Source organism: Luteibacter jiangsuensis (genome assembly GCF_011742555.1).
GTDB lineage: Bacteria > Pseudomonadota > Gammaproteobacteria > Xanthomonadales > Rhodanobacteraceae > Luteibacter > Luteibacter jiangsuensis.
Genome location: NZ_JAAQQR010000003.1, coordinates 453,316 through 509,218 on the forward strand (window position 1 = coordinate 453,316; position 55,903 = coordinate 509,218).

The following is a 55,903-nucleotide window of genomic DNA, read 5'->3' on the forward strand; positions in this document are numbered from 1 at the left end:
AGTGCCCAGCGCCTTCAGCACGCCATCGAACCCCGCGGGCGCCCAGCCGATGCGGAAGCGCTTCACGATCTCGTCGTCGAGGCCGCGGCGGTCGATGTAGGCGCGGGCTTCGGGACTGTTGCCCAGTTCGCGCTGGTAGAACGAGGCGGCCTCGTCGAGCAGTGTGTAGAGGTCGCTGCGGTCTTCCCGCGGCTTATCGTCGCGGGCGCCCTCGTAAGGCACTTTCAGGCCCGCCGACTGCGCCAGTTCCTCGATGGCGTCGGGGAACTCCAGGCGGTCGTAGTCCATGATGAACTTGATCGCACTGCCGTGCGCCCCGCACCCGAAGCAGTGGAAGAACTGCTTCTGGGGGCTTACGTAGAACGACGGCGACCGCTCATTGTGGAAGGGGCAGCAGGCCGTCCATTCCCGGCCTGCCTTCTTCAGGGGCACGCGCCGCTCGATCACGTCGACGATGTCGACGCGGGTCAGCAGTTCATCGATGAAGCTGTCGGGAATTCGGCCACGCATCAGTCCCCTAGGATGCCATGCATCCGCTTCCGTATGGAGTCCGGCCGGGGTGTCAGAAGGCGAGCTTGAAGACGCCGATGACAGCCAGGATGGCGATCACGAACAGGATCAGGAAGATGGCGAAGCAGACCTTGGCAATGGTCGCGGCCACGCCGGAGACGCGGCTGAAGCCGAGCGCGCCGGTCACGAGCGCGATCAGGCCGAAGATGATGGCGTACTTGAGCATGGAGATCCTCCTTGGGGCGCGGGGAGGATGCGGCGGCGTGCGTGGGGAGGCCGTGAAGCCGCGGATGCAAGGGGGGAGCCGTCACCCTTTTGGAACCGTCACCCTTTGGGAACCGGCAACCTTGTGGGAGCCGGCTATGCCGGCGATCCCGCGGCAGCGGGCATGCTTGCCGCGAGCACCCATCGCCGCTGAAGCGGCTCCCACAAAGGCCCTCAGTAAAGAGGTGGTGTTATCCGGCTCTGGCCAGCTTGGCCTTCACCTTGCCGGCAACGGCGGCCATATCGGCGCGGCCGGCGGCCTTTTCCTTCACCAGGGCAACCACCTTGCCCATATCCCGGGCGGAGCTGGCGCCCGATTCGGCGATGGCCGCGGCGATGATGGCGTCGAGTTCGGCCTCGTCGAGCTTGGCGGGCAGGTAGCCGGCGATCACGCCCATCTCGTAGCGCTCGACGTCGGCCAGGTCGGTGCGGCCGGCCTTGTCGTATTGCTCGATCGAGTCGCGGCGCTGCTTCTGCATCTTCTCGAGTACGGCCAGCACCTGCGTGTCGTCGAGCTCGATCCGTTCGTCGACCTCGCGCTGCTTGATCTGGGCCTGGACCAGGCGGATGACGCCCAGGCGGTCCTTCTCCCCGCCCTTCATGGCGGCCTTCATGTCTTCGGTGATCTTTGCCTTGAGGCTCATGATTCTTTTCTCCGGGACGACGAAAAGCCGGCTTCACCTTTCGGCAAAGCCGGCTCGGGATTTCCGCCTGATTGCGGCGGCGGCGAGAACGCGCCAGCCGCGGTACCATGCCGGCCCGGGAAGGCCGGCCGGTGCATCAGTACATGCGGGTCCGGCGCGTCGTGTCGCGGGACAGACGGCGCAGGTGGCGCTTCACAGCAGCGGCGCGCTTGCGCTTACGCTCCTGGGTCGGCTTTTCGTAAAATTCGCGCTTGCGCGTTTCGGCCAGCACGCCAGCCTTCTCGCACGTACGCTTGAAGCGGCGAAGGGCAAGCTCAAACGGCTCGTTCTCGCGGACTTTAACGCTCGGCATGGAAACTCCACTTGGTTAAACTGACCCGTGAATCCGGGTGAGCCGTGGATTATAACGTGAGTTTGATGAGAAATTCAAAGCCCGTGCTTGGCGTGGAAACGTCCTGTGACGAGACGGGCGTTGCCCTGCTGCGCTGGGACCCTGACCAACCGGGTCGCGGGCTCCTTTCGCACGCGCTTTTCAGCCAGATCGCCCTGCACGCGGAATACGGCGGCGTCGTGCCGGAATTGGCCAGTCGCGATCACGTGCGCAAGCTGCTGCCGCTGGTGCGCCAGGCCCTGAAGGACGCCGGCCTGACGCCGGCCGACCTGGGCGGGGTGGCCTATACCGCCGGTCCCGGCCTCGTGGGCGCCTTGCTCGTGGGCGCGTCGGCGGCGCGGGCCATGGCCTGGGCGCTCGGCGTGCCGGCCATCGGCGTGCACCACATGGAAGGCCACCTCCTGGCACCGCTGCTCGAGGACGACCCGCCGGAGCCGCCGTTCGTGGCGCTGCTGGTTTCCGGCGGGCATTCCATGCTGGTGGAGGTCAAGGCCATCGGGGAATACCGCATCCTCGGCGATACGCTGGACGACGCCGCGGGCGAAGCCTTCGACAAGACCGCGAAGCTCATGGGCCTGCCGTATCCGGGCGGCCCGGCGCTCGCCAAGCTCGCCGAGCAGGGCACTCCCGGCCGGTTCCGCTTTTCCAGGCCCATGGTCGACCGCCCGGGGCTGGATTTCAGCTTTTCCGGATTGAAGACCCAGGTGCTGCTGGCCTGGCAGGCCTCCGACAAGAGCGACCAGACCCGCGCCGACATCGCGCGCGGGTTCGAGGAAGCCATTGTCGACACCCTGGCCATCAAATGCCGGCGCGCGCTGGAAGCCACCGGCGCCAAGCGGCTGGTGATCGCCGGTGGCGTGGGCGCGAACAAGCGCCTGCGCGAGCAGCTGGCGCAGGCCGGAGCCGCGGACGGGTTCCGCGTCTACTTCCCGCGCCTGGCGTTCTGTACCGACAACGGGGCCATGATCGCCCTCGCGGGTGCCATCCGGCTGGCAGCGGGCCAGCACCAGGACGAAACCATCCAGGTGTTCCCGCGCTGGAACCTCGAGACGCTGCCCGCGGCTTGAGTGTGTGGGAGCCGGCTACGCCGGCGATCCCGCGGCAGCGGGCAAGTTCGCGGCGAGTACCCATCGCCGCTGAAGCGGCTCCCACAGAAAGCAGGCGCTTGCGCAATCGGCCTTCCTCGCCGACCCTGTACGACCCTCTTCATCGTTACACCCCCATGGACATCGTCTTCATAGAGGACCTGCGCATCGACGCGGTCATCGGTATCTACGATTGGGAGCGGCGCATCCGGCAGACGCTGTCGTTCGACCTGGAAATGGCGTTCGACAATCGCCGTCCCGCGGCCAGCGACGATATCGCCGACACCCTCAATTACAAATCGATCTCCAAGCGCCTTCAGGCCTATGTGGAAGCCTCGAGCTTCGGCCTCGTGGAGACACTGGCAGAGCGGTGCGCCGAGATCGTGCAGAACGAATTCGGCGTGGCCTGGGTCCGGCTCAAGCTGTCCAAGCCGGGCGCCGTGCGCGGTGCGAAAGCGGTCGGCGTGCGTATCGAGCGCGGTACGCGTCCGCAATGATCGATCCGCGCGATATACAAACGTTCCTTGACGAGGTCATTCCGTCGGCCGTGTGGCGCAGCGTGGTGCTGGTCGGTGGACTCGTCGTCATCGCCTGGCTGGTGGACCTGCTCGGCCGCCTGTTCCTCCATCGCGTGGTGCGCGCGGCCACACGGCACACGCATTGGCGCTGGGACGACGCGCTCTATGAATTCGGCTGCTTCCGCTGGCTGGCGCGCGTGCTGCCCGGCGTTGTCGTTTACTACGGCATCGCCCTGCTGCTGCCGGTGGACGACGGCGTGGGCGCGTTCGTGCGCAGCCTTGCCGTCTGCTGGATCATCGTGTGCGTGATCTCGGCCATGGGTCGCGCCCTGCTCGCGTTCGAATCGCTGTACAGCGCCACCCCGGCGGGGAAGCGATCGATCAAGGGCATCGTCCAGTTGCTGCAGATGGCGTTGTGGATCGTGGCGCTGGTGCTGGTGATCACCAAGCTCACCCATCAGAGCGTCGGCCTGCTGCTGTCCGGCATCGGTGCCATGTCCGCCGTGCTGCTGCTGGTGTTCAAGGACACCATCCTGGGCTTCGTCGCCGGCATCCAGCTGAGCACGAACGACATGTTGCGCATCGGCGACTGGATCACCATGCCTTCCGCGGGCGTCGACGGCGACGTCATCGACATCACGCTGCATACGGTGAAGGTTCGCAATTTCGACCGCACGATCGTCACGGTACCCACCTGGAAGCTGATTTCCGAATCGTTCCAGAACTGGCGCGGCATGGCCGAATCGGGCGGGCGACGGATCAAGCGCGAACTGTTCGTCGACGCGGCATGCGTGCGCTTCCTCGAGGACGAGGAAATCGAACGCTATGGAAGCGTGTACCTGCTCAAGGCCTACCTGGAGCGCAAGCGCGAGGATATCCGCCGCTGGAACGAGGCGCTGGGCGAACCGGGCAAGCTCCCGGTGAACCGGCGCCGGCAGACCAATATCGGCGCCTTTCGCGCCTATGCCGAGGCGTACCTCGCGGCGCACCCGGACGTGCACGACAAGATGACCCGCATGGTCCGCATGCGCGACCCGGGTGCGCAGGGCATCCCGCTGGAAGTCTATTGCTTCACCAATACGGTGGTGTGGCTCGATTACGAGCGCATCCAGGCGGACATCTTCGACCACCTGATCGCGATCCTTCCCGAGTTCGGACTGCGGCCGTTCCAGCAGCCGTCGGGCGGCGACGTGCGCGACGCCGTTGCCGGCATGCGTGTCGCGGCTGCCCGGGAGGTCTGACGTGGGGCGCGCCTACCTCAGCCTGGGTTCCAACATCGATGCGGAGCACTGGCTCGGTCTCGCCGTGGCGGAACTGCGGGCACGCTTCGGGAAGCTGGACGTGTCGCCGGTCTACCGCAGCGCGGCGGTCGGTTTCGACGGGCCCGATTTCCTGAACCTGGCCGTGGGCCTGGACAGCGACCTCGCTCCCGAAGCCCTGAACGACTGGCTCCACGCCCTGGAAGACCGGCATGGCCGGGTGCGCGGCGGCAAACGCTACGCCAGCCGCACCCTCGACGTGGACATCGTCCTCTACGACGACCTCGTGCTGAGCGGCGAGGGCCACCTTCAGGTGCCCCGCGGCGAACTGCGGCATGCGTTTGTGCTGAAGCCCATGGCCGACATCGCACCCGACGTCCGTCACCCCGTCAGCGGGAAGACGATGGCGGAACTCTGGGCGGCCTTTCCGGTGGGGAACGAGCCGCTCGCAGTCGATGAACGTTGCTCCGCGGCCATCCAAGAATCGCCATAGCAGCAAGAAAATCTCTCGGCCCCTCTCGTCTTGCCGTCTGTGGGAGCCGCTTCAGCGGCGATGGGTGCTCGCGATCGTGCCCGCTACGCGGGATCGCCGGCGCAGCCGGCTCCCACATTCAGGCAACTGGCGGGCCACCGACCAAGATGCTACAACGCGTCCGACATCGGACCATGGGGAAACAAGGAAATGGGTAAGTTCGCACGCAGTTGGGCGCTGATGAAAGCCAGTGCCAACATCCTTCGCCAGGACAAGGAGCTGATGCTCTTTCCTCTGCTGGCGGGTTTCGCATCGTTGCTGGTGATCGCCACCTTCGCGTGGCCGGTCTGGACCTTGTTCGCCCACCATCAGGCGGATTTCGAAGGCCAGCGCCAGCACGTCTCGCCGTTGTTCATGCTGGTGAGCTTCCTGTTCTATTTCGTGCAGTACGGCGTGGTGATCTTCTTCAACGTCGCTCTGGCTTCGGCTGCGCTCATCCGTCTGGACGGTGGCAATCCCACACTCGGCGACGGCATCCGCACGGCAATGGGCAAGCTGCCCAACATCATCGGCTACGCGCTCATCGCGGCCACGGTCGGCATGATCCTGCGCGCCCTGCAGGAACGCCTCGGTTTCGTCGGACGCATCGTCGCGGGCTTCCTCGGCTTCGGCTGGACGGTGGCGACGTTCCTGGTGGTGCCGGTGCTCGCCGCGCAGGACGTGGGCCCGGTCGATGCCGTGAAGCGCAGCACCTCGCTGCTCAAGCAGACCTGGGGCGAGAACCTGATCGGCAATGCCGGCATCGGCGTTGCGGGCGGTATCCTCACCTTCTGCCTGATCTTCGCCAGCGGCGTGCTCTTCTTCGCCGCCGCGGCGACGCACTCCGTGGCGCTGATGGTCATCGTCGGTGTCGTGGCGGTGATCGCGCTGATGGCCCTCAGCCTGTTCCAGACGGCGATGCACGGGGTGTATTCGGCCGCGCTCTACCGCTTTGCGGAGGAAGGCGATCCGGGCCAGGGCTTCGACCGCGCACTGCTCGAATCGGCATTCCGTCCGAAGAACTGAAACACCGCTCCAGGGGAACACCGGAACCGTCGGCGTGCGGGCTCGCACGCCGACGGGGCCGCGATCAGATCGTCAATGCGCGACCGCCGTCCACGCGGACGATCTGGCCTGTCGTGTAGCGCGCGTCCAGCAACAGCCAGCGAACGGCCTCGGCGACGTCCTCGGGTTCGCCCTTGCGTCCGAGCGGCGTTTTCGCGATCAGGCTTTCCGCCGCTTCCTCCGGCTTGCCCGAGGCGGGCCACAGGATGGCGCCGGGCGCGACGGCGTTGACGCGCACCTCGGGTGCCAGTTCCTTCGCCAGCGACAGGGTCAGCATGGCGAGCGCGGCCTTGGCCATCGAATACACGGTGTGCCCGGCGAGCGGCCGTTCCGCATAGATGTCGACGATGCTCACGATAGCGCCGCCGGCCTCCCGCAGGGCCGGCGCCGCGGCCTGGGCAAGAAAGAACGGCGCCCGCGCGTTGGCCGAGAACAGGTCGTCCCAGTGCGCCGATGTCGTCTCGCCGATGCGCGTGGGGTAGAAGGCCGAGGCATTGTTCACCAGCCCGTCCAACCGGCCGAAGCGTTGCACCACCGCCTCGATCAGGGGGTGAAGTGTCGTATCGTCGTCGAGCGCCGCCGGGAACGTGGCCACGCTGCCCGCACGCACCGCATCGAGTTCGCGCGCGAGCGCTTCGGCGTCGGAACCGGAATGGCGGTAGTGGATGGCGACCGAACAGCCCGCCGCATGCAGGCGCCGGACGATGGCGGCACCGACACGGCGGGCACCGCCGGTGACGAGGACGACCGGGGACGGATTCACGGCAAGCTCCTTTTCGCAACGCGCACGAGCTTGCCGCAAACGGTGCCGCGCGTCACGTCGCGGCCACTCAACCTGCCTTGCGTCGCGTCCCGGCTTTCTTCACGGCCGCGGCAGGTGCGACAGCTTTCGTCGCCTTCTTGCGCGCCACGGTCTTCTTGGTGGCCGACTTCTTGGGCGCCGTCTTCTTTACGGCCTTCCTGGCCGTGGTCGATCGTCCCTTCGTCGTCGCTCTGGCCTTCGGAGCCGACGCGCCTTCCGCGGCGCGCGCGTGCCCGCCGCCCGACGCCTTAGCCGCGGCGTGCCTCTTTCCGGCCGCGGGCGCATCGCCATCGTCGACGTGCACGTCGCCGCTGAAGAGGTCGATCGCGGTTTTCGCCACCTGTCCGGTGTCGTAGTACGCATAGGCACCGACACCTAGCGCGCCGACGATCGGCAGCCAGCGCGAGACGCCCTTGCCGACCGCACGCTTGGACACGCTGACACCGATGCGGCCCGCCAGGCGCTGCAATACGCCGGTGGCGGCAGTGCGGAACACGAGGCGGTCGCCGACGCGAATGGCCACGTCACGGAAGGCCTGGGCGGCGGTGTGCCGGAACAGGCACCAGAGCATCTGTTCGCGTCCGAGCGTCGCGGTCTTCCCGTATGCGGCGGCGATGTCGCTGACCATCTGGCCCTGGATGCGCCAGATCGCCACCAGTTCGGGGAGCACCGTCAGCCAGCCCAGCGGGCCGGGCGGCAAGGCGAGCGACCCTGCTGTGATCGCCGCCTTGTTGGCCGCGGCGCTGGCCAGCTGCCGGCACGTTTCCTCGGCGGAGCCCTTGCCGGCGCGGGGCACGTCGCTGTCCGGGATGCGGCTGACGAATTCGAGGATTGCCTTCGCGACGGGACTGTCGCCGCGGTCGGCCGTGACGGGAACGATCTCCTTCGATGTCGAAGCCGGATCGCGTTTTGCCATGTCGTTACTCCGGATGCGAATGCGTGGACATGGTCGCCGCCGCGGCGTGATTCGTCCATGAAGCACCGGACGTGTCGAGGGCGAAAGCGGGACGAAAGCTTCGCCCCCCAGACTAATTGATACGTTATAACATTTTACGAAGTGAGCCCATGACTCCTGTTCGCCTCGCGTCCTGTATCGCCCTCGCACTCCTGGCCGCCGCCGCCCATGCCGACGACGCCCCGCCGCAGAAAGCCACCAACCTCGGCGAGGTCGACGTCACCGCCCGGCTGGACGAGGCGCGCAACAGTCTGTCGCCCGATACCGGCAGCAGCCAGTACGTGATGGACCGCCAGACCATCCAGGCCCTGCCGCTGGGAGATTCCACGCCGCTGAACCAGGTGATCCTCCAGGCGCCGGGCGTGGTGCAGGACTCTTACGGCCAGCTGCACGTGCGCGGCGACCACGCCAACCTGCAGTACCGCATCGACGGCGTGCTCATCCCGGAAAGCATCGGCGGCTTCGGCCAGACCCTGGATGCGCGGACGATCCAGAACGTGAAGCTGCTCGACGGCGCCTTGCCCGCGCAGTACGGCGACCGCACGGCGGCCGTGGTGGACATCACTACCCGCACGCCCTCGAAGGACGGTATCGGTGGCAGCGTGGGCGTGACGGGCGGCCAGTTCGGTACGCTGAATCCGAACGCCACGCTGTTCGGGCGCAGCGGCGCCTGGAGCTGGTTCCTCACCGCCAACTATCTCGAGAACGACGTCGGCATCGAAAACCCGACGGCAAGCCGCAAGCCGATCCACGACCATACGAACCAGGTGAAGGCGTTCGGCGATGTCTCCTACCTGATCAATGCCGATACGCGCCTCAGCTTCCTCTTCGGGGTGACGAACAACCGCTTCGAGATCCCGAACAACCCGGGCCAGGAACCGACGTTCGGGTATCTCGACGTGACGAACTTCGATTCGGCGCAGTTGAACGAGCGCCAGCAGGAAAAAACGCGCTTCGGCGTCCTCAGCCTGCAGGGCAAGCTCGGCGGCACCGCCTACCAGGTGTCTGCCGGACAGCGGTACAGCGGTCTGCACTTCACGCCGGACGACATCGGCGACCTGATGTTCAACGGCGTCGCCTCCGATGTGCGCCGCGCCAACCGGGCGAGCACGTTGCAAGCCGATTTCGCGACTCCGCTGGGCGACAGTCATACGTTGCGCTACGGCATGTACGCATCGTTCGAACGCGCGAGCGCGACCAACGATGCGCTCGTCTTCCCCGCGGACGCCGACGGCAACCAGACATCGACCACGCCATTGTCCATCGTGGATGCCAGCCGCATTCTCGCGCGCACCTACGCGCTCTACCTGCAGGACGAGTGGAGCATCGGCGATAAGTGGACGGTGAACTATGGCGTCCGCGCCGATCGCTACGACGCCTTCCGTCCCGAGAGCCAGCTCAGCCCGCGTGTGGGTCTGGTCTATCAGCCCACGGACAGCACGACGATCCATGCCGGCTATTCGCGCTACTTCACGCCGCCCGCGTCGGAGATGATCAGCCCGACGTCCATCGCGAAATTCGCGGGCACCACCAATGCGTTGCCGGACAACGGCAACGATACGCCGCTGGCCGAGCGTTCCAGCTACTACGACGTGGGCATCTCGCAGAAGCTGGGCAGCGCGTGGACCGTGGGTCTCGACAGCTACAAGCGCAACGTGTCGCGCATCCAGGACGAGGGCCAGTTCGGCACCGCACTGGTGTACTCCACGTTCAATTACGACCAGGGCAAGGTGAAGGGCGACGAGTTCACGCTGAACTACGACGGCGGCGCGCTCACCGCGTACTTCAACTTCGCGTACAACCGTTCCGTGGGCAAGCGCATCATCACGGGCCAGTACAACTTCAACCCCGACGACCTTGCGTATATCCAGGATCATTTCATCCACCTGGACCACGACCAGAAATACACCTCGTCGGGTGGCATCAGTTACGCGATCGACGACGACACGCGCATCGGAGCGGACTACCTCTTCGGCTCGGGCCTGCGCCGCGACGGTCTCGTGCCGAACGGCGACACGATGCCGGCGTATTTCCAGATGAACTTCAGCGTCTCGCACGACTTCCACCTCACCCCGGCGGGCGCCACGCATACGCAGCTGGCGCTGGTGAACGCGTTCGACCGCACCTACGAACTCCGCGACGGTTCGGGCATCGGCGTTGGCGCGCCCCAGTTCGGACCGCGCCGCGGGGTGTTCCTGTCCCTGCAGCAGGATTTCTAGACCGCCGCCGGGAGGGGCCCGGTACTTCTGCGAGATGGCGGGCTGTGTGTGGGAGCCGCTTCAGCGGCGATGGGTGCTCGCGGCACGCATGCCCGCTGCCGCGGGATCGCCGGCGTAGCCGGCTCCCACAGGAGCTGAGGCCAGACCCTTATCGGTGGCGCTTGACGCCGTGCGCGCCACGATCCGTTATCCTGCGGGTTCGATCTCGAACACGCACGGCATGAACCCGAAACTCCCCGAACCCGCCGCCGACGAGCGCGCCCACTCCGACCACCTCGCGGCCCTCCTTCGCGAGGAAATCGCGGCCCAGGGGCCGATGCCGTTCTCGCGCTTCATGGAGCGCTGTCTCTACGCCCCCGGCCTCGGTTATTACAGCGCCGGCAAGGCCAAGTTCGGCACCGAGGGCGACTTCGTCACGGCTCCCGAGCTGGGCACGCTCTTCGCGCGGTGTGTCGCGCGCGCCTTCGAACCGGTGCTGGCCTCGTTGGGTCCGCAGGCCGACTTCCTGGAGCTTGGCGGCGGTACCGGCGCCTTCGCCGAAGCCGCGTTGCTGGCGCTCGACGTCGCCGGCCGTGCACCGCGCCGTTTCATGATCCTGGAACCGAGTGCCGACCTGCGCGAGCGCCAGCGCGAGCGTCTTCGCGAAGCACTGCCGCCTTCCCTGTTCGCCCGCGTGACATGGCTCGACGGCCCGCTCGAAACGCCGTGGGACGGCGTGCTGTTCGCGAACGAAGTCATCGACGCCTTGCCCACCACACGCTTCACCACCCGCGACGGCGAGGTGTACGAGGAACACGTGGTACTCGACGGCGAAGGGAGGTTCGTCCGCAGCGACCGGCCTGCCGACAGTCTGGTGGGCGGCGCGGTGCGCCATGTCGAGCGCGACCTCGGCCGCGAGTTCGAGGCGGGATATCGCAGCGAGATCCTGCCGCAGCTGCCGTACTGGGTGCAGGCGGTGGCGGGCACGCTTCAGCACGGCGCCATGATCTTCGCCGACTACGGTTATACGCGCGGGGAGTTCTACCTTCCCGAGCGCACGGACGGCACGTTGCGCGCGTTCTATCGTCACCGCACGCACGCCGACCCGTTCCTGTTGCCGGGCCTGCAGGACCTCACCGCGTCCGTGGATTTCACTGCCCTTGCCGAAGCGGGCAACAGCGCGGGCTTCGGCGTGGCGGCCTACATGCCGCAGGCGCAGTTCCTTCTCGCCTCGGGCATGCAGGAATTCTTCGAGAGCGATTACTTCGCCCTCGACGACGAGGCGGCCCGTTACCGGCTGGCGCAGGAGGTGAAGAAACTCACGCTGCCCGAAGAGATGGGCGAGCGCTTCCAGGTGATGATGTTCGCCAAGGGCATCGACGCCGCGGCGCTGCCGGCGGGCGTGATGGCGGCGGACCAGGGGTCGCGGTTGTAGCTTTCGCCGGCTCCCACACAAAACCGAGGTTACGGAGCAGGTTTGGCCACCGAGGCGATGGCCTTCATCTGCGCCTTCTTCATGGCCTCCCCAATCGCCGGCCCTTCGAGGCCTTGCTCCACGAAGGGCCGTGACACGACCGAAGCGGCGGCGTCGCGACACGCGCGCAGGAAATCGGCTTGCGGGTAAGCGGCGTCTTCACTGCCCAGCCGGCCGCGCTTGTCGGCCATGCAGGCGAGCAGGAATGTTTCGAGACGCTCGGGGCGGCGCAGGGCACCGAGGCCTTCCAGCAGGCGCAGGATCGTCGACGGTTTCAGCTCAAGTGCCATGTGCGCGTTCAGGTGGTGCTTGCACACCATCTCCGCCATGAACGCGTAGTCCCCCGGCACCTTCAGCCGCGCCGACATGGCTCGCACGGGTTCGACGCCGCGCTGCTCATGCATGATGTGCCGTGGCAGGACGTCCTGCGGCGTGAGCGCCTTCCCCAGGTCGTGCGTGAGCGCGCACCATCCGACCAGCGCATCGCCGGGCGCGAGTCGCGCCGCGGCATCGACCACCAGTTCCACATGCACACCCGTGTCCACCTCGGGGTGGAACTCCGGCCGCTGCGGCACGCCGTACAACGCCTCCACTTCCGGAAACAGGACGCGCAGCGCGTCGCTCTCGCGGAGCACACGCAGGAACGCGGATGGCATGGGCTCGGCGAGCGCCTTGCGCGTTTCCGCCCACACGCGTTCGGGAACCAGGTGGTCGATCTCGCCCTCGTCCACCATGCGCCGCATGAGGGCCATGGTCTCGTCGGCGACGGTGAAGCCCAGAGGTGCGTAACGCGCCGCGAAGCGCGCGACGCGCAGCAGCCGCACCGGGTCTTCGACGAACGCGTCGGATACATGCCGCAGCGTGCGGGTTTCGATATCGCGCACACCGCCGAAAGGATCGACCAGGGTGCCGTCCTCGCGTTGCGCGATGGCATTGATGGTGAGGTCGCGGCGTTCCAGGTCCTGCTCCACCGTGACCGACGGATCGGCATGGAACGCGAAGCCGTGATAGCCACGCCCCGTTTTCCGCTCGGTGCGCGCAAGCGCGTATTCCTCCTTGGTCTGGCCGTGGAGAAACACGGGGAAATCCTTGCCCACAGGCCGGTAGCCGGCGTCGAGCATGTCCTCGGGCGTGGCACCCACCACCACCCAGTCGCGGTCGGTCACTGGGCGTCCGAGCAGTCTGTCGCGGACGGCGCCGCCCACCAGGTAGATATCCATGCGTCAGGGCCGGCGTCGTGCACGCGCCGCGTCGAGACGTTGCTGGCGCACGGACGGTCCGAGCAGGCGCGGCAACCACGCGGAAAGCCGCTGCGGCTGGATGCCGAGTTGTGCCAGGCCGTCGGTGTGGCCGACGGAGTCGGTGAGCAGCGAGCGGAAGTTGTCGGGAGTGAACGGCTTGCCGGGCACGAACTGCGCCACCTGTGCCTGCACGCGTCCCAGCATGTCGGGCATGGGGAGCACGGCCCGGCGGCGGCCCCGCGCATCGCGGATGGCACGCACGATGTCGATCAGCGTCCAGGTTTCGGGGCCGTAGAGCTCGTAGGTGCGCAGCAGGGATGCGTCGTCGGACACGCAGCGTGCGATCGCCTCCGCGACGTCGCCGACGTACACGGGTGCCATCTTCGCTCCAGGGCGGGGCAGCGGCACCACCGGCGACATGCGTAGCAGGCTGTCGAAGCGCGAGACGAGTCCATCCCCGGGGCCGAAGATCGTGCTTGCCTCGTAGATGGTCCAGTCGAGCGTGGACGCCTTCACCAGTGCTTCCGCTTCGCCTCGCGAGCGCAGGTAACGGGAGGTCCCCTTGCCCGCCTGCAGCGAACTCATCAGGTGCAGTCGATGCACGCCGCTATCGACGCAGGCTTCCACCACCAGCCGGGCGAGATCGACGTGCGCGCGCTGGAACGTGTTGCGGCCACTTTCGTTGAGGATACCGACGAGGTGGATGACCGCATCTGCGCCGGCGAGGTATCGACGCAGCGTGGGCGGATCGTAGATATCGGCAGTGGCCACCGTGACGTGGCGGCCCACCGTGCGCTGTTTGTGAACTTCCCGGTTGCGGGACAGCAGCAGGAGGCGATGCCCATCGGCGGCGAGCCGAGGCACGAGAACGCCGCCGAGGAACCCGGTGCCGCCGAGGATGACGATGCGTTGCGACTTCATCCGCGAAGCGTAGGCTGCTTACCTTGCGCCGCCAAGCCCGTCACTGGCGCGGCTCGTCCGGGCTGGGCGCGGATGAGGCGGCGGCGGGTGCCGGTTCGACGACGGCCGGCGGGGAGGGCGGCGTGGGCTTCGCCACGGCGGGCGAGGGGCAACTCACGGGCCTGCGCACCGCGCCGCTCGTCGGCAAGGCATAGGCGCTGCCGATCGGCGTCATGCGGCTGGTGAGCGAAAGCGCATTGCCGTTGAGTCGCCAGTCGTAGATCACCGCGAACGCCATCACGCGAGCTACGTACTCGCGGGTCTCCTTGAACGGAATGCTGGCAACGAAGAGGTCCGGCGCCAGCCCGCCCCGCGCGGCCACCCATTGGTCGACCCTGTTCGGGCCGGCGTTGTAGGCAGCGCTGGCGAGCCAGGGGGCGCCGCTGTATCGCGCCGCCATCTGCGCGAGGTACCGCGTGCCCAGCACGATGTTCGTCGCCGGCTCGTACAGGCTTTCGCCGCCGCTCCAGGCAAGGCCGTTGCGTCGTGCCACCAGTTCGGCCGTGCTCGGCAGCAGCTGCATCAGGCCGCGCGCGTCGGCGCCGGAACGCGCGTCGCTCATCCAGGCGCTCTCGGCGCGGATGATGGCGTACGCCCACGGTGCCTCGATGCCCGCCTGGCTCGACTGCTCCACCACGCCGTCCTGCCGCGCCAGCGGGAAACGCTGTTCGTAGAGGCGCAGCGCGTCGCCGGACGAGAGTCCGAATACGGCACGGTCGTACCAGCCCTTGCGGAAGGCGAGGTCGGCGGCCAGCCGCCGGGTGTCGCTGTCGCGGCCGGACAGCGCGGCGGCCCACTCCCGCCGGGCGAACTTCTGCAAGCCCACGGCGTAGAGTTCGAAGGCGCGATCGAGCCCCGGATCCGAAAGGAGCGCGGCTTCGCGGGTCTCGTCCGTGGCCATGCTGGCAGGGCAGATGGCATAGGCGGCGTTCACGCGGTCGGCGGCCAGGAAGCCGAAGTACGTGGCTTCCTCGGCCACCGAGCGGAAGAGCGCCTGTGCTTCCGACTGGCGGCCGAGCTTCTGGAGCACCACGGCCCGGAAGTAGCGCCACTCGCCATCGTCCTTCTGCGCTTCGCTCAGGGCATCGAGCGCGGTCAGCGCGGCTGCCCAGTCTTCCCGCGCGAGCGCCACGCGCACACGCCATTCCCGGGTGGCATCGGTTTGCGCACCCGGGGCGAGAGCGGCCAGACGGCTGAGTGCCGATTCGTCGAAATCCGTGGCATGGAACAGCGCCAGGGCGTTCTCCACGGCGCCGCGCTGTTGCTCGCTGAGCGTGAAGCGTGGCCCGAGCGACTGCCAGGCGGCATCCGCCGCAGTGGACTGCTTGCGCGCCATGCGTTGCAGGGCCAGCGTCAGTGCCTGCCGGTGACGTGGCGTATCGGGCCACTCCGAGGCGTCGCGCAGGGCGCCGGCCGGGTCGTTGAGCGCCTGTGCGATGCGTTTGCCCGCGGGGGCATCCGACGGCGGCAGCCACGGAGCGAGAGAAGCCACCGTGCCGCCCTTGCCGGCTTCGGCCGCTGTCTGGATGCGCGCCCACAGCCGATCCGCCGTCAGCAGGCCCTGGTCGTGCGCTGCGGCGATGACCGGGTCGCAGGCATTGGGCAGGTTCGGTTTCTTCCACAGGTCGGCGAGGTCGCGCTCGAACACCAGGGGCTCGTTGCGCGACAGCTTCGCCTGCAATGCGAAACAACTCAGGCTGTCCCCCAGGCCCGGTTGGTACATCGCGCTGAAGGTGGTCCAGTCCTTGCGGCGCGCCAGTTCGCCGAGGAAATCGCGACGGAGGTCCGCGGCGGGAATCAGCCCCGGATACCTGGTGAGATAGGCCTCAACGCGCGCGCGATCGAGCGTGCGCAGATCGTGTTCGAGCGCGGCGGCTTCCAGATAGGGAAACAACACGTACTGCTCCAGGCCCGCGGCCTGCGCGCGCCATGCGTCGCCGCCTTGCTGCGCGGCGGCGTACGCCTGGCGGAAACGGGCGCGCTCGGCATCCGTGCCCGCCGCCATCGCAGCGGTGGCCAGAAATCCGGTGGCGGCGAGGGCGATGCAGGCCAGGGTACGGAGGGAGCGGGCGGCGCGTCGCGATGCCGGAGCAGCCATCATCGGGGTTCCTTCACGAAAACATGTCGGTCCATTGTAGGGAAGAGCTTGCGCAAGTCGGATGAACGAAGGGCTTTGGGGGGGATTCGCCCTCGACGGCGCCGCCCGCTAAGCTTGCGGCGCTTTCCCCTTGCTTCCGATTGGAACGGCATGACGCTCCACACCTCGTACGCGCGGCTTGCGCGACCGCTAGCATGGATCGTCCTGGTGCTCGCCGCCGTCTTCGGTGCCGGCTACTGGTGGTCGCTCGGCCGCCCGGTGCCCTTGCCGGATTCGCCGACCACCAGGATCGCCTGCGTATCGTATGCACCGTTCCGCTTCGCCGGCGAGACGCCCTTCGATCCGCATGCCTTCGTGTCGCCCGAGCGCATCGATGCGGACCTCAAGGACCTGTCCACCCGTTTCGACTGTGTGCGCACGTATTCAATGGGGCAAGGGCTCGGCGCGGTGCCCGAGATCGCCGGCCGCTACGGCATGAAGGTGCTGATGGGCGTGTGGCTCGGGCGCGATCCCGCCGCGAACGAGCGGGAGATGCAGCTCGCGCTGGCCTCCGCGAAGAAACACGCCGCCAACCTGCGTGGCATCGTCGTGGGCAATGAGGTGCTGCTGCGCGGCGAACTGACCGAGAAGGCGCTTGCGGGCTACATCGCGCGTATGAACGCGGCCACCGATGTGCCGGTCACCTATGCGGACGTGTGGGAGTTCTGGCAGGCCCATCCTGCGCTCGCCAAGGTCACCGATTACGTCACGATCCATATCCTTCCCTATTGGGAAGACGAGCCGGTGGCCCCGGCGCAGGCCGTTCGGCATGTCGCGGACGTCTACCAGCGCATGAAGGCAGAGTTCCCGGGCAAGGCGGTGATGATCGGCGAGACGGGCTGGCCGAGCCAGGGCCGCACGCGTCGGCAGGCCAGCGCCAGTCTGGTGAACGAGGCGCGCTACATGCGCCAGTTCCTCAACTACGCCGCGACCGTCGACATGCCCTACAACGTGATCGAAGCCTTCGATCAGCCCTGGAAGCGCGACCTGGAAGGCACGGTGGGCGGCTATTGGGGCATTTTCGACGTGCAGGGGAGGCCGAAGTTCGCCATGACCGGTCCGGTGGTCGAAGAGCCGCGCTGGGCGTGGGCCCTGGGCGCAGGCGGGGTGCTGGCGATCGTCTTCGTCGGTGCCGGTGCGTTCCGCCGTCGCTGGCGCGGCGCGGCGGGGTGGGCATCCCTGGCGTTAGCCGGTTTCGCGACCGGAACGGCGCTCGCCGCGCACGCCCGGCTGCTGGAATTCGCTTGCCGCAACCGGCTGGAATGGGCCGTGGGAATCGCCGTCGGAGTCGCCGGGGCCTGCACCGCGCTGTCGCTGGCGCGCGCCATCGCATCGCGCCTGGCGGCGCCCGTGAATACCGCGGACGTCGCGCCGACGCCTACGGAGCGGCGCCTCCTGGGCATCGCATGGACCGACCGCTTCACGCCACAGCGCTTCTTCTGGATGTTCGTCCTGGCGCTCTACGGCATCCTCATGGTCTTCAACGGCCGCTACCGCGATTTCCCCATTGGACTGTTCGCGATGCCGGCGGTCGCGTTCCTCGTGCTTGCCCTGCTGCGCACGCGCGAAGACCCGCTGAAGCCCCTGTTGGAAGAGCGGCTGCTCGCGGTCTGGCTCGTGTTGCTGGGGGGCGCGGTCGTGGTGCAGGAAGTGGGCGCAAGCGCCGTCGCATGGGGATGGCTGCTGCTGAACGTCGCCATGGCGTTGCCGGTGCTGCTGGCCTGGCGTCGAGCTAGAGCATAGCGTCGTCCAGGACATAGCGTTGCCCAGAACATGCAGCTTTGTGTGGGAGCCGCTTCAGCGGCGATGGGTGCTCGCCGCTACCTTCCCGCTGCCGCTGCCGCGGGATCGCGATCGCCGCTGAAGCGGCTCCCACCGGACGACTGCACGCGCACCAGGCGCAGCGTGCCCACGAGCAGCGCGAGCGCACCGCCCTCGTAGCAATACAGTTGCAGCGCGACGGCGCCGAGGCACACGGCCAGCACGGCAGCGAACGTGCTCCGCCAGAACACCGCCAGCAGCGCGGCAAGTACCGCCGCGTAGCCGTAGCCATATGAAAGAAAGCCCTGTACGACGAGGTCGCGTGTGGCGCACCACCACGGCCCGGTCTGCACCTCGCACGCGTGCGCGATATGCGGGGGCTCGACAAACCCATAGCGCACGACGCTCGCCGCCAGCGCCACGCCGACGATGACGGCCCAGGGCAGGGCGGTTCGGAAAATGGATTTCATGTGCGTGGAGCGGCCTCGTCCGTGGTTGCCGCGCCGGCGGCCTGCGCCAGGGACAGCGGCAGGCGGATTTCGGCGGCGAGAGGCAGATGATCGGAGAAGGCGCGGGGCAATGTCCACATTCGATCGAGCTTGATGTCGGCGGACGTGAGAATGTGGTCGAGTGCGCGGCGCGGCTTCCAGCTCGGGAACGTGGGCGTCGCCACCGAGGGCGGCTGTAGCGCCGTTCGTGAGAAGAGGTGCCGCATCTCGGTGCTGCTGGGCTCGGTGTTCAGATCGCCCATGAGCACGGCGTGCGGGTAGGGCGCGAGCAGTTCTCCGATGAAAGCCAACTGCCCCATGCGGGCGGCGGCACCGAGCGAGAGATGGGCGATGACGATTACCAATGCTTCCGTGCCTTCGCCGAAACGCACGAACAGTGCGCCTCGCCCCTTGATGCGGCCGGGCAGCGGGTAGTCGATGACTTCGGTGGGTTCGATACGGCTGAGCAATCCGTTCGCCGAGTGCGCCACGCGTGCCATGGGCCGATTCGGCTGGTGGCTCCAGTACGGCATGCCGGCGGCTTCGGCGATGTAGCGCGTCTGGTTGAGGAAGCCCGAGCGCAGGCTGCCGGCGTCTGCCTCCTGGAGGCCCACGACGTCGAATTCGTGGAGCAGTTCCGCCAGCGAATCGAGGTTCGCCAGTTTCGACCGGCCGGGCAGCACGGCATTGACGCTGCGGGTGACATAGTCGCTGTAACGCTGGACACTCGCGCCGGCCAGGATGTTGCAGCTCAACAGGCGCAGCGTGCGTTCCGGAGCGGTGAGGATGTTCGGCGTGGCGAGCGTCATGGGTGCTGCGTCTGTTCTCGGCTGGCCCGGGAGGCCAGAGGATGCCCCCCGCCATGTGAACGGAGGGCATCGGTCGGGGGGCGGATTACTTCCCGCCCTTCAGTTCCTTGTCCACCAGGTACTTGGCGACGCCGTTGAGTTCGTCGAAGTCCTTGATCTGGGCGCTGCGATACTTGCCGTTCACCACGAGGGTGGGCGTGCCGTCGATGCCCCAGCCCTGGATCAGCTTGCCGTCGGCGAGGATGCGCTGGCGGATACCGTCGTCCTTGGTGGCCAACGCCACGAACTTCGCCTTGTCGACGCCGTAGTTCGTGGCATACCAGTCGGCAAGCTCGTCGATGGTATGGATCGGATAGTGGTCCGTATGGATCGCCTTGAACAAGGCGGCATGGGCCTTCTGCGCGACACCGAGCTTCTGCGCCGCGTAGTAGGCCTGCGCATAGGGCAGCCAGGCGTCGTTGAACGCTGCGGGCACGACGCGGAACGTGACGCCCTTGGGCAGCTGCTTCTGCAGCGCCTCCGCATACGATTCGTAGTGTGCGCAGTGAATGCAGCCGTACGAGAACACCTCGACGACTTCCACCTTGCCGTCCTTCGGATCGAGGCGCTGCGGCGTGGTGGTGGCCACGTACTGCTGGCCTTCGGTATAGGTGGCCGCGCCATCGGCGGGACGCGCGCTGCACGCGGCAGTCAGCGCGAGGCCGACGAAGAGGAGCGAAAGACGCTTGAACATGGATATCTCCGGCTTAGGGTCGAATCGCGGTCACTTGCCCGCGGCTTCCTTGGTGATGAGCCACTGGGTGAGTTCCACGGCCTGCGGGTAACCGCCGGCACTGTTCGGGGTGAGGCGGTACTTGCCGTTCACCACGATCGTGGGCGTGCTATCGACCTCATAGGCGCGGATCAGTTCATCGGCGCGCTTCATCTTCGTGTTGATGGTGAAGGAGTTGGCGGTGGCGACGAATTCGTCGGGCTTGACGCCGAACTTCGCATAGAACTTGGCGACATCGTCGATCGTGGGCCACGCAGCGGGCGGCTTAGGCCGGCCGGCCTTCTGGTCCATGATGCCGAGCTCGCCGCTCTTGAAGACGGCGTCGAACATGGCGTCGTGGCTCTTCTGGTCGACGCCGAACGCCTGCGCCGTGAGGTAGGCGCGCTGCAGCAGAGGCCAGTTTTCGTCGGGGCGGAACGACGCCGGCGTATAGGTCATCACGGTGCCCTTGGGCAGGCTCTTCGCCAGTTCGTCCACGATGCCGTGGAACTGGAAGCAGGCCGGGCAGCCGTACGAGAAGACCTCGGTGACCTCGATCTTGCCCGGGGTGCTCGTCGGCTGGGCGGGATCGATGCGGAAGTAGTGCTTGCCTTCCACCCACTTGCCGTCGTCGACGAAGGGCTTCGGCGCGGGGCGCTTGTCGTCGGCATCGGCCGTCGGGGCGGACACGGCCGGAGCTGCCGCGGTGCCGGTCGCCGCGGGTGCGGCTGTCGCTGCGGTGGATGCGGCGGCGGGGGCTGTGGCGGTCGTCGCCGGCTGCGCGGGGGCGGCCGGCGCGGTCGTGGCGGTGGACGCCGCGGCCGGGGCGTTCGCCGCGGTGTCGCTGTTGCCGCCGCTGCAGGCGGCGAGGCCGATCAGAGCGGCGCAGAGGAGGGGAAGGCGCATACGCATGAGGGGTCCTTTTCTTACCTTCTTAAACAGGAACGGGCCCGAAGGCCCGTTCGATTTCAGACTGCCCTTAACTTTAACGCCTTCAGGGCGTGGCCGGCGCGGCGGCGGCCGGTTCGTTCGTGTGCAGGCCTTCGAGATAGCTCGCCACGGCGGCGATGTCCTTCTCGTCGAGCTTCTGCGCGATGCCGGCCATGATCTTGGTGTGCGGATCGTCGCTCTGCGTGCCGTTGTCGTGCCAGGCCTTCAGGCGTGCCTCGACGTACTTCGCGTGCTGGCTGGTGACCTGCGGGTAGTGCGCGCCCGGGTTGCCGCGGCCGTCCGGGCCGTGACAGGCCATGCAGGCCGGAATGCCGCGATCGACATCGCCCTGGCGGTACAGGGTCTGGCCCTGGTCGACCAGCGCCTGATCGGCCACGCCGGGCAGGGATGTCTTGGTGGCGAAGTACGCGCCGAGGTCATGCATGTCCTGTTCGGACAGCGGCTGCGCGAAGCCCATCATGATCGGGTTCATGCGCTTGCCCGACTTGAAGGCGGCCAGCTGCGCGGCGATGTACTGCTCGTTCTGACCGGCGAGGCGCGGGTACTGCGGATCGGTGGAGTTGCCGTCCATGCCATGGCAGGCGCCACAGACGGCGGCCTTGCCCTGACCGGCGGTAGCGTCGCCGGGCTTCAGCGCGGCGGTGGCTTCGGCACCGGCCGGCGCGGTGGGGGTCTCGGCCTTCGGCATGCCCGGCGTGGCCGGATCCGTGGCCGCGTTCGCGCCGGGCTTGGCTTCGGCGGTGGCGGCGGGAGCCGGCGCGGATGCCGGCTTCGCGGGGGCGGCGGTCTGGGCCGCGGCTGCATTCATGACGAGCAACGCGGTGATGGCAGCGGCGGCGTGCCGAAACTTCATAAGTCTCTCCAAAGGGGAACCTTCCGGACCGGGGCGCGTTCCCTGCCGCGCCTCAACCAAAAGATTATGGCGGGCGCGAGAGAGCCCGGTCAAACCGCGCCGGCAGGCGCGCCGCGACCCGATCGCATACACTCCCGGACCTTCGTTATCGACGTACCCCAGGCGCTTTACGTACCCATGTCTTCGAATCCCCTGAACGGCGCGCGCTTCGTCCTGGCTGCGCATGAAATCACCCAGCTTCCCTACGACCAGGGGGCGGAGGTGGCCTTCGCGGGGCGGTCGAACGCCGGCAAGTCCAGTGCGCTGAATGCGCTGACGGGGCACAACGGCCTGGCGCGTACCTCGAAGACGCCGGGCCGCACGCAGCTCATGGTGGTGTTCGATCTGCCGCCGCTGAAGGTGGAGGGCGCCGCGCCGCTCGATGCGCGCCTCGTCGATCTTCCCGGCTACGGCTACGCCAAGGTGCCCGAAGCGATGCGCCAGCACTGGCGGGGCGAGATCGACGCGTATCTGAAGATGCGCCGAAGCCTCCGTGGCATCGTCCTGATCGTGGATATCCGCCACGAACTGAAGGATTTCGACCGCACGATGCTCGAATTCTGCGCGGCCACCGAGCTGCCGTGCCATGTGCTGATGACGAAGGCCGACAAGGTGTCGCGCGGCCAGGCGTCGGCCGCGCTGGAGGCCCTTCGCAAGGACTTCCGCAAGAACGGCGTGCCCGGCACGGCGCAGATCTTCTCTTCCACGGCGAAAACCGGCGTGGAAGAGGCGCGCGCGCGAATCATGGAACTCCTGGCGACCCCGCGGCCCCACGAGTTGTAGACGCGAATCTGTGGGAGCCGGCTATGCCGGCGATCCCGCGGCAGCGGGCAACCTTGCTGCAAGCACCATCGCCGCTGAAGCGGCTCCCACACAGGGCCAGGTCAGCCCAGCGTGGCCATGAACACCCGGCACAGCGCCTCCATCCCCTTGCGGTCTTCGTCGTCGAAGCGCGCCACGGAGGGGCTGTCCACGTCCCATACCCCGAAAAGGGTGCCGTCGGCCTTGACCAGCGGCACCACGATTTCCGAATTCGATGCGGCATCGCAGGCGATGTGTCCGGCGAACTCGTGCACGTCGCGCACCACCTGGGTCTGGCGCGTCTGCGCCGCCGTGCCGCACACACCGCGGCCGAGCGCGATGCGGATGCAGGCCGGCTTGCCCTGGAACGGTCCGACGACGAGCTCGTTCCCGTCGAACAGATAGAAGCCCGCCCAGTTCAGATCCGGCACGGCGTCGTAGACCAGGGCGGCGAAGTTGGCGGCATTGGCGATGGCGTTCGGTTCGCCGTGCATCAGGCCCTCCGCCTGCTGGACCAGCTCGGCGTACAGGGCGGCCTTGTCGTCGGTGGCGATGGCCTTGGCTTCGAACATGGCGGTACCGGTGCGATTCGTGGACAGAAGCCGTGTATGGTGCCACGTCCCCGCTTCCGCAAGGCCGCCTATCCATGCCCAGGCACCTCTTCGTCGCCGGTACCGACACCGGCATCGGCAAAACCCACGGCGCGCAGGCGCTCGTGCATGCGTTCCGACTGGCCGGGGAGCGCGTGGCCGGCATGAAACCCGTGGCCAGCGGTTCGGCGCGGGCCGGTGGTGGCGGCTTGCGTAATCAGGACGCGCTCGACCTGCAGGCGGCGAGCCTGCCGCCGCCCGACTACGCCCTGGTCAATCCGATCGCCCTGGAGGAAGCGGTGGCGCCGCACCTTGCCGCCGCCCGCTCGGGCGTCCGGATCGCGTGGCCGCCCCTGGACGCCGCGTTCCAGGCGCTGACCCACGACTACGAGCGCGTGGTGGTGGAAGGCGTGGGCGGGTGGATGGTTCCGCTGGGCGACGGCATGTCGATGGAAGACATGCCCCGGCGCTGGGACCTCGACGTGGTCCTGGTGGTCGGCATCCGGCTCGGCTGCATCAGCCATGCGCGACTCACGGCGCGGGCCATCGAGGCGGACGGATGCCGCCTCGCGGGGTGGATCGCGAACGTGCTGGAGCCGACCATGCCGCTGCTGGAGGAAAACATCGCCACGCTGCGCGAATGCCTGCCCGCACCGTGCCTCGGCGTGCTGCCATACCGCGTCGCACCCGCCTCCGCGGCCGTGCTGCTCGACGTCGCGTCGCTCGCCTGACGGCCCCTTCACACCAACCCGCTTAACTAGTTCACCCATGACGACCTACTTTCTCTCCGTCAAGGACATGGAAAAAGCGAAGGGCCCGGACCCCGAGCTTTCCTTCGAGGGCATCGGCCCGGACAAGCTCGCCGCCGACATCGCTGCCGCGATGCGGGACGATGCGCTTTTCCAGCGCTGGCGCGCCAAGCAACCCGAACCCGACGAGGTCGACCCGTCCCTGGGCGTCACCGACGCGGGCGCCTCGGCCAGGGGCGAGCTTTCCAACGGGCGTACCGACGTGCAGCTCACGACGTCGCTGCCGATGCGCATCGTGAAGCATCGCCTCAACCTGCTGATCGGATCGAGCTGGGAGCTTCGCGACACGCGGTGAGCGCAGGCCTGACCTGTGGCGGTTGTCCCGGGCCGGCGCGGGCCGCTAGAGTCGGTGCCTTTCACCGCTCAAGGGGACACGCCCGTGCCGAAGCTCCGCCTGCTCGCGATCGCCACGTCGATCGCACTCACCGCTGCCTGCTCGTCGTCCAACGACGCCGAAAAGGCCGCACCGGCCCCGGCCGCCCCCGGCACCGCTCCTGCGGCGCCGGCCAGCGCCCCCACCGCACAGGCTTCGCACGTGAATCCGCTGCTGACCCAGAGCACGCTTCCCTTCCAGGCCCCGCCGTTCGACAAGATCGTCGATGCCGACTTCCAGCCGGCGATCGAAGAAGGCATGAAGCAGCAGATCGCCGAGATCGAAGCGATCGCCAACTCGTCCGACGAGCCCACCTTCGAGAACACCATCGTCGCGATGGAGAAGTCGGGCACGCTGCTCAAGCGGGCGGAAGCGGTGTTCAGCGCACTCACCGGTGCGAACACGAACGACACGCTGCAGAAGGTCGAGGAAGAGGAATCGCCGAAGCTCGCCGCGCACAGCGATGCGATCTACCTCAATGACAAACTGTTCAAGCGCGTGGAAACGCTGTACGACAAGCGCGATTCGCTGAACCTCGATCCGGAATCCGCACGGCTGCTGGAGGTGACGTACAAGGATTTCGTGCATGCGGGCGCGAAGCTCTCGCAGGCGGACAAGGACAAGCTGAAGGCGATCAACAAGGAGGAGTCGACCCTCAGCACGAAGTTCACCAACCAGCTGCTCGCGGCCACCAAGGCCGGTGCCCTCGTGGTCGACGATCCGAAGGCGCTCGACGGCATGTCCGAGGGCGACATCCAGGCCGCCGCGCTGGCGGCGAAGGACCGCAAGCTCGACGGCAAGTACGTCGTCACCCTGCAGAACACCACGCAGCAGCCAGCGCTGCAGGCGCTCAACGACCGGGCCACGCGCGAGAAGCTGTTCAAGGCGTCGTGGGAGCGTGCGGAACACGGCGACGCCAACGATACCCGTGAGATCGTTACCCGCATCGCCCAGCTGCGCGCGGATCGCGCGAAGCTCCTCGGATTCCCGAATTACGCCGCCTGGAAGCTCGACGACCAGATGGCGAAGACCCCCGATGCCGCCGAGAAATTCATGGAGCGCCTCGCACCCGCGGCGATCGCGCGCGCGAAGGCCGAGTCGGCGGACATCCAGAAGGCGATCGACGAAGAGAAGGGCGGATTCCAGGTACAGGCCTGGGACTGGGACCACTACGCGGAGAAGGTGCGCAAGGCTAAGTACGACCTCGACGAGTCGCAGATCAAGCCGTACTTCGAACTCGACAACGTGCTGCAGAACGGCGTTTTCTATGCCGCCAACCAGCTTTACGGCATCACGTTCAAGGAGCGCAAGGACATCCCGACGTGGCAGCCCGACATGCGCGTCTTCGAAGTGTTCGACAAGGACGGCACGTCCATGGCCCTGTTCTATTGCGACTACTTCAAGCGCGATAACAAGGGCGGTGGCGCGTGGATGAGCAACCTCGTCGACCAGTCGAAGCTGCTCGGCACGAAGCCGGTTGTGTACAACGTCACGAACTTCACCAAGCCCGCGGCCGGACAGCCGGCCTTGCTCTCGTTCGACGACGTGACCACGATGTTCCACGAGTTCGGGCACGCGCTGCATGGCATGTTCGCCAACTCGCAGTATCCGTCGCTCTCCGGCACCAACACCGCGCGCGACTTCGTGGAATTCCCGTCGCAGTTCAACGAACAGTGGGCCACCGATCCGAAGGTGTTCGCCAACTACGCCAAGCACTACCAGACCGGCGAACCCATGCCGGCCGAACTCGTGGCCAAGATCAAGAAGGCGAAGAGCTTCAACCAGGGCTATGCGATGAGCGAGCTGATCTCCGCCGCGCTCCTCGACATGCGCTGGCACATGCTGCCCGCCGGCGGCCCGAAGCAGGACGTGGACGCGTTCGAGGCCAATGCGCTGAAGCAGGCAGGGTTCACCCTGCCGCAGGTGCCGCCGCGCTATCGCTCCAGCTACTTCCAGCACATCTGGGGCAACGGCTACGCGGCGGGCTACTACGCTTACCTGTGGACGCAGATGCTCGATTCCGATGCGTTCGAGTGGTTCAAGGAGCACGGCGGACTCACCCGCGAGAACGGCCAGATCTTCCGCGACAAGATCCTCTCGCGCGGCAACACCGAGGAACTCGGCAAGCTCTATCGCGATTTCCGCGGCAAGGATCCGAGCATCGAACCGATGCTGAAGGATCGCGGCCTGAAGTAGGAGCGCGTCCTGCGCGCGACAGTTTTTCGCCGAACCTTGGAGCTGGCGCGCCAGCTAGAGGTGCGTTGCGAAGGCTGTCGCGCGCAGGCGCACTCCCGCCATCAAGGCTCCAGGTGAATATGGCTGAGCCTGAGGTTCCCCCCGCGCCACACGATGCCCTGCACTTCGTCGAGCGCGGGCGCGTGGTAATCGATGGTGTGGCGGAGCCGGCTGCCCTCCTGGCTGCGCAGTGGCTTGGGCCGGTGCAGGGTGAAGGCCTGCACTTCCGTCAGCGTGGTGTGCCGTAGCAGGCCGATATGCGCGTCCGCCGTCCGGTCCTCCACTTCGACCTGGAAGGACACGTGCTGGTAAGCGTGGCGAAACAGAAGCTTGCACGCGCTGCGCAGCCGGGGCTTGCCTTCGTGCACGGCGGTAAGCGCAAGTCCGTCGTCGTCGTCGACGATCAACAGCGGTTCTTCGCCGGTGACGACGAGAATTTCGCCGAGGTCGTGCGTCTTGTTTGCCGCCAGCGTGCGTGTGGCGGCGTGGGCGAACGTCTCGTTGTAAGGAGCCGTCGCGGCGGCGCCCTTGCTGCCGGGCAGCGCGGAAAGGCCGTCCTTTCCGGATCGTGGTTCCATGGTCATGTCGCACCTTCCTTCCGTGGGTATCGCTCGTTGCCAGCATAGGCGATGCGGTTCCTTCCGCCAGCGATATGAGAAAGCCCCTTCGCGCGAAAGGGAAGGGGCTTGGCTTGGCGGTGCCGTAAATGCGCCGCGTTTGCCGGTTGCCGCTATTCTTCGGCCGGCGCGCGAATACGGCAGCGCGGGGCGATCACCGCGAGGCTGAAATGCGTCGGCGGTAGCGTACGTACAGGCGCTTCATCAGATAGAGGATGTGGCCCGCGAATCCCTTGTCCTGAGCCTGGAGAAGGCGTCCGTTCTCTTCGTACAGATTCTTCATGTGCGAATCCCGCACCGAGATCAGCTCGCGCAAGGTGGCCACATCGGATTCGGTCAGCGTATGGCCGGCACTGAAGTGTTCCGGAAGCTGCCGGTTGACGTAATGCGTGGTGTGCCGCGCTGCCGTTTCCTCGGCCGGGCGGTCCTTGGTGTAGAAATACAACGCAATGGATTTTCGCGACAGATCCGGCCTGTCGGCGGGCAACCGGATCGGATCGAAACCGTGCCAGCTCGATTCCGTGGTTTCGAAGATGACGCAGCGATTGAACAGCGGCGTCACGCGCACGGACGGCTGAGGGTCGGCGTAGGGATCGCGGTACAGCTCCAGGAGGCCGCCCCAATCCGCCTGCCATTCCCTGTTGAGATAGACAATGAGATTGAGCCGGCGATGCCAGCGCTCGCTCGGATGGTAGTTGAAGTCGATGTGGGCACTGAGTGGTTGCCCATTGCGATTCTCGTGAGTGCCGCCGCCAAGGTAGAAGGGGTCGTACAGGAGTCCCTCTATGCCGGTGATCCGCCCGATGTAGGCAAGGAACTCAGGTGTCTGGATAACCTCGTCGAGCCGGCGATAGGCCGGCCCCAGCTGCGGCATGGCGTCGACGGTCGACTTGCCACCCGGGCGGCCGTCGTCACCGATGTAATTCCCGTTCTCGAACGCGGGAAATTCGCGCAGCAATTCGTCGGCGAACGCGGATTCCAGGAAGTCGTCGATGACCACATGACGAAACGGCTGCGCTTCGGCGAACGCGCGTGCGTGGCTCCCTTCGCTCTGACGGACCGAGGGACTGACGATGGCTTCGTAACTCACTTGGAAGGTTCCGCTCCTGGATGCTTTTGACATTGTAGAGCTTGATGAATGCTCTTCGCTGGATACTTTGCGGGCTCGGCTTTGCCATCGGGTTGGCGCTCGTATGTGGCGGCGGGAGCCCTCGGCTGTCGCCCTCGGCGCTACGCTGCGGTGTCGCTTGGGAAAGGAGGGCCGCTTCGCGGCCAGTGTCTGATGGCTTACGCCCCGGCGCGCACAGACGGTCGGCGGGGTTTTCCGACTCGACATCCATGTCTCGGCGGAAAAGGCCGGCCGTCCTGGCCGGCCCCCTGCGGGCCTCCTCCGCCGACCGTCCTCACCTCCGCTACCCGCGCCGAGGGCGACAGCCGAGGGCTCCTCCGGACACCGTATTGTGCAAGGAAAGCCAGCGCGTTCTTGTCGACGGCGGGACTTTGTTATTTATTTTTCGTTCGTCAGCCTTTTCTTCGGGAGCACCGAGCGCAGTAGATATTCCCGCCTTCTCACTTGCGCTCCTCCTGCGACAACCGCTCGTACTCATCCCATTCCTTCATTTGTTCCGGGTAGTTGTTTCGCTCCTTCTCGCAATATGCGTCGAGCTTCGAAAGTGTTTCCTTGTCGGCACATCTAAAGAACGCGCCGATCGCGCAAATCGGTATCAGAGGCGATGGTTTGCTACCCGTGGAGACGATTCCACTGAGGTACGCAGCAATCCAGTGGAAGTGCCAGAAGCAAAGCATCGATAACGGGATGGCCGGCGTCACGCTGTGGGCGTGGAACCTAACGAAGAACGACAAGGCGTTTGCCGTTGGACGCCCGGTCAGGCCAGCTCGCGCTTTCCTCTCAAGCTAACTCAGCGCCACGAAGAGCCCTCGGCCGTTCCCCTCGGCGCGGGTAGCGGAGGTGAGGGCGGTTGGCGGATAAGGCCCGAAGGGGGCCGGCCAGGATGGCCGGCCTTTTCCGCCGAGACAGGGATGTCGAGTCGGAAAACCCCGCCGACCGTCCGTGCGCGCCGGGGCGCAAGCCATAGGACATGGGCCACGCAGTGGCCCTCTTTGCCCAAGCGACACCGCAGCGTAGCGCTGAGGGGAGCGACCGAGGGCTCCCGCCGCCACGCCCCCAGGGCCAACGCGATGGCGTAGCCGAGCCCCCGCAGCGGACCTTTCGCAGAGCGTGAACGAAAAAAGGCCACGCTCTCGCGAGCGTGGCCTTTGCTTTCCAGTGAGCGGGATTTACTCGCCGATCGTCAGCAGCGACGCGTTGCCGCCTGCGGCCGTGGTGTTGACGGTGAGCGTGCGCTCGCCCGCGAAGCGGAGCAGGTAGTGCGGGCCGCCGGCCTTCGGGCCGGTGCCCGAGAGGCCTTCGCCACCGAACGGCTGCACGCCAACCACCGCGCCGATCTGATTGCGGTTGACGTAGCAGTTGCCGACGCGGGCACGGCTCTGGATGAACTCGATGGTGTCGTCGATGCGGCTGTGCACGCCCAGCGTGAGACCGAAGCCCGTGCCGTTGATCTGGTCGACCACCTTCTCGAGCTCGGAACCCTTCCAGCGGATCACGTGCAGGACCGGGCCGAAGATCTCGCGGGTGAGCGTTGCCAGCGAAGGGATCTCGTAGGCGCGCGGTGCGAAGAACGTGCCGTGCGCCGTGCTTTCCGGCAGCGGCACTTCGGCGATCTTCTTCGCCTCGCGCTCCATGCGCTCGACGTGCTCGATGAGGATCTTGCGCGCGTCCTCGTCGATCACGGGGCCGACGTCGGTGGAGAGCAGGCCCGGATCGCCGACCTTCAGTTCCGCCATGGCACCGGCGAGCATGTCGATGACCTTGTCGGCGATGTCTTCCTGCACGAACAGCACGCGCGCGGCGGAGCAGCGCTGGCCGGCCGACTGGAACGCGGAGGCGATCACGTCCTTCACGATCTGCTCGGGCAGGGCGGAGGAGTCGGCGATCATGGCGTTCTGGCCGCCGGTCTCCGCCACCAGGGCGGCGATCGGCGCGTTGCGCGCGGCGAGCGCGCGGTTGATCGCCCAGGCGGTTTCCGTGGAGCCGGTGAAGGCCACGCCGGACACGCGCGGATCTCGGGTCAGCGCCGCACCCACGGTGGCGCCGTCGCCCGGCAGGTATTGCAGCACGTCGGCCGGGACGCCCGCGGCGTGCAGCAGCTTCACCGCCTCGTAGCCGATGAGCGAGGTCTGTTCCGCCGGCTTGGCGATCACCGAATTGCCGGCGGCGAGCGCTGCGGCCACCTGGCCGAGGAAGATGGCCAGTGGGAAGTTCCACGGGCTGATGCACACGAAGACGCCGCGCCCGTTGAGGAACAGCTGGTTGCTTTCGCCGGTGGGACCGGGGAGCTGCTCCGGCTGGCCGAACAGGCGGCGCGCCATGGTGGCGTAATAGCGCAGGAAGTCGGCGGCCTCGCGGATCTCGGCGATGGCGTCGGGCAGGCTCTTGCCCGCCTCGCGCACGCACAGCGCGATGAATTCGGCGCGGTTGTGCTCGAGCTGCTCGGCGGCATGCTCGAGGATCGCCGCGCGGCTCGCCGCCGGAAGGCGGTCCCAGCCCGGCTGCGCCTTCACGGCGGCGGCCAGTGCCTTGTCGACCATGCCCGCGTCGGCGTTCTCCACGGTGCCGACGATGCGGCGGCGATCGGAGGGATCGGTCACCTCGATCCTCGTGCCGGAGCCGGCGCCACCGGCGACCAGCGGCACGGCATTCCAGGGGCCGCTGTGGCGGTTCACGGCATCGGCGAGTTCGTTGAGCTCGTTGTCGTTAGCGAAGTTCATGCCCATGGAGTTCTTCCGAAGTTCACCGTAGAGATTGACCGGCAGGGGGATGCGCGGGTGGGGGATGGACGCGAAGCCGCGGACGATCTCGCACGGGTCGGCCACGAGGTCGCGCACCGGCACGCTCTCGTCCACCACGCGGTTCACGAAGCTGGTGTTCGCGCCGTTTTCGAGCAGGCGGCGCACCAGGTAAGGCAGCAGGTCCTCGTGGCTGCCCACGGGGGCGTAGACGCGGCAGGGGACGTTGAGCTTGTCCTTGCCGATCACTTCCGCGTAGAGGTCGGCGCCCATGCCGTGCAGGCGCTGGTTTTCGTACGGACGGCCCTGGGCGATATGGTGGATCGCCGCGATGGTATGGGCGTTGTGCGTGGCGAACTGCGGATAGACCGCGTCCGTGCCGGCGGCGAACAGGCGGCGCGCGCAGGCGAGGTAGGAGACGTCGGTGTTGGGCTTGCGCGTGTACACCGGGTACCCGGACAGGCCGCCTTCCTGAGCACGCTTGATCTCGGCGTCCCAATAGGCGCCCTTCACCAGGCGCACGAACCAGCGGCGGCCCGTGGCACGGGCCTTTTCGGTCACCCAGTCGATGACGAACGGCGCGCGCTTCTGGTACGCCTGGATCACGATGCCGAGACCGTTCCAGCCTTCGAGCGACGGGTGTTCGAAGACGTCGCCGATGATGTCGAGCGAGAGCTCGAGCCGGTCGGCTTCCTCGGCGTCCACCGAGAGCGCGATGCCGTTCTTGAACGCGAGCTGCGAAAGCTCGAGGAGCTTCGCGCCGAGTTCGGCACGGGCGCGGGCGCGATTGCCCACCTCGTAGCGCGGGTGCAGCGCGGAAAGCTTCACCGAGATCGACGGGGCTTCCAGGTTGTTCGGGAAGGGGCCGCGCGCGCCGAGCGCGTTGATGGCGTCGCGGTAGTCCTGCTGGTAGCGCTCCGCGGTGGCCTGGGTGAGGGCCGACTCGCCGAGCATGTCGTACGAATAACGGTAGACCGCGTGTTCCTTCTCGCTGGAGCGATCCAGTGCTTCCTTGATGGTGCGGCCCATGACGAACTGGTGGCCCATGATCCGCATGGCCTGGCGCACGGCCAGTCGCACCACCGGCTCGCCCGCGCGGCCGACCAGGCGGCGCAGGGCGGACGTGAAGTCGTGACGGGTTTCCTCGGCGAGGTTCACCAGATGGCCGGTGAGCATCAGGCCCCACGTGGAGGCGTTGACGAACAGCGATTCGCTCTGGCCCAGGTGCTTCTTCCAGTCCGCTTCGCCGAGCTTGTCGCGGATGAGCTTGTCGGCCGTGGCCTTGTCGGGAATGCGCAGCAGCGCCTCGGCAACGCACATCAGCAGCACGCCTTCCTCCGAGGAAAGGTCGTACTGGCGCATGAAGGATTCCACCGCGCTCTGGTCCTTGGCCCGCGCGCGAACGCGCGTGACGAGGCCGGCGGCCACGTCGATGACTTTTTCGCGCTCGATCGGCGGTAACGTGGCCTGGGCCAGCAGGTCGTTCACGGCCTCGGTTTCGTCGCGCAGCCAGGCGGCCGTGATGCGCGCGCGTGCCGGCTCTGCGCCGGCCGGAAGTTCGGGACTGAGGATGGTCGGGTTCACGTGGGCGTGTGGGGGGCGAGGAAGACCGCCCATTGTAGGGGAGCAAGCCCCTTCGTGTGTTATTGCGGGGGCTTGCGGATGCGACAACTTGTCCCCGGCATCCCTGGCGCCCTATCATCCCAATGTTCCAGGCACGCTTAGGCTCCCATGATCGTGCTTCGACCGACCGCCGCGGGTCACCCGCGCGTGTTGTGGCTGCGGCCCAACCGTGCGCTGGACAGGCGCGGTCTGCGTCGACTGATCATCGGCCTTGCGGCGATGGCCCTGGCGACGGCGACACTCGGTGCGTGGCAGGGGAACGTGTTCGCCCCCTTCTTCGCCCTGCTGGAGGCCTTCGTCGTGGGTTTCGCGCTTGGCGCGGCCTGGCGGGCCGGCGGCAGGGGTGAACGCATCGCGATCGGTCCGGACACGCTGGAGGTGCGTGCCGTGCCGGGACGTCGGACGGTCCGCTTCCAGACATACTGGGTGCGGGTCGGGCTGAAACCGGGGGACGGACGACAGCGTCTGTTGCTCACGTCGCACGGCAACGAGCTGGAAATCGGGGCCTTCCTTGGGGAAGAGGAAAGGACCGAGGTGTCAAGGAAACTCATGGTGCTGCTGTCCGAAGTCTCTGGCCAGACGCGCAGGTAGGTTCAACAAAGGTGCAAGACATGACATCTGGCGGCATCGGACGATCTGTATCGGCGTGGGCGGCGGGCGCCTTCGCGCTGTTCGGGGGAGCGGCGTGGGCCAATCCCGAACCGAACCAGCTGAACATGACCAAGGGCGTGGCCGAGTGGTCGCCCTATGCCATGCACATGGTGGCCCTGTGGGTCTGCGTCGTGATCGGCATCGTCGTCTTCGGCGCCATGTTCATCGCGATGTTCCGCTTCCGTAAGTCGCGCGGCGCCGTCGCCGAGAAGTGGTCGCACAGCACCAAGCTCGAAGTGGTCTGGACGGTCATCCCCGTCATCATCCTCATCTTCCTGGCCCACCTGGCCACCGGTGGCCTCACCTCGTTCGCCGACACCACGAATTCCGAGATGACCATCAAGGTCACCGGTTACCAGTGGAAGTGGCGCTACGACTACGTGGATTACAAAGGCAAGGGCGTCGACAAGGTCGGCTTCATGTCGAAGCTGGAGGAAACCTCCAACCGCACCCGCCAGCTGAAGTCCAATCTCGACCCGGCGAAGATCCAGGTCGACGGCTATTCCACGTACCTGCTCGACGTGGACAAGCCGCTGGTCGTTCCCACGGATACCAAGATCCGCTTCGTCATCGTCGGCGGCGACGTCATCCACTCCTGGTGGGTGCCGGCGCTGGGCTGGAAGATGGACGCGATCCCGGGCATCGCCAACGCGGCCTGGACGAAGATCAAGGAGCCCGGTGTCTACCGCGGCCAGTGCGCCGAACTCTGCGGCCAGGACCACGGCTTCATGCCCATCGTGGTGAAGGCCGTGCCCAAGGCCGAGTTCGAACAGTGGCTGGCGGCGCAGGAAGACGAGGCCAAGGTGCAGAAGGCCGCGCAGACCGCGCAGACCGTCCAGGCAGCTCCCGCCCCGGCCCCCCAGGGTTAACCCGAACGTTTAGGTAGAGGTAAGGCCATGGCGCACGCAGCCACCCACGACCACCACGATCACCACGGGGCCCCCAAGGGGTTCTTCCAGCGTTGGGTGATGTCCACGAACCACAAGGACATCGGCACGCTGTACCTGATCTTCTCGCTGACGATGTTCTTCATCGGCGGCGCCTTCGCGATGGTTATCCGCGCGGAGTTGTTCAAGCCGGGCATGCAGCTCGTGCAGCCGTATTTCTTCAATGAAATGACGACGATGCACGCGCTGGTGATGATCTTCGGCGCCATCATGCCGTCGTTCGTGGGCCTCGCGAACTGGATGATCCCGCTCATGGTCGGCGCGCCGGACATGGCGCTGCCGCGCATGAACAACCTGTCGTTCTGGATCATGCCGTTCGCGTTCCTGCTCCTGCTGTCCACGCTGTTCATGCCCGGCGGCGGCCCGGCGGGCGGCTGGACGATGTATCCGCCGCTGTCGCTCCAGGGCGAGTCGGTGGCTTATGTGATCTTCGCCGTCCACCTCATGGGCATCAGCTCGATCATGGGCGCGATCAACATCATCGCCACCATCCTCAACATGCGCGCCCCGGGCATGGATCTGCTGAAGATGCCGGTGTTCGTGTGGAGCTGGCTGATCACGGCGTTCCTCCTGATCGCGGTGATGCCGGTGCTCGCGGGCGCCGTCACCATGCTGCTGACGGACAAGTACTTCGGCACCAACTTCTTCAATGCCGCCGGCGGCGGCGACCCGGTGCTGTTCCAGCACATCTTCTGGTTCTTCGGGCATCCCGAGGTCTACATCATGATCCTGCCGGCGTTCGGGATCATCTCGGAGATCATCCCCACCTTCGCCCGCAAGCCGATCTTCGGTTACCGCGCGATGGTGTTCGCCATCGCCTCCATCGCCTTCCTCTCGTTCATCGTCTGGGCGCACCACATGTTCGCCGTGGGCCTGCCGATGGGCGCCGAGATCTTCTTCATGTACGCCACGATGCTGATCGCCGTGCCGACGGGCGTGAAGGTGTTCAACTGGGTGTCCACGATGTGGGGCGGCTCGATGACCTTCGAGACGCCGATGCTGTTCTCGATCGCCTTCGTGATCCTGTTCACCATCGGCGGTTTCTCGGGCCTCATGCTCGCGCTGGCCCCGGCGGACTTCCAGTACCACGACACGTACTTCGTGGTGGCGCACTTCCACTACGTGCTGGTGACCGGCGCCGCGTTCTCGATCATGGCCGCCGCGTATTACTGGCTGCCGAAGTGGTCGGGCAACATGTACAGCGAGACCTGGGGCAAGATCCACTTCTGGTCGAGCGTCATCTCGGTCAACGTGCTGTTCTTCCCGCAGCACTTCCTGGGTCTTGCCGGCATGCCGCGCCGCATTCCGGACTACAACGTGGCCTTCGCCAACTTCAACATGATCAGCTCCATCGGCGGCTTCTGGTTCGGCGCCTCGCAGCTGATCTTCCTGGGCGTGGTCATCCACTGCGTGTTCTTCTCGAAGAAGAAGGCGGCCGACCGCTCCTGGGAGGGCGCGAAGGGCCTGGAATGGACCGTGCCGTCGCCGGCGCCGTTCCATACGTTCGACGTGCCGCCGGTCATCCACGACGACGAACTCGCCCACGGCAACACGGAACACTGACCGATGCAGGGCACGACGGACATCGCCTTCGAGGCGCGCCGCAAGCGCGCCCGCCGTACCGCCCTGATAGCGGGCGGTTTCGCGGTGCTCGTGTTCGTGCTCTCCATCGTGCAGATGCTCAAGGCCTGACCGGCCAAACCAAGATATCCACGGGAAACCACCATGGGTCACCAGCAACAAGACGTCTACTTCGTACCGAGCAAGAGCTACTGGCCCATCGTGGCCGCGGTCTCCATGTTCGTCACCGTGTTCGGTGCCGCGCATTGGCTGAACGCGCAGCCGGGACAAGGCGGTTTCGGCAAGCCGCTCTTCTGGGTCGGCATCGCCATGATCCTGGGCATGTTCTTCGGCTGGTTCCGCTCGGTGATCAACGAATCGATGGCCGGCAACTACAACGGCCAGGTGGACCGCTCGTTCCGCATGGGCATGATGTGGTTCATCTTCTCCGAAGTGATGTTCTTCGGCGCCTTCTTCGGCGCGCTGTTCTACGCCCGCATCTTCTCGGTGCCGTGGCTGGGTGGCGAAGGCCATGGCGTGCTCACCCACCAGTTCATCTGGCAGGGTTATGAAGCCGCATGGGGTGCCAGCGGCGGCGGCGGTCCGGACAAGATCGGCGGTGCGTTCCAGACGATCGGCGCCTGGGGTCTTCCGCTGCTCAACACGCTGATCCTGCTGTCCTCCGGCGTCACCATCACCATCGCGCACCACGCGCTCAAGGCCGGCCACCGCAAGGCGCTGCTGATCGGCCTGGGCGCCACGGTGCTGCTGGGCTGCCTGTTCCTGTGGTTCCAGGCGCACGAGTACGCGGAAGCTTACGAGCACTTCAACCTGACGCTGGGCAGCGGTGTGTACGGCGCCACGTTCTTCATGCTCACGGGCTTCCACGGCATGCACGTGACCCTGGGCACGATCATGCTGGCGATCATCTGGGTCCGCTGCGCGAAGGGCCACTTCACGAAGGACGACCACTTCGGCTTCGAGGCCGTGGCGTGGTACTGGCACTTCGTCGACGTGGTCTGGCTGGCGCTCTTCCTCTTCGTCTACGTGCTCTGATCCGAAGAACCCGCCGCAAGGCGGGTTTTTTTTGGGGGGCGTGCACTTCCGGGGGGACTGCGGCTTCGCTATTTGGCGCTTGCTGCATTCGCTTCGTAGGGTGGGCTCGCCTGTTCGGCCTCGCATCGGCGCCTGTGCCGTGGTCGGGAAGCCGGCAGCCGTCGCCCTCGCCGCGAAGGCTTACGTCGTTCCTTGCGAAGGGAGAGCCGCTACGCGGCTAGTGTCTTATGGCTTCGCCGCGGCGGACCCGGACGTCCGGGCGGGGGTTTCCGACTCGGCTTCCTGCCTCGGCGGAAACGGCGGGCCGTCCAGGCCCGCCCCCTGCGGGCCTTTTCCACCCGGTCGCCCTCGACTCCAGACATCGCGGCGAGGGCGACGGCTGCCAGCATCGGACGGTGCAGCGGGGTGTGGTGTTTGGTGCGTGGCTTGTGTTGTTTTGTCGGTCTGTGGCGACCGTCCGCGCTTGAGTCGCTGGGTGCCTGCTTTCGCAGGCACGACGGTGGGTGGAGTCTCCCGCGCGTGGTGTACGTAGGAGCGCGCCCTGCGCGCGACAGCCTTTCGCACCAGTCCCCACGCTGGCGCGCCAGCTCCCAGGTTCGGCCCCAAAACATGTCGTACTCGACACGAGCATAAACGCGCAGGGCGCGCTCCTGCCATGCTCCCATCCACACGAGAGACGATTCGCGCCGCTCTCTGTGGGAGCCGGCTATGCCGGCGATCCCGCGGCAGCGGGCACTCTCGCGAGCACCCATCGCCGCTGAAGCGGCTCCCACACAAAGCGAAGCGGCTCACACACAAAGCGAAGCGGCTCACACAAAGAGCGCGATGCGACAGTCTCGCAGCGCCCCACCTACCGTCGTGCCTGCGAAAGCAGGCACCCAGCGCCCCGGTCGGCAAGAGACGAAAGCAAACCATCGACTCGCGCTTCGCTCTCCCAACGCGCGCTTCGCTCTCCCAACAGGAACCCGCACCGTCCGTCGCCAGTACCCGTTCCCCTCGCCGCGATGTCTGGAGTCGAAGACCCCCGCACGGACGCTCGGGTCCGCCGCGGCGAAGCCATAAGACACGAGCCGCGAAGCGGCTCTCCTTTCGCAAGGAACGACGTAAGTCTTCGCGGCGAGGGGAACGGGTACTGGCTCCCAGACAACGACACAGGCGCCGCGTGCGAGGCCGAAGGCGAGCCCACCCTACGAAGCGAACCTCACACTGACTCCACGCTGCGCTCAGCCCTGAAATACGGAAGAACAAAAAAAAGCCCCGAGAGCCAGGGGAGCTCTCGGGGCCCGGAGGACGACCGGACCCAGGGGAAGATCGGGCCGTCCGCAGGGTGACTCCAGGGAGGTGGAGTCCACCGATGGGACGCCGTTGCGTGCGTCCGTATGTATTGACGTTTGGGCGGGCCGGAAGTTGCAGCCCTCATTGGAAAAAGTCAGCATCCGTTCAGTAAAGAGTGAACCGTGAACCGTTAGCTGCCGTCGCCGGCTTGGCAGGTATGACCCCCTTAACGTTTACGGTTCACTCTTCACTCTTCACTGTTAACGCTTCACGCTCAATGCGCCTCATCCCAGTTCGCACCCACGCCGATATCGACCTGGAGCGGCACGCTCAGGGTGGCGGCCCCCGACATGCGCTGCTCGATGCCGGCCCGGACTTCGTCGACGGCATCGGCCCGAACCTCGAACACCAGTTCGTCGTGCACCTGCATGAGGAGACGCACGTCGTCGCGCGGCTCGATCCAGGCGGCGACGGCGATCATGGCGCGCTTGATGATGTCGGCCGCGGTGCCCTGCATGGGGGCGTTGATGGCCGCGCGCTCGGCGCCCGCACGGAACGCCTGGTTCCGTGACTTGAGGTTTTCCAGGTACAGGCGCCGCCCGAACAGGGTCTGGACGTAGCCGTCGCGGTGGGCCTGCTCGCGCGTGGCATCCATGAACGCCCGTACGCCCGGATAACGGGAAAAATAGCGGCCCATGTAGTCGGAGGCCTCGCCACGGTCGACACCCAGCTGGCGGGCCAGTCCGAAGGAACTCATGCCGTACATCAGGCCGAAGTTGATGGCCTTCGCCGCGCGGCGCTGGTTCGCGGTGACTTCCGCGGCAGGGACGCCGAATACCTCGGCCGCCGTGGCGCGGTGCACGTCGCCGCCTTCCTGGAAGGCGCGGACGAGGCCCTCGTCCTTGGACAGGTGGGCCATGATGCGTAGTTCGATCTGCGAATAGTCCGCGGCCAGGATGCGCCAGCCCTCGGGTGCGATGAATGCCTGACGGATGCGCCGGCCTTCTTCGGTGCGAACGGGGATGTTCTGCAGGTTCGGGTCCGAGGAACTGATGCGACCCGTGGCCACGGCACCCTGGTGATAGCTGGTGTGCACGCGGCCCGTGCGTGGATTGACGATGCCGGCAAGCTTGTCGGTGTAGGTGGAGCGCAGCTTCGCCAATCCGCGGTATTCGAGGATGAGTCGCGGCAATTCGTGCATGTCGGCGATGGCTTCCAGGGCTTCCTCGTTGGTGGAGGGTTGGCCCTTCGGCGTCTTGATCTTGGCGGCGAGCCCCAGCTCGTCGAACAGCACGGCCTGGAGCTGCTTCGGCGAGTCCATGTTGAAATCATGGCCGGCCGACGCGTACGCCTGCTGCTGCAGCTCCACCATGCGCTTGCCGAGTTGCTGGCTTTGCAGGCGAAGCTCGTTCGCGTCGATGAGCACGCCGGTGCGCTCCATCCTGGCCAGCACCGGCACAAGGGGAATTTCGATGTCGGTGTACACCGAGCGTAACGAAGGCTCGGCTTCCAATTGCGGCCACAATGCGTGGTGCAGTCGCAGGGTGATGTCGGCGTCCTCGGCCGCATAGCGGCACGCGGTGTCGCAATCCACCTGCGAAAACGGTATCTGCTTCGCGCCCTTGCCCGCGACCTCTTCGTATTTGATCGTGGTGTAGCCGAGATAACGCGATGCCAGGGAGTCCATGTCGTGCCGTGTCGCCGTCGCGTTCAGCACATAGGACTCGAGCATGGTGTCGTGCGCCAGGCCGCGCAGGGCAATACCGTAATGCGAGAGGATGTTGATGTCGTACTTGCCGTGCTGGCCGACCTTCGGCCGTGCCGGATCTTCGAAGATGGGTTTCAGTGCGCCGAGCACATGTTCCCGCGAAAGCTGCGTGGGTGCCCCGGGAAAGTCGTGCGCCAACGGCACATAAGCGGCCTTTCCCGGCTCGACCGCGAGCGACAGACCCACGATGTCGGCCTGCATCGCGTCGATGTTCGTGGTTTCCGTATCGAACGCGATCAGCGGCGCGGTCTCGAGCTTCTCGAGCCATGCCGCGAAGCGGCTTTCGGTCAGCACCAGTTCGTATTCGCCTTCCCCGGCGAAACCGGGTGCCACGGCCGAAGCCGCGGGCGCCGGTGCGGGGGCGGTGGAAGCGGGCGCAGCGGCGGTGGCGGTGTCGGCCGTGTCCAGATCCTTCAGCGCGGCCTTGAAGTCGTAGCGTGTATAAAGCTCGCGCAATGCTTCAACGTTGCGCTCGCGCATGTGCAGGTCGGTCGGCCCGTGATCGAGCGGCACGTCGGTGCGGATCGTGACCAGCTCGCGAGACAGCGGAAGGCGGGGAATCGCCGCGCGCAGGTTCTCGCCGATCTTGCCGCCGATCTTGTCGGCGTTGGCGAGCAGCGCATCGAGGGTGCCGTATTCGCCCAGCCACTTGGCGGCCGTCTTGGGCCCGCACTTCTCAACGCCGGGCACATTGTCGATGCTGTCGCCCATGAGGGTGAGGTAGTCGACGATCTGCTCCGGCCGCACGCCGAACTTCTCCACGACGCCGTCGATGTCCATCGTGGTGTTGCTCATGGTGTTGATCAGCACGATGTGCGCGCCGACCATCTGGGCAAAGTCCTTGTCGCCTGTGGAGATGACGGTGTCGATACCCTGTTCCGCGGCCTGGCGGGCCAGGGTGCCGATGACGTCGTCGGCTTCCACGCCCGGCACGCAGAGGATGGGAAAGCCCAGCGCACCCACGATCTTCATCATCGGCTCGATCTGCGCGCGCAGCTCCTCGGGCATCGAGGGGCGGTTGGCCTTGTACTGGGGGTAGAGGTCGTCGCGGAAGGTTCGCCCTGGGGCGTCGCATACGAAGGCCACATAGTCCGACCCGGCCTTCATCGTCGTGCGCAGCATGTTGACGATGCCGAACAGCGCACCCGTGGGCTCGCCGAAGGTGTTGGTCAGGGGAGGCAGCGCGTGGAAGGCGCGATACAGGTACGAGGACCCGTCGATGAGGGTGAGCGTAGGCATCCCCGGATTCTCTCACGGCCGCGCGCGAACCGTCCGTGTGCGGGCCTTGTCCGGCATCAATGTCCGTACATATGGGAATTGTTATCCTCGTCGTCCCGAAAGGAGGACTTCCCCCATGAACCGCTTGCATGCCCTCGCCGCCGCGCTCGCGCTGGTCCTGGCCCTACCCGCCGCCGCGCAGGATGCCTCCTCGTTCAAGCCCGCCCCACCGCCCCCGGGCCTGAACGATCCGGGCGTGAAGGCCGGCGAGCCCGATCGCTCGGGGCAGAAGCCCATCGAGCGCCCCGTGCCCTATGATCAGGCGCAGAACGGGAAGACCACCCCGGCCACGTCGGACGCCAATCGGAGCGCCCAGTCGCCCGTCGCGCTCCCCTCGATGCAGGACGACGGCGGCACCGACGCGCAGGGCAACCCGCCCCCGACGCTGAGCCGGTCATACGACCGCGAAGGGACCCATGTCGACGAGTTCACGATGGGCGGCAAGCCGTACATGGTGGTGGTGACCCCGAAGAACGGCGTGCCGCAGACCTACATGCTCGACCAGTCCGGCAACCCCATCCACGATCCGAAGAACGGCCCGGTCAGCCCGGTGTTCTACAAGGTCTACGAATGGGGCAAGGCACCGAAGCCAGCCGGCTCGAACTGAGACCAGGCTCTGTGTGGGAGCCAAGCAAGCTTTTTGTGGGAGCCGCTTCAGCGGCGATGGGTGCTCGCGACAAGGTGGCCCGCTGCCGCGGCATAGCCGGCTCCCACATGGCTCAGCCGTCCAACTCGGGGTAGTGCCTGAAAATGCCGTTCGTGTTGAACGGCACGCGCCTTTCGGAAGTGAGATACGCGGCGATATTGGGCCGGTCGGCCACGCGCTTCGCCAGGTCGCGCAGCAGCGGCAGCTTTTGTTTCTTCATGGCTTTCGGGAAGGCATATTCCAGTCCCGCCATGATCTGGAACAGCGACAGGTCCACGTAGGAATGGCTGCGTAGCGGGTACCTTCCGCCGCCGCGCTCCACCGCTTTCTCGAAGTAATCGAGGAACTTTGGAATGCGCGACTCGCGGAAGTCCTTTGCACGCTTTTTCGCTTCCTCGCGCTGATCTTCGTAATAGAGCGAGCCCGCCACCGGATGATGCACGTCGTGCGCTTCGGCCACGAGGTCGGTGATGGTCAGTTCCAGCTGGTGCGCGTAAATGCGCGTGGATTCGCTGTCCGGCACCAGGTCATGCCGTGGTGCGAGGTAGTGCAGGATGTTGGCCACCTGCGCGATCACGAGGCGCCCCGACACGAGGAAAGGCGGCGCGAAGGGCAGGGCGCCCGCGTGCTCGCCTTCGAGGAACGGGGTCATGACGTCGTCGCCCTCGATGCGGGCCACGTCGGTGTACGCGGCGCCGGCATCCTCGAGGCACAGGCGGACGAACTCGCCGCGGCCCTGGATGCCCGTCCAGTAATACAGCTGGTAGCTCATCGTGCTCCCTCCTGCCGTAAAGCCTCCGAGCCTGCCACTGCCGGACTGAAGCGGAAGTGAGGGCTTGCGGCAAGCTCCCTTCGCGGACCGGCGCGCTTTCCTCGGCGTTTACTTTGTGGCTCGGAAGGGGTGCAATGTTTCCCTTTTTGCCGACCATTCGACCGCATGCGCCGCTTCCTTCCCGACGGCTTCACTCTTTCCCTCGTCCTGACGGTGCTGCTGGCGAGTCTGCTGCCCTGCCGCGGTGCGGTGGCCAACGTCTTCGAGATCGCAACCGACCTTGCCATCGCGCTGCTGTTCTTCCTGCATGGCGCCAAGCTGCCTCGCGAAGCCGTGCTGGCGGGCATGAAGAACTGGCGCCTTCATGCGACGGTGCTTGCCAGCACCTTCGTCCTTTTCCCCGTACTGGGGCTCGTGCTGCGACCGGTGCTCGCGCCCCTGGTCACGCCGGACCTCTACCTCGGCATCCTGTTCCTGTGCACGCTGCCGTCCACGGTGCAGTCGTCCATCGCCTTCACATCGATCGCCCGCGGCAACGTACCCGCGGCGGTGGTGGCGGCGTCAGCGTCGAGCCTGCTCGGCATCTTCATCTCGCCCCTGTTGGTCGGCTTGTTGATCGCCGGCACCGGGCATGGCGGCATGTCGTGGCATTCGGTGGGCGCGATCGTGGTGCAGCTCTTCATTCCGTTCGCCGCAGGACAGATCGCGCAGCACTGGATCGGCGGCTGGGTGCGCGCGCATGCCAGGTTGCTGAGCTTCGTCGACCGGGGGTCGATTCTGTTGGTGGTCTATACGGCCTTCAGCGCAGCGGTGCTGCAGGGACTATGGCACCGCTTGCCGCCGCCGGTGCTGGGTGGCCTCGTCGTCGCCAATGTCGTGTTGCTTGCCCTTGCGTTGCTGGCGACGCGCTATGGCTCGCGTGCGTTGGGCTTCTCCCGCGAAGACGAAATCACCATCGTCTTCTGCGGTTCGAAGAAAAGCCTGGCCGCCGGCGTGCCGATCGCCAAGGTGCTGTTCGCGGGACATCCGCTGGGCATGATCGTGCTGCCGATCATGCTGTTCCACCAGATCCAGCTGATGGTTTGTGCGGTGCTGGCGCGCCGCTACGCGTCGCGCACATCGTAGGAGCGCGCCCTGCGCGCGACATGTTTTGAGGCCATGCCTTGGAGCTGGCGCGCCAGCTTGAAGACAGGTGCAAAAACATGTCGTACCCGACGCGGGCATAAACGCGCAGGGCGCGCTCCTACAGTTCAATGGCTGAATTGGCGCAATCCTGGCTCAATGCCGGAAGTGGCGCACTCCGGTGAACACCATGGCCATGTCGTGTTCGTCGGCGGCGGCGATCACTTCGTTGTCGCGCATCGAACCGCCGGGCTGGATCACCGCACGGATGCCTGCGGCGGCCGCGGCATCGATGCCGTCGCGGAACGGGAAGAAGGCGTCGGAGGCCATGGCGCTGCCGGGCACGACGAGGCCGGCTTCCTCGGCCTTCAGGCCGGCGATCTTCGCGCTGACCACGCGGCTCATCTGTCCGGCGCCGATGCCGATCGTGCGGTGGTCTTTCGCGTAGACGATCGCGTTGGACTTCACCATTTTCGCGACACGCCAGGCGAACAGCATGTCGTCGAGTTCGGCCGGCGTGGGCTGCCGCTTGCTAACCACCTTGAGTTCGTCGCGGCCCACCTGGCGGTGATCGGCGGTCTGCACGAGCAGGCCCGAGCCCACGCGCTTCACGTCGTGCGTGTTGCGCCCCTCGCCCAGGGGGATTTCCAGCACGCGCACGTTGGCCTTCTTCGCGGCTTCGGCCACCGCGTCCTCGGATACCTGCGGTGCGATCAGCACTTCGACGAACTGCCGCTTCAGGATCGTTCTGGCCGTTTCCGCGTCGAGCGGACGGTTGAAGGCGATGATGCCGCCAAAGGCGGAGGTGGGGTCGGTGGCATAAGCCAGTTCATAGGCCGCCAGGGGATCGGCGGCCACGGCCACACCGCACGGGTTGGCGTGCTTCACGATCACGCAGGCCGGCGCGTCGAACTGGCGCACGCATTCCCAGGCGGCATCGGCGTCGGCGATGTTGTTGAAGGAGAGTTCCTTGCCCTGGAGCTGGCGGAAGGTGGCCAGCGTGCCCGGCGCCGGATAGAGGTCGCGGTAGAACGCGCCCGCCTGGTGCGGGTTTTCGCCGTAGCGCAGGTCCATGACCTTCACGAAGCGGCCGTTCGACTGGGCCGGGAATTCGGCGCGGCCGGCAATGGCCGTGTGCGCCTCGTCGAGGCTGAGGCCGGAGAGGTAGTCGCTGATGGCGCCGTCGTAATCCGACACCCGGTTGAACGCGGCAACGGCGAGGCGGAAGCGCGTGGCGCGCGAGAGGCCGCCCCTGGTTTCGATTTCCGCCAGTGCGTCGTCGTACTGCGCGGGATCGGTGAGCACGCCCACGTCGTTCCAGTTCTTCGCCGCCGCGCGAAGCATCGCGGGGCCGCCGATGTCGATGTTCTCGATGGCATCTTCCAGCGTGCAGGCCGGATCAGCCACGGTGCGCTCGAAGGGGTAGAGGTTGAGCACGAGGAGATCGATCGGAACGATGCCGTGCTCGGCCATGACCGCGTCGTCGGTGCCGCGGCGGCCGAGCAGGCCGCCATGCACGCGCGGATGCAGCGTCTTCACGCGGCCAGCCATGATCTCGGGGAAGCCGGTGAGGTCGCCCACGTCGCGGACGGGAATGCCGGCCTCGCGCAGCGCCTTGGCGGAGCCGCCCGTGGAGAGGATTTCGATGTTCGCGGCGGCGAGGCGCCGGGCGAGTTCGGTCAGGCCCTGCTTGTCGGAAACGCTGACGAGCGCGCGGCGGACGGGAACGAGATCGGGCGTGGGCATGGGCAATCCGGGGGAGGAAAGCGCGCCATTATAGCCGTCCGGGCGGACGGCGGCCGGATCAGGAGATGCCGTGGGCGGCCAGCTTCTTGCGCAGGGTGGCGCGATTGATGCCGAGCGCCGCGGCGGCGCGGCTCTGGTTGCCGTCGTGGAAGGAGAGCACTTCGCGCAGGAGAGGGCCTTCGACCTCACGGATGACGAGGGCATGCAGCCCTTCGCCGCACTCCGTGTCGCCGATGTCGGCCAGGTAACGACGTACCGTGCGGCTGACGCATTCGCTGAGGGCGCTCTGCATGGAGGTTTCGTTCGCAGCCTCGGCAGCAGTCAGTCTCACAGCGTTCAAGGCATTCCCCTCTCGCAGGCCGGGGCGAGTGCTCCGGTCGGTTCTTGTTGTATGGTCGCTTGGGTGGCGGCCCGGACACACCTCGTCGGGGTGGTCGGACGTCGCGAAGGGGACCGAGTGTACTCGCCCCGGACGACGAAGTGCAGGCTTGCAAAAAGAAATTTTTTCGAACGGCTCAGTCGAAGGTGAAGGCGAAAGCGACGGCCTTCTGGCCCGGGTCTTGCACTTCGAACACCATCGCCGTGGTTGCGCCGGCAGCCAGCCCGCGGGCCCGCGCGCTCGCGTCACCCACGTAGTCTTCGGGCTGGAAGCGGCGCATCGCGAGATGCTTTCCGTCGGCGTCCGAAAGCACGATGGTCACTACCGGATACGGCTGCGCGAATGCGGCATCGTTTCGCACGCTTGCGGTGATGAGCAGGCCGTCGTTCACGGAGGGATGCTTCTCCACGTCGCGAGCGAGAAGGCGCAGGCGTTCGGGCGCGGACACCAGCGGCAGGCGGCAGCCAAGGAACGCGCAGCCGGTCTCGATCATCGGGCCCACCGTGGGATCGGCGATGAGCGCATCGCGCTTCGCCCATGCCAGCTGCATGCCGAGGCCAACGACGAGCACCATGCACACGGCGACCCACGCCGCGGTACGCCAGGAGCGTCGCCGCGGCTTCGCGAAACGTGGCGTGAAGGTCAGCCGCGAGAAGTCTTCGCCGGCGTCTTCCGCCACGGCGGGCTCCGATGTCGTCTCGAGTGGCTCCTCGACGGGCTCGGGTGTTGCCCGGCGCGGACGGAACACCGCCACGTCGGCCAGCGGTGGGGCCTGGTCCAGCGCGTGCTCGGCCAGCCGGGTGAACGGTTCCGGCGGGAGGTGCGCCGAAAGCGTGCCCAGCGCGTTGAAGACGGTGTCGCAGTGGCCGCAGCGCAGGCACCCGCAAGCGGGAACCAGCTGTTCCGCTTCCAGCTTGTAGACCGTGAGGCATTCCGGGCACTGCGTATACATCCGTGAAGTCTAACGCGCGGTGCCCATGCGTGCCGGTAGAATCGAGGGCCCGTTCCCCCGCACTGGCCCCACGATGCCCTGGCTCGAACTTTCCCTGACGATCCGTGCCGCCGAGCAGCCGCGCGTCGAAGCCGCGCTGGAAGATCTCGGCGCCCTGTCCATCACCTTGCAGGACGCCGATGCCGAGACGCCCGACGAGGAGGCCATCTTCGAACCGGGCGTGGGAGAGATCCCGCTGTGGAACCAGATCGTCCTGAATGCCCTCTTCGACGCCGACGCCGACAAGCGCGGCCTTACCGCGGCCATCGCCGACGACCTGCCCTTCATCGAGCCCGCGCAGATCGGCTGGCGCATGGTGGACGACCAGGACTGGGAGCGCGCGTGGATGGACCAGTTCAAGCCGATGCCGTTCGGGCGCCGGCTGTGGGTGTACCCCTGGAACATCGAGCCGCCCGAGGATGGCAGCATCGTGGTCGTGCGTCTCGACCCCGGCCTTGCCTTCGGCACGGGCACGCATCCCACCACCGCGATGTGCCTGGAATGGCTCGACGGCCAGCAGCTGGCGGGCAAGCACGTGCTCGATTACGGCTGCGGTTCCGGCATCCTCGCCATCGCGGCGTTGAAGCTGGGTGCCGCGCACGCCATCGGCATCGACAACGATCCGCAGGCGCTGCTGGCCTCGCGTGACAACGCCGAGCGCAACGGCGTGCACGGCGATCTGGACGTCTATTTGCCCGGGGAAGCGCCGGAGGCACTGGCCGACCTGCTGGTGGCGAACATCCTCGCCGGCCCGCTCGGCGAACTCGCGCCCACCTTCGCCGCCGCGGTGAAGCCCGGTGCGCCGTTCGCGCTGTCGGGCATCCTGCACGGCCAGCACGAGGAACTGCTGGCGCGCTACGCCGAGTGGTTCGAGGGACTTGAGGTGCGCACGCTGGAGGATTGGGTGCGCATCAGCGGCTATCGCAAATCCGGTTGAGCGGCCGGTGACTTCTGTGGGAGCCGCTTCAGCGGCGATCCCGCGGCAGCGGGCAAGCTGGCCGCGAGCACCCATCGCCGCTGAAGCGGCTCCCACATCCCACGACTCTCACACCGGCGGCGGCGTTTCCTTCTGCTCGGCCATGCGCTTTTCCAGGTAGTGGATGTTCTGTCCACCCTGCTGGAAGCCGACGTCGGCCATGATGCGCTGCTGCAGCGGGATATTGCACTTCACGCCTTCGATCACCGTTTCCGCCAGGGCCATGCGCATGCGCGCGATGGCGGTGGCGCGGTCCGGGCCGTGCACGATGATCTTGCCGATCATCGAGTCGTAGTTGGGCGGAATGCGATAGCCGTCGTAGAGATGCGTGTCCACACGCACGCCGGGGCCGCCCGGCGCCTCGAAACGCTTCACCGTGCCGGGGCTCGGCATGAAGGTGTCCGGGTCTTCGGCATTCACGCGGCACTCGATGGCATGGCCGGTGAGCACGACGTCTTCCTGGCGAATGGACAGCTTGTGGCCGCTGGCGATCATCAGCTGCTCGCGCACGAGGTCGATGCCGGTCACCAGCTCCGTCACCGGATGTTCCACCTGGATGCGGGTGTTCATCTCGATGAAGTAGAAGCGGCCGTTCTCGAACAGGAACTCGAACGTACCCGCGCCGCGATAGCCGATGCGGATGCAGGCGTCGACGCACACCTTGCCGATCTGCTCGCGCAGTTCCGGCGTGATGCCCGGTGCCGGCGCTTCCTCCACCACCTTCTGGTGGCGGCGCTGCATGGAGCAGTCGCGTTCGCCGAGATGGATGGCGTTGCCCTGGCCGTCGGCGAGCACCTGGATTTCCACGTGCCGCGGATTTTCCAGGAACTTCTCCATATAGACCTGATCGTTGCTGAAAGCCGCCTTGGCTTCCTGCTTCGTCATCACGATGGAGTTGGCGAGGTGGGCCTCGGTGCGCACCACGCGCATGCCGCGACCGCCGCCGCCGCCCGCAGCCTTGATGATCACGGGGTAGCCGATTTCGCGGGCGATGCGGATGTTCTCGTCCACGTCGTCGCCGAGCGGGCCGCCGGAACCGGGCACGCACGGCACGCCCGCGGCCTTCATGGCGCGGATGGCTTCCACCTTGTCGCCCATCAGGCGGATCACGTCGGCCGTGGGGCCGATGAAGACAAAGCCCGACTTCTCCACCTGTTCGGCGAAGTTGGCGTTTTCCGACAGGAAGCCGTACCCCGGATGGATTGCTCCGGCGTCGGTGATTTCCGCCGCGGCGATGATCGCCGGAATGTTGAGGTAGCTCTCGGCCGAGGGGCCCGGGCCGATACATACCGATTCGTCGGCCAGGCCGACGTGCTTGAGGTTGCGATCGACGGTGGAATGCACCGCGACCGTCTTGATGCCGAGCGCGTTGCACGCGCGCAGCACCCGCAGCGCGATTTCGCCGCGGTTGGCAATGACGACCTTCTCGAGCATGCGTCGTGGCCTCAGGCGATGACGAACATCGGTTCGTCGAATTCCACCGGCTGGCCGTTCTCGACCAGGATGGCGACGACGGTACCGGCAACGTCGGCCTCGATCTGGTTGAACATCTTCATGGCTTCGATGATGCCCAGCGTCTCGCCGGCCTTCACCTGCTGGCCCACGCTGGCGAACGCCGGAGCGCCCGGCGTCGAGGCGGCATAGAAGGTGCCCACCATGGGGGCCTTCACCACATGGCCCGGCGGCAGGCCGGGTTCGGCGGCGGGGGCGGCCGGCGCGGCGGCCGGTGCGGCCGCGGCGGGTGCCGGCGCCACGGGCGCGGCGATCATCTGCGGTGCGGCCACGGCGACGCCGCCCTTGGGCACGCGCGAGAGACGGACCACTTCCTCGCCTTCCTTGATTTCCAGCTCGGCGAGGTTGGATTCCTCGAGCAGGTCGATGAGTTTCTTGATCTTGCGCAGGTCCATGGGACAAACCTTCTGGTGGTGGGGCGGGCGCGCCGGGCGCGCCACGAAAGGATTTTTCAGGCCGCCGGGACGGCGAGTCGGAGCAGGACGGCTTCCAGTGCCAGACGGTAGCTGTCGCCCCCGAAACCGCAGATCGTGCCGGCTGCGATGTCCGACACATAGGAGTGGTGCCGGAACGGCTCGCGGGCGTGCGGGTTCGACAGGTGGATTTCGATGAACGGAATGGCCACCCCGGCCAGCGCGTCGCGCAGGGCGATCGAGGTGTGAGTGAAGGCCGCCGGATTCAGCAGGATCCAGGCCGTGCCTTCGTCGCGCGCCTGGTGGATGCGGCCTACCAGTTCGTGCTCCGCGTTCGACTGGAACCAGCCCAGGTCGTGACCGGCTGCCTGGGCGCGGGTCTGGAGCGACGTATTGATGTCGGCCAGGGTCTCGCGGCCATACACCGAAGGTTCGCGCACTCCGAGCAGATTGAGGTTGGGTCCGTGCAGGACGAGGATCCTGGCCACTGTTCACCTTTTAGCGGGTCCGGCTCCCCCGGTTCGCGGCGCAGTGTGCGCCTGTCGCCGCAGGTTGTCCAGTTCGATGGAGTTCGGCGCAGTTCGCTGGAGATCGAGACTTTCCACACGCAGCCGTATGGTTTGGCTTGCCTTGGAACCCTCAACACTGTGGGAGCCGGCTTCGCCGGCGATCCCGCGGCAGCGGGCCGGCTTGTGGCAAGCACCCATCGCCGCTGAAGCGGCTCCCAAGCAAGACGATCAGGAAAACAGCTCCCGCCACCCCTCGTGCCCCAGCTTCTCCAGCGTTTCCATGTTCGTCTCGAAGATCGCGGCGGCGTCGGGGAACGCGGCTACCGCGCGGTCGATGCTGGCTTCGCGCAACAGGTGCAGGGTGGGGAAAGGCGAACGGTTCGTGTAGTTGGTGATGTCGTCGGCCGCCGTGCCCTCGAACTGGAAATCCGGGTGGAAGCTGGCCACCTGGATATCCCCTTCCAACTGCAGGTCGGCCACCGCGGCATCCGCGACTTCCAGGAATTCGTTGAAATCCATGAAGTCGGCGAGCACGAAGGGGTGGATCAGGAGCGTGGTGTCCACCGCCTCGGGATCGGTGTCGCGCAGCAGTTCGAGCTCGCGCACCAGATCGGCGTGCAGTTGCAGCGGTTGCTGCGCGTCGCTTACGACATACCTCACCTGGCCCTTCCGCTGCACCGCCTTGGCGAACGGACAGAGATTGAGGCCGATGACGGCGTGTTCCAGCCAGAGGCGCGTGGCCTCGATGGCTTCGTCGTGCGAGGGCGGGGCGTTCATGGTGGTGTGGCTAGCCATTCGTCGAGTTCTTTCTGGCTGAAGGTGCCCAGCTTGCGCCGCACGATACGCCCGTCGGTACCGATGAGAACGCTATAAGGCAACACGCGGCGCATGTTGCCGAATGAAAGCGAGCCGCCAGGCGCGTCCGTATCGGCAAGCAGCACGGGGTACGCCACCGGACGCGAGGCGAGAAAACCGCGCACGGCCCCGGCGGTGTCTTCGGCGACACCGACGACGGCCACGTTCCGGTCTCTGTAGCGCACGGCGTTCTCGCTCAGCAAGGGCATCTCGCGCCGGCAGGGTGCGCACCAGGTGGCCCAGAAGTTCACCAGCACGCGCTTGCCGCGCCAGTCCGAGAGCTGGCGTGGCTTGCCGTCGACCGTGAGGAAGGTGGCGTCGGGCGGAAAGTCGCCCACGTCGGCCACCGTGATGCCCTGCGGCGGCGGTGGATGGAGGCGCCGGTGTTCGAGATAGAGGCCTGTCGCTGCCGCGGCGACGGCCAGGGCGACGATCAAGAACGTCGGGCTACGGATCATGGCCGGGCGGCTGCCTCGAGCGCCTTCTCCACGGTGTCGTAGGTAAGCACGGTGGACAGCTTCGTGCCTTCGCCGCCGCCCTTCGGGTACACCACATAGAGCGGCACGCCCACGGAGTGGTACTGCTCGAGGAAGGCGGCGATGGTGGCGTTCACGTCGGTCCAGTCGCCCTTCATGTAGACGGTGCCGGTACGTTTCAGGAGAGCGCGGAAGGCGTCCGTGTCCAGCACCGCATGCTCGTTCGCCTTGCAGGTGATGCACCAGTCGGCGGTCATGTCGACCAGCACCGGTGTGCCGGCGGCGCGCAATTCGGCGAGTTTCGCGGGCGAGTAGGGCACCGAGCCGTCCGCCGCCGTGGTGACCGTCTGCGGTGCGGGGAGCCCGTGCACCGTCCAGAGGGCGGCGGCGGCGCCCAAGGCGAGCACGCCGGTGAACACCCAGGACAGCGCCCGGCCGCCGCGGCTGCGGCCGTACCACCACAGCGCCATGGCCAGCAGCACGCCACCAGCCAGCACGAGCGCGGCGGCATCCGCGCCGCGCTGCTTCGTCAGCACCCACAGCAGCCACACCGCAGTGAGGTACATCGGGAAGGCCAGCGCCTGCTTCAGCGTTTCCATCCAGCGCCCCGGTCGCGGCAGCAGCCGCGCGACCGCGGGCACGAAGCCGATCACGAGGAAGGGCAGCGCAAGGCCCAGGCCCAATGCGAGGAAGATCAGGAAGGCCACGGTCAACGGCGCCGCGAAGGCGAAGGCGATGGCCGAACCCATGAACGGTGCCGTGCACGGGCTGGCGACCACCACGGCGAGCACGCCGGTGAAGAAGTCGCCCGAACGGCCCGAGCGTGCGGCCAGCCCGCTACCCACGCCGCCGAGCGAACCGCCGATCTCGAACACGCCGGACATCGACAAGCCCACGGCGAGCATCACGTAGACGAGCACCCCGATGGCCAGCGGCTGCTGGAACTGCGCGCCCCACTGGATGCCGTGGCCCGCGGCGCGGATGCCGACGATGATCAGGCCGAGCACGGCGAAGGCCACGAGCACGCCGGCCGTGTACCAGAGCGCGTGGCGGCGTGCGGCCGCGTGACTCTCGCCGCTTTCCAGCACGGTGACTGCCTTCAGCGAAAGGACCGGCAGCACGCAGGGCATGAGGTTCAACACCAGGCCGCCGAGGAGTGCGAGACCGATGGCGGCGATGAATCCGACCGGCGCATCGCCGCCCGGCGCCATGCCCGGCGGGGGCGGCGTCGGGGCCACCTCGGCGGGAGCGGCGGCGGGCTGTGGCGTCTCGGTGGCGCTGCCGACCGAGGCCGTTCCGGCCGCGAGGTCCACGTTCACGCGGCGCTTCATCACCGGATAGCAGATGCCGTTTTCCAGGCAGCCCTGGTAGGACACGTCCACGGCCAGGGAGGTGGCCTTCGCGGCGCCTTCCAGGGGGACGGGCAGTTCCACCTGGTCGAAGTAGACGATGGTGTCGCCGAAGTGCTCGTCGTGGTGCGCGGTGCCGCTGGGCCAGTCCGGTTCGCCGGCGCTCACGCCGGCAGGGGAGACCACGGCGATCTGCGTCTTGTCGCGGTACAGGTAGTAATCCTTTGGCATCGTCCAGCGCAGCAGGAGGCTGCCGTGGTCCTTTACCAACGCCTCGAAGCGGAAGGCCTGCTCGGCGGGCAGGGGCTGTGCTTCGCTACCCTGCGTGACCGCCACGGGGGCGCCGAGCAGCGCCGCGGCATTGGCGGGCGGCGTGGCGGCTGCCGCCGTGGGGATGGTGGAAGGCCCCCCGATCGTCAGCGTCAGATGCTCGGTGTTCGGCGGGTAGCAGATCTTCGGCTCGACCTCGTGGCAGCCCTGGTACTGGACGTTGAGCGCAATCGTCTTTGCACCTGCGTCGGCCAGGGTGTAGGGCACCGTGGCCTCGATGTCGCCGTGGTAGATCTCGACGTCGCCCAGGTACTCGTCGTGCTCCTTCAGGCCGTTGGGAAGGCTCGGTTCGCCGAGCTTCACCGCCGCCGGGTCCGCCGCGGCGATCTTGATTCGCCCGCGATAGAGGTAATAGTCCGGCGCGATGCGCCAATGGAGCTTCACCGTGCCCGGCTGGCTGGCGTCCGTCGTGAGATGGAAGGCCTGGGTGACGGGCAGGAGATCCTGCTCATCCTGGGCAAGGGCCGGAAGGGCGGCGAACAGACCGAGGCCGGCGGCGAGGAGCAGCGCGCGGCGGACAACAGACATCATGTCGACTCCATGGATCGATACGGCGACGAAACCGCGACAACGTCGGTCATTATGACCGGGGGATTCCGGATTGGCTTGCACGTGTCGTGGGCACCCCGGCCTCCAGCCAGGCGAGGTAAGGCGCGTGGCCTTCCACCAGAGGCAGGGCGACCACCTCGGGCACCTCGTAGGGATGGTTGGCGAGGACGAAAGCCTCGACGTCGGGGAAGGCCTCGCGGACCGTTTTCACGATCAGCAGGTCTTCGCCGTCGGTGACCACCTCGCCTTTCCAGCGGTAAGTGGACCGCATGCCCGGCAGGTGGTTCACGCAGGCGGCGAGACCCGCCTCGACGAGGCCGCGCGCCAGGGCGGCGGCCGGTTCGCCTTGCGGACAGGCGATAAGGATGGCGACAGGCTGGGACATGACGACCATTGTGCCCCCTCGGCCGCGTCTTTTTTGCACCGGTGCCCTTGAACGGGTATCGCACGGCGCCATCTGTCGGTGATCGAAGGGCCTTCCTGATCGGTGGGACCTTTGGCTAAAATTCTGGCACTCACCCTGGCCAAGTGCTAACAGGGTGTACTAATTTCCTTGTCTGTCAATCACATGGTTGGAGAAGTCATGAGCAAACTGCGCCCGCTGCACGATCGCGTCATCGTCAAGCGTCTCGAGGAAGAGCGTGTTTCGGCCGGTGGCATCGTCATCCCCGACAGCGCCACCGAGAAGCCGACCCGCGGCAAGGTCATCGCCGCCGGTAACGGCCGCATCCTGGAAAACGGCTCGGTCCGCCCGATGTCGGTGAAGGAAGGCGAGACCGTCCTGTTCGGCAAGTACGCCGGCCAGGAAATCAAGATCGACGGCGAAGAGCTGGTCTTCCTGAAGGAAGACGACATCGTGGCGATTCTGGAGGCGTGAAGCGTGAAGAGTGAACCGTCAACCGTAAAAAGCTGACGCTTCGCCGTTTCGCTCCTCGCTCCTACTTACTGTTTACCTTCTTACTCTTTACGGAACTCAATCATGGCAGCTAAAGAAGTCCGCTTCAGCGAAGACGTGCGCTCGCGCATGCTCAAGGGTGTGAACACCCTCGCCAACGCCGTCAAGGTCACTCTCGGCCCGAAGGGCCGCAATGTCGTGCTCGAGAAGAGCTTCGGCGCCCCCACCGTCACCAAGGACGGCGTCTCGGTCGCCAAGGAAATCGAGCTGGCCGACAAGTACGAGAACATCGGCGCGCAGATCGTGAAGGAAGCCGCCTCGAAGACGTCCGACGTGGCCGGTGACGGCACCACGACCGCGACCGTTCTCGCCCAGGCGTTCATCCAGGAAGGCCTGAAGGCCGTTGCCGCCGGCATCAACCCGATGGACCTGAAGCGCGGTATCGACCAGGCCGTCGCCGCCGCCGTCGGCGAGCTGAAGAGCCTCTCGAACCCCACCGCCGACGACAAGGCCATCGCCCAGGTCGGTACCATCTCGGCCAACTCCGACGCCGACATCGGCGACATCATCGCCAACGCGATGAAGAAGGTGGGCAAGGAAGGCGTGATCACGGTCGAGGAAGGCTCGGGCCTCGAGAACGAACTCGACGTCGTCGAAGGCATGCAGTTCGACCGCGGCTACCTGTCGCCGTACTTCATCAACAACCAGCAGTCGCAGCAGGTTGAACTGGACGATCCGTTCATCCTCATCCACGACAAGAAGATCTCGAACGTCCGCGAGCTCCTGCCGGTGCTCGAAGCCGTCGCCAAGGCAGCCAAGCCGCTGCTGATCGTCGCCGAGGAAGTCGAGGGCGAAGCCCTGGCCACCCTCGTCGTCAACACGATCCGCGGCATCGTGAAGGTCGCCGCCGTCAAGGCGCCGGGCTTCGGCGACCGTCGCAAGGCCATCCTCGAAGACATCGCCATCCTCACCAACGGCGTGGTCATTTCCGAGGAAGTGGGTCTGCAGCTCGACAAGGCCACCATCAACGATCTGGGCCGCGCCAAGCGCGTCGTGATCACCAAGGAAAACACCACGATCATCGACGGCGCCGGCGAAGCCGAGCGCATCCAGTCGCGCATCGGCCAGATCAAGGCGCAGATCGAAGAGACCTCTTCGGACTACGACCGCGAGAAGCTGCAGGAGCGCGTGGCGAAGCTGGCTGGCGGCGTGGCCGTCATCAAGGTCGGCGCCGCGACGGAAGTCGAGATGAAGGAAAAGAAGGCCC

General features: G+C 66.7%; 53 protein-coding genes (2 of these 53 running past the window's edge). 22 read left to right on the plus strand and 31 right to left on the minus strand.

Annotated features, from left to right (window positions below; translation table 11 throughout):
• The 4 genes from dnaG to rpsU all read right to left on the minus strand — a co-directional run.
• Nucleotides 1–510, minus strand: partial view of a DNA primase gene (gene dnaG / locus HBF26_RS08905; RefSeq protein WP_167125138.1) — the beginning only. It extends 1,233 nt beyond the left edge of the window; only the first 510 of its 1,743 coding nucleotides appear in the window; the start codon lies at nucleotides 508–510; its stop codon lies off the left edge, out of view.
• Nucleotides 511–562: 52 nt separating this feature from the next.
• Nucleotides 563–736 (minus strand): DUF1328 domain-containing protein, encoded by a 174-nt coding sequence (locus HBF26_RS08910; RefSeq protein ID WP_072322409.1) that lies wholly within the window; start codon nucleotides 734–736, stop codon nucleotides 563–565.
• A gap of 229 nt (nucleotides 737–965) precedes the next feature.
• Entirely contained in the window at nucleotides 966–1,418 is a 453-nt protein-coding gene (locus tag HBF26_RS08915; protein ID WP_167125140.1) for a GatB/YqeY domain-containing protein, read from the minus strand.
• 136 nt (nucleotides 1,419–1,554) lie between these two features.
• The gene (gene rpsU / locus HBF26_RS08920) at nucleotides 1,555–1,770 is read right to left on the minus strand and encodes a 30S ribosomal protein S21 (protein ID WP_029213735.1); all 216 of its coding nucleotides are present in this window, start codon (nucleotides 1,768–1,770) and stop codon (nucleotides 1,555–1,557) included.
• Between the two features lie 65 nt (nucleotides 1,771–1,835).
• Between rpsU and tsaD the strand changes: the two genes are divergently transcribed.
• The 5 genes from tsaD (at nucleotide 1,836) to HBF26_RS08945 (ending at nucleotide 6,208) form a co-directional block, all read left to right on the plus strand.
• Nucleotides 1,836–2,876 carry a tRNA (adenosine(37)-N6)-threonylcarbamoyltransferase complex transferase subunit TsaD gene (gene tsaD / locus HBF26_RS08925; RefSeq protein WP_167125142.1) on the plus strand — a complete coding sequence of 347 codons (1,041 nt, stop codon included), beginning with the start codon at nucleotides 1,836–1,838 and terminating at the stop codon, nucleotides 2,874–2,876.
• Between the two features lie 155 nt (nucleotides 2,877–3,031).
• Nucleotides 3,032–3,391 carry a dihydroneopterin aldolase gene (gene folB / locus HBF26_RS08930; protein ID WP_167125144.1) on the plus strand — a complete coding sequence of 120 codons (360 nt, stop codon included), beginning with the start codon at nucleotides 3,032–3,034 and terminating at the stop codon, nucleotides 3,389–3,391.
• Entirely contained in the window at nucleotides 3,388–4,653 is a 1,266-nt protein-coding gene (locus tag HBF26_RS08935; protein ID WP_167125146.1) for a mechanosensitive ion channel family protein, read from the plus strand. Before folB ends, HBF26_RS08935 begins: the two co-directional genes overlap by 4 nt.
• Nucleotide 4,654: 1 nt before the next feature.
• Nucleotides 4,655–5,164, plus strand: coding sequence for a 2-amino-4-hydroxy-6-hydroxymethyldihydropteridine diphosphokinase (gene folK / locus HBF26_RS08940; protein WP_167125148.1), 510 nt, complete (start codon nucleotides 4,655–4,657; stop codon nucleotides 5,162–5,164).
• A 189-nt stretch (nucleotides 5,165–5,353) separates the two neighbouring features.
• On the plus strand, nucleotides 5,354–6,208 hold the full coding sequence (locus HBF26_RS08945) for a DUF6159 family protein (protein ID WP_167125151.1): 855 nt from the start codon (nucleotides 5,354–5,356) through the stop codon (nucleotides 6,206–6,208).
• A gap of 64 nt (nucleotides 6,209–6,272) precedes the next feature.
• Here HBF26_RS08945 and HBF26_RS08950 read toward each other — a convergent pair whose 3' ends face one another.
• Nucleotides 6,273–7,010 carry a pteridine reductase gene (locus HBF26_RS08950; RefSeq protein ID WP_167125153.1) on the minus strand — a complete coding sequence of 246 codons (738 nt, stop codon included), beginning with the start codon at nucleotides 7,008–7,010 and terminating at the stop codon, nucleotides 6,273–6,275.
• 67 nt (nucleotides 7,011–7,077) lie between these two features.
• Nucleotides 7,078–7,965: a hypothetical protein gene (locus HBF26_RS08955; RefSeq protein WP_240151256.1), complete on the minus strand. Its 888-nt coding sequence runs from the start codon at nucleotides 7,963–7,965 to the stop codon at nucleotides 7,078–7,080.
• Between the two features lie 149 nt (nucleotides 7,966–8,114).
• Here HBF26_RS08955 and HBF26_RS08960 point away from each other — a divergent pair, with 149 nt between their 5' ends.
• Both HBF26_RS08960 and HBF26_RS08965 read left to right on the plus strand, forming a co-directional pair.
• On the plus strand, nucleotides 8,115–10,223 hold the full coding sequence (locus HBF26_RS08960; RefSeq protein ID WP_167125155.1) for a TonB-dependent receptor: 2,109 nt from the start codon (nucleotides 8,115–8,117) through the stop codon (nucleotides 10,221–10,223).
• A 220-nt stretch (nucleotides 10,224–10,443) separates the two neighbouring features.
• Nucleotides 10,444–11,637: a class I SAM-dependent methyltransferase gene (locus HBF26_RS08965; RefSeq protein WP_167125158.1), complete on the plus strand. Its 1,194-nt coding sequence runs from the start codon at nucleotides 10,444–10,446 to the stop codon at nucleotides 11,635–11,637.
• Nucleotides 11,638–11,666: 29 nt separating this feature from the next.
• Here HBF26_RS08965 and HBF26_RS08970 read toward each other — a convergent pair whose 3' ends face one another.
• From HBF26_RS08970 to HBF26_RS08980, 3 genes are read right to left on the minus strand one after another with little or no spacing between them, the layout of a single operon-like run.
• Nucleotides 11,667–12,896 carry a multifunctional CCA addition/repair protein gene (locus HBF26_RS08970; RefSeq protein ID WP_167125160.1) on the minus strand — a complete coding sequence of 410 codons (1,230 nt, stop codon included), beginning with the start codon at nucleotides 12,894–12,896 and terminating at the stop codon, nucleotides 11,667–11,669.
• 3 nt (nucleotides 12,897–12,899) lie between these two features.
• Entirely contained in the window at nucleotides 12,900–13,838 is a 939-nt protein-coding gene (locus HBF26_RS08975; RefSeq protein ID WP_167125162.1) for a complex I NDUFA9 subunit family protein, read from the minus strand.
• A 40-nt stretch (nucleotides 13,839–13,878) separates the two neighbouring features.
• Nucleotides 13,879–15,978, minus strand: a complete 2,100-nt coding sequence (locus HBF26_RS08980; RefSeq protein ID WP_240151257.1) for a transglycosylase SLT domain-containing protein — start codon at nucleotides 15,976–15,978, stop codon at nucleotides 13,879–13,881.
• A 147-nt stretch (nucleotides 15,979–16,125) separates the two neighbouring features.
• Between HBF26_RS08980 and HBF26_RS08985 the strand changes: the two genes are divergently transcribed.
• Entirely contained in the window at nucleotides 16,126–17,757 is a 1,632-nt protein-coding gene (locus HBF26_RS08985; protein WP_167125164.1) for a glycoside hydrolase family 17 protein, read from the plus strand.
• Nucleotides 17,758–17,834: 77 nt separating this feature from the next.
• On the opposite strand, the gene HBF26_RS08990 is transcribed toward HBF26_RS08985, so the two are convergent.
• The 5 genes from HBF26_RS08990 to HBF26_RS09010 all read right to left on the minus strand — a co-directional run bounded on the left by HBF26_RS08990 (nucleotide 17,835) and on the right by HBF26_RS09010 (nucleotide 21,582).
• Nucleotides 17,835–18,245 (minus strand): hypothetical protein, encoded by a 411-nt coding sequence (locus HBF26_RS08990; RefSeq protein WP_167125166.1) that lies wholly within the window; start codon nucleotides 18,243–18,245, stop codon nucleotides 17,835–17,837.
• The gene (locus HBF26_RS08995; RefSeq protein ID WP_167125168.1) at nucleotides 18,242–19,072 is read right to left on the minus strand and encodes an endonuclease/exonuclease/phosphatase family protein; all 831 of its coding nucleotides are present in this window, start codon (nucleotides 19,070–19,072) and stop codon (nucleotides 18,242–18,244) included. Before HBF26_RS08995 ends, HBF26_RS08990 begins: the two co-directional genes overlap by 4 nt.
• Before the next feature lie 85 nt (nucleotides 19,073–19,157).
• A complete protein-coding gene (locus HBF26_RS09000) occupies nucleotides 19,158–19,805 on the minus strand; it encodes a thiol:disulfide interchange protein DsbA/DsbL (RefSeq protein WP_167125170.1) in 648 nt (215 codons plus the stop codon).
• Nucleotides 19,806–19,835: 30 nt separating this feature from the next.
• Complete coding sequence (locus HBF26_RS09005) at nucleotides 19,836–20,735, minus strand: thiol:disulfide interchange protein DsbA/DsbL (RefSeq protein WP_167125173.1); 900 nt, start codon at nucleotides 20,733–20,735, stop codon at nucleotides 19,836–19,838.
• Between the two features lie 82 nt (nucleotides 20,736–20,817).
• Nucleotides 20,818–21,582 (minus strand): c-type cytochrome, encoded by a 765-nt coding sequence (locus HBF26_RS09010; protein WP_425482986.1) that lies wholly within the window; start codon nucleotides 21,580–21,582, stop codon nucleotides 20,818–20,820.
• 222 nt (nucleotides 21,583–21,804) lie between these two features.
• Between HBF26_RS09010 and yihA the strand changes: the two genes are divergently transcribed.
• A complete protein-coding gene (yihA, locus tag HBF26_RS09015; RefSeq protein ID WP_167125177.1) occupies nucleotides 21,805–22,449 on the plus strand; it encodes a ribosome biogenesis GTP-binding protein YihA/YsxC in 645 nt (214 codons plus the stop codon).
• A gap of 101 nt (nucleotides 22,450–22,550) precedes the next feature.
• On the opposite strand, the gene msrC is transcribed toward yihA, so the two are convergent.
• On the minus strand, nucleotides 22,551–23,039 hold the full coding sequence (gene msrC, locus HBF26_RS09020; protein ID WP_167028471.1) for a free L-methionine (R)-S-oxide reductase MsrC: 489 nt from the start codon (nucleotides 23,037–23,039) through the stop codon (nucleotides 22,551–22,553).
• Nucleotides 23,040–23,113: 74 nt separating this feature from the next.
• Between msrC and bioD the strand changes: the two genes are divergently transcribed.
• The 3 genes from bioD to dcp all read left to right on the plus strand — a co-directional run bounded on the left by bioD (nucleotide 23,114) and on the right by dcp (nucleotide 26,435).
• Entirely contained in the window at nucleotides 23,114–23,788 is a 675-nt protein-coding gene (gene bioD, locus HBF26_RS09025; RefSeq protein ID WP_167125179.1) for a dethiobiotin synthase, read from the plus strand.
• 37 nt (nucleotides 23,789–23,825) lie between these two features.
• The gene (locus HBF26_RS09030; protein WP_167125181.1) at nucleotides 23,826–24,161 is read left to right on the plus strand and encodes a hypothetical protein; all 336 of its coding nucleotides are present in this window, start codon (nucleotides 23,826–23,828) and stop codon (nucleotides 24,159–24,161) included.
• Between the two features lie 84 nt (nucleotides 24,162–24,245).
• Nucleotides 24,246–26,435, plus strand: a complete 2,190-nt coding sequence (gene dcp, locus HBF26_RS09035) for a peptidyl-dipeptidase Dcp (RefSeq protein WP_167125183.1) — start codon at nucleotides 24,246–24,248, stop codon at nucleotides 26,433–26,435.
• A gap of 101 nt (nucleotides 26,436–26,536) precedes the next feature.
• On the opposite strand, the gene HBF26_RS09040 is transcribed toward dcp, so the two are convergent.
• The 4 genes from HBF26_RS09040 to putA form a co-directional block, all read right to left on the minus strand.
• On the minus strand, nucleotides 26,537–27,058 hold the full coding sequence (locus tag HBF26_RS09040; protein WP_167125185.1) for a hypothetical protein: 522 nt from the start codon (nucleotides 27,056–27,058) through the stop codon (nucleotides 26,537–26,539).
• A 187-nt stretch (nucleotides 27,059–27,245) separates the two neighbouring features.
• Nucleotides 27,246–28,181 carry a 2OG-Fe(II) oxygenase gene (locus HBF26_RS09045; protein WP_338039651.1) on the minus strand — a complete coding sequence of 312 codons (936 nt, stop codon included), beginning with the start codon at nucleotides 28,179–28,181 and terminating at the stop codon, nucleotides 27,246–27,248.
• Between the two features lie 479 nt (nucleotides 28,182–28,660).
• Nucleotides 28,661–28,954 (minus strand): hypothetical protein, encoded by a 294-nt coding sequence (locus HBF26_RS09050; protein ID WP_167125190.1) that lies wholly within the window; start codon nucleotides 28,952–28,954, stop codon nucleotides 28,661–28,663.
• A 435-nt stretch (nucleotides 28,955–29,389) separates the two neighbouring features.
• The gene (putA, locus tag HBF26_RS09055; RefSeq protein ID WP_193569828.1) at nucleotides 29,390–32,575 is read right to left on the minus strand and encodes a bifunctional proline dehydrogenase/L-glutamate gamma-semialdehyde dehydrogenase PutA; all 3,186 of its coding nucleotides are present in this window, start codon (nucleotides 32,573–32,575) and stop codon (nucleotides 29,390–29,392) included.
• Between the two features lie 114 nt (nucleotides 32,576–32,689).
• On the opposite strand from putA, the gene HBF26_RS09060 reads away from it, so the two are divergent.
• Genes HBF26_RS09060 through HBF26_RS09075 form a run of 5 tightly spaced genes read left to right on the plus strand, consistent with a single transcriptional unit; the run spans nucleotide 32,690 to nucleotide 36,795 of the window.
• Nucleotides 32,690–33,172, plus strand: a complete 483-nt coding sequence (locus tag HBF26_RS09060) for a DUF2244 domain-containing protein (RefSeq protein ID WP_193569829.1) — start codon at nucleotides 32,690–32,692, stop codon at nucleotides 33,170–33,172.
• Nucleotides 33,173–33,192: 20 nt separating this feature from the next.
• On the plus strand, nucleotides 33,193–34,101 hold the full coding sequence (coxB, locus tag HBF26_RS09065) for a cytochrome c oxidase subunit II (RefSeq protein WP_167125194.1): 909 nt from the start codon (nucleotides 33,193–33,195) through the stop codon (nucleotides 34,099–34,101).
• 27 nt (nucleotides 34,102–34,128) lie between these two features.
• Entirely contained in the window at nucleotides 34,129–35,742 is a 1,614-nt protein-coding gene (gene ctaD, locus HBF26_RS09070) for a cytochrome c oxidase subunit I (RefSeq protein WP_167028442.1), read from the plus strand.
• 3 nt (nucleotides 35,743–35,745) lie between these two features.
• On the plus strand, nucleotides 35,746–35,871 hold the full coding sequence (locus HBF26_RS19765) for a hypothetical protein (protein WP_275690572.1): 126 nt from the start codon (nucleotides 35,746–35,748) through the stop codon (nucleotides 35,869–35,871).
• A 33-nt stretch (nucleotides 35,872–35,904) separates the two neighbouring features.
• A complete protein-coding gene (locus HBF26_RS09075) occupies nucleotides 35,905–36,795 on the plus strand; it encodes a cytochrome c oxidase subunit 3 (protein WP_167125196.1) in 891 nt (296 codons plus the stop codon).
• 1,549 nt (nucleotides 36,796–38,344) lie between these two features.
• On the opposite strand, the gene polA is transcribed toward HBF26_RS09075, so the two are convergent.
• Nucleotides 38,345–41,077, minus strand: a complete 2,733-nt coding sequence (gene polA, locus HBF26_RS09080; protein WP_167125198.1) for a DNA polymerase I — start codon at nucleotides 41,075–41,077, stop codon at nucleotides 38,345–38,347.
• Between the two features lie 115 nt (nucleotides 41,078–41,192).
• On the opposite strand from polA, the gene HBF26_RS09085 reads away from it, so the two are divergent.
• Nucleotides 41,193–41,723, plus strand: coding sequence for a DUF2782 domain-containing protein (locus HBF26_RS09085; RefSeq protein ID WP_167125200.1), 531 nt, complete (start codon nucleotides 41,193–41,195; stop codon nucleotides 41,721–41,723).
• 112 nt (nucleotides 41,724–41,835) lie between these two features.
• Here the strand turns inward: HBF26_RS09085 and HBF26_RS09090 are convergent, their stop codons facing one another.
• Nucleotides 41,836–42,534, minus strand: coding sequence for a glutathione S-transferase (locus tag HBF26_RS09090; protein WP_167125203.1), 699 nt, complete (start codon nucleotides 42,532–42,534; stop codon nucleotides 41,836–41,838).
• A 165-nt stretch (nucleotides 42,535–42,699) separates the two neighbouring features.
• On the opposite strand from HBF26_RS09090, the gene HBF26_RS09095 reads away from it, so the two are divergent.
• Nucleotides 42,700–43,659, plus strand: coding sequence for a bile acid:sodium symporter family protein (locus tag HBF26_RS09095; protein ID WP_167125205.1), 960 nt, complete (start codon nucleotides 42,700–42,702; stop codon nucleotides 43,657–43,659).
• Between the two features lie 153 nt (nucleotides 43,660–43,812).
• On the opposite strand, the gene purH is transcribed toward HBF26_RS09095, so the two are convergent.
• The 3 genes from purH to HBF26_RS09110 form a co-directional block, all read right to left on the minus strand.
• A complete protein-coding gene (gene purH, locus HBF26_RS09100; RefSeq protein ID WP_167125207.1) occupies nucleotides 43,813–45,402 on the minus strand; it encodes a bifunctional phosphoribosylaminoimidazolecarboxamide formyltransferase/IMP cyclohydrolase in 1,590 nt (529 codons plus the stop codon).
• A 58-nt stretch (nucleotides 45,403–45,460) separates the two neighbouring features.
• The gene (locus HBF26_RS09105; protein WP_167028415.1) at nucleotides 45,461–45,694 is read right to left on the minus strand and encodes a helix-turn-helix domain-containing protein; all 234 of its coding nucleotides are present in this window, start codon (nucleotides 45,692–45,694) and stop codon (nucleotides 45,461–45,463) included.
• A 223-nt stretch (nucleotides 45,695–45,917) separates the two neighbouring features.
• Nucleotides 45,918–46,733: a zinc-ribbon and DUF3426 domain-containing protein gene (locus tag HBF26_RS09110; protein WP_167125209.1), complete on the minus strand. Its 816-nt coding sequence runs from the start codon at nucleotides 46,731–46,733 to the stop codon at nucleotides 45,918–45,920.
• A gap of 73 nt (nucleotides 46,734–46,806) precedes the next feature.
• Here HBF26_RS09110 and prmA point away from each other — a divergent pair, with 73 nt between their 5' ends.
• Nucleotides 46,807–47,709, plus strand: a complete 903-nt coding sequence (gene prmA, locus HBF26_RS09115) for a 50S ribosomal protein L11 methyltransferase (protein WP_167125539.1) — start codon at nucleotides 46,807–46,809, stop codon at nucleotides 47,707–47,709.
• Between the two features lie 108 nt (nucleotides 47,710–47,817).
• On the opposite strand, the gene accC is transcribed toward prmA, so the two are convergent.
• The 7 genes from accC to cutA form a co-directional block, all read right to left on the minus strand.
• A complete protein-coding gene (gene accC / locus HBF26_RS09120; protein WP_167125211.1) occupies nucleotides 47,818–49,182 on the minus strand; it encodes an acetyl-CoA carboxylase biotin carboxylase subunit in 1,365 nt (454 codons plus the stop codon).
• A gap of 11 nt (nucleotides 49,183–49,193) precedes the next feature.
• On the minus strand, nucleotides 49,194–49,655 hold the full coding sequence (gene accB / locus HBF26_RS09125) for an acetyl-CoA carboxylase biotin carboxyl carrier protein (protein ID WP_167125213.1): 462 nt from the start codon (nucleotides 49,653–49,655) through the stop codon (nucleotides 49,194–49,196).
• Between the two features lie 56 nt (nucleotides 49,656–49,711).
• Nucleotides 49,712–50,161 carry a type II 3-dehydroquinate dehydratase gene (gene aroQ / locus HBF26_RS09130; protein ID WP_167125215.1) on the minus strand — a complete coding sequence of 150 codons (450 nt, stop codon included), beginning with the start codon at nucleotides 50,159–50,161 and terminating at the stop codon, nucleotides 49,712–49,714.
• Between the two features lie 249 nt (nucleotides 50,162–50,410).
• Nucleotides 50,411–50,977, minus strand: coding sequence for a DUF1415 domain-containing protein (locus HBF26_RS09135; RefSeq protein WP_425482977.1), 567 nt, complete (start codon nucleotides 50,975–50,977; stop codon nucleotides 50,411–50,413).
• The gene (locus HBF26_RS09140) at nucleotides 50,956–51,495 is read right to left on the minus strand and encodes a TlpA family protein disulfide reductase (RefSeq protein WP_167125217.1); all 540 of its coding nucleotides are present in this window, start codon (nucleotides 51,493–51,495) and stop codon (nucleotides 50,956–50,958) included. Before HBF26_RS09140 ends, HBF26_RS09135 begins: the two co-directional genes overlap by 22 nt.
• Entirely contained in the window at nucleotides 51,492–53,723 is a 2,232-nt protein-coding gene (locus tag HBF26_RS09145; protein WP_338039652.1) for a protein-disulfide reductase DsbD family protein, read from the minus strand. The genes HBF26_RS09140 and HBF26_RS09145 overlap by 4 nt, the downstream gene beginning before the upstream one ends.
• A gap of 49 nt (nucleotides 53,724–53,772) precedes the next feature.
• Nucleotides 53,773–54,126 (minus strand): divalent-cation tolerance protein CutA, encoded by a 354-nt coding sequence (cutA, locus tag HBF26_RS09150; RefSeq protein ID WP_240151258.1) that lies wholly within the window; start codon nucleotides 54,124–54,126, stop codon nucleotides 53,773–53,775.
• A gap of 198 nt (nucleotides 54,127–54,324) precedes the next feature.
• Between cutA and groES the strand changes: the two genes are divergently transcribed.
• Entirely contained in the window at nucleotides 54,325–54,618 is a 294-nt protein-coding gene (gene groES, locus HBF26_RS09155) for a co-chaperone GroES (protein ID WP_167028388.1), read from the plus strand.
• A gap of 102 nt (nucleotides 54,619–54,720) precedes the next feature.
• Nucleotides 54,721–55,903 carry the 5' portion of a chaperonin GroEL gene (groL, locus tag HBF26_RS09160; RefSeq protein WP_167125221.1) on the plus strand. The gene runs 461 nt beyond the window's last position, so 1,183 of the gene's 1,644 nt are visible here — the first part of the coding sequence; the start codon lies at nucleotides 54,721–54,723; the stop codon falls past the right edge of the window.

Coding starts and splice junctions, on each gene's coding strand:
- HBF26_RS08910 (WP_072322409.1), bottom strand. CDS start 736: ATGCTCAAGTACGCCATCATCTTCGGCCTGATCGCGCTCGTGACCGGC.
- HBF26_RS08915 (WP_167125140.1), bottom strand. CDS start 1,418: ATGAGCCTCAAGGCAAAGATCACCGAAGACATGAAGGCCGCCATGAAG.
- rpsU (WP_029213735.1), bottom strand. CDS start 1,770: ATGCCGAGCGTTAAAGTCCGCGAGAACGAGCCGTTTGAGCTTGCCCTT.
- tsaD (WP_167125142.1), top strand. CDS start 1,836: ATGAGAAATTCAAAGCCCGTGCTTGGCGTGGAAACGTCCTGTGACGAG.
- folB (WP_167125144.1), top strand. CDS start 3,032: ATGGACATCGTCTTCATAGAGGACCTGCGCATCGACGCGGTCATCGGT.
- HBF26_RS08935 (WP_167125146.1), top strand. CDS start 3,388: ATGATCGATCCGCGCGATATACAAACGTTCCTTGACGAGGTCATTCCG.
- HBF26_RS08945 (WP_167125151.1), top strand. CDS start 5,354: ATGGGTAAGTTCGCACGCAGTTGGGCGCTGATGAAAGCCAGTGCCAAC.
- HBF26_RS08955 (WP_240151256.1), bottom strand. CDS start 7,965: ATGGCAAAACGCGATCCGGCTTCGACATCGAAGGAGATCGTTCCCGTC.
- HBF26_RS08960 (WP_167125155.1), top strand. CDS start 8,115: ATGACTCCTGTTCGCCTCGCGTCCTGTATCGCCCTCGCACTCCTGGCC.
- HBF26_RS08965 (WP_167125158.1), top strand. CDS start 10,444: ATGAACCCGAAACTCCCCGAACCCGCCGCCGACGAGCGCGCCCACTCC.
- HBF26_RS08970 (WP_167125160.1), bottom strand. CDS start 12,896: ATGGATATCTACCTGGTGGGCGGCGCCGTCCGCGACAGACTGCTCGGA.
- HBF26_RS08975 (WP_167125162.1), bottom strand. CDS start 13,838: ATGAAGTCGCAACGCATCGTCATCCTCGGCGGCACCGGGTTCCTCGGC.
- HBF26_RS08980 (WP_240151257.1), bottom strand. CDS start 15,978: ATGATGGCTGCTCCGGCATCGCGACGCGCCGCCCGCTCCCTCCGTACC.
- HBF26_RS08985 (WP_167125164.1), top strand. CDS start 16,126: ATGACGCTCCACACCTCGTACGCGCGGCTTGCGCGACCGCTAGCATGG.
- HBF26_RS08990 (WP_167125166.1), bottom strand. CDS start 18,245: ATGAAATCCATTTTCCGAACCGCCCTGCCCTGGGCCGTCATCGTCGGC.
- HBF26_RS08995 (WP_167125168.1), bottom strand. CDS start 19,072: ATGACGCTCGCCACGCCGAACATCCTCACCGCTCCGGAACGCACGCTG.
- HBF26_RS09000 (WP_167125170.1), bottom strand. CDS start 19,805: ATGTTCAAGCGTCTTTCGCTCCTCTTCGTCGGCCTCGCGCTGACTGCC.
- HBF26_RS09005 (WP_167125173.1), bottom strand. CDS start 20,735: ATGCGTATGCGCCTTCCCCTCCTCTGCGCCGCTCTGATCGGCCTCGCC.
- HBF26_RS09010 (WP_425482986.1), bottom strand. CDS start 21,582: ATGAATGCAGCCGCGGCCCAGACCGCCGCCCCCGCGAAGCCGGCATCC.
- yihA (WP_167125177.1), top strand. CDS start 21,805: ATGTCTTCGAATCCCCTGAACGGCGCGCGCTTCGTCCTGGCTGCGCAT.
- msrC (WP_167028471.1), bottom strand. CDS start 23,039: ATGTTCGAAGCCAAGGCCATCGCCACCGACGACAAGGCCGCCCTGTAC.
- bioD (WP_167125179.1), top strand. CDS start 23,114: ATGCCCAGGCACCTCTTCGTCGCCGGTACCGACACCGGCATCGGCAAA.
- HBF26_RS09030 (WP_167125181.1), top strand. CDS start 23,826: ATGACGACCTACTTTCTCTCCGTCAAGGACATGGAAAAAGCGAAGGGC.
- HBF26_RS09040 (WP_167125185.1), bottom strand. CDS start 27,058: ATGACCATGGAACCACGATCCGGAAAGGACGGCCTTTCCGCGCTGCCC.
- putA (WP_193569828.1), bottom strand. CDS start 32,575: ATGGGCGGTCTTCCTCGCCCCCCACACGCCCACGTGAACCCGACCATC.
- HBF26_RS09060 (WP_193569829.1), top strand. CDS start 32,690: ATGATCGTGCTTCGACCGACCGCCGCGGGTCACCCGCGCGTGTTGTGG.
- coxB (WP_167125194.1), top strand. CDS start 33,193: ATGACATCTGGCGGCATCGGACGATCTGTATCGGCGTGGGCGGCGGGC.
- ctaD (WP_167028442.1), top strand. CDS start 34,129: ATGGCGCACGCAGCCACCCACGACCACCACGATCACCACGGGGCCCCC.
- HBF26_RS19765 (WP_275690572.1), top strand. CDS start 35,746: ATGCAGGGCACGACGGACATCGCCTTCGAGGCGCGCCGCAAGCGCGCC.
- HBF26_RS09075 (WP_167125196.1), top strand. CDS start 35,905: ATGGGTCACCAGCAACAAGACGTCTACTTCGTACCGAGCAAGAGCTAC.
- polA (WP_167125198.1), bottom strand. CDS start 41,077: ATGCCTACGCTCACCCTCATCGACGGGTCCTCGTACCTGTATCGCGCC.
- HBF26_RS09085 (WP_167125200.1), top strand. CDS start 41,193: ATGAACCGCTTGCATGCCCTCGCCGCCGCGCTCGCGCTGGTCCTGGCC.
- HBF26_RS09090 (WP_167125203.1), bottom strand. CDS start 42,534: ATGAGCTACCAGCTGTATTACTGGACGGGCATCCAGGGCCGCGGCGAG.
- HBF26_RS09095 (WP_167125205.1), top strand. CDS start 42,700: ATGCGCCGCTTCCTTCCCGACGGCTTCACTCTTTCCCTCGTCCTGACG.
- purH (WP_167125207.1), bottom strand. CDS start 45,402: ATGCCCACGCCCGATCTCGTTCCCGTCCGCCGCGCGCTCGTCAGCGTT.
- HBF26_RS09105 (WP_167028415.1), bottom strand. CDS start 45,694: ATGCAGAGCGCCCTCAGCGAATGCGTCAGCCGCACGGTACGTCGTTAC.
- HBF26_RS09110 (WP_167125209.1), bottom strand. CDS start 46,733: ATGTATACGCAGTGCCCGGAATGCCTCACGGTCTACAAGCTGGAAGCG.
- prmA (WP_167125539.1), top strand. CDS start 46,807: ATGCCCTGGCTCGAACTTTCCCTGACGATCCGTGCCGCCGAGCAGCCG.
- accC (WP_167125211.1), bottom strand. CDS start 49,182: ATGCTCGAGAAGGTCGTCATTGCCAACCGCGGCGAAATCGCGCTGCGG.
- accB (WP_167125213.1), bottom strand. CDS start 49,655: ATGGACCTGCGCAAGATCAAGAAACTCATCGACCTGCTCGAGGAATCC.
- HBF26_RS09135 (WP_425482977.1), bottom strand. CDS start 50,977: ATGGCTAGCCACACCACCATGAACGCCCCGCCCTCGCACGACGAAGCC.
- HBF26_RS09140 (WP_167125217.1), bottom strand. CDS start 51,495: ATGATCCGTAGCCCGACGTTCTTGATCGTCGCCCTGGCCGTCGCCGCG.
- HBF26_RS09145 (WP_338039652.1), bottom strand. CDS start 53,723: ATGATGTCTGTTGTCCGCCGCGCGCTGCTCCTCGCCGCCGGCCTCGGT.
- cutA (WP_240151258.1), bottom strand. CDS start 54,126: ATGTCCCAGCCTGTCGCCATCCTTATCGCCTGTCCGCAAGGCGAACCG.
- groES (WP_167028388.1), top strand. CDS start 54,325: ATGAGCAAACTGCGCCCGCTGCACGATCGCGTCATCGTCAAGCGTCTC.